The organism is Arcticibacter sp. (assembly GCF_045629565.1).
Classification (GTDB): Bacteria; Bacteroidota; Bacteroidia; order Sphingobacteriales; family Sphingobacteriaceae; genus Arcticibacter.
The window spans coordinates 1-41768 of the sequence record NZ_JAZQRL010000010.1 but is presented as its reverse complement, the minus strand read 5'-3'; the positions used below and the strand labels follow the sequence as shown (position 1 = coordinate 41768).

The following is a 41768-nucleotide window of genomic DNA, read 5'->3' as shown; positions in this document are numbered from 1 at the left end:
GTTGCAAACCGTCCGGGAGGTTATACACGTATCATCAAGTTGCAAAATCGTCTAGGTGACAACGCTGAGATGGCGTTGATCGAGCTGGTAGATTACAATGAAACATACAAATCTGAAGCTCCTGCTGCAGCTGAGAAGAAGTCTACCCGTAGACGTGGTTCTAAAGCTAAGAAAGCAGAACCTGCTGCTGAAACAGCGGTGGCGACTGAAGAAGCTCCGGAAGTAGAAGCTCCAGCAGCTGATTCGGCTGAAGAGCCTGCTAAATAATACAAAGAGAGGCTCGTTGCCTCTCGTTATCTAAAAAGCCGGTTGGAATTATTTCCAACCGGCTTTTTAGTGCCTATGTCTTTTGTTCTGTCAGATGGTGGAAAATGTCTGTAAACGAAAACAGGCTGCTCGGGGTTAAGCGAGCAGCCTGTTGTAGGGTATTTAACTGAGGTCCTGGCTTATTTCCAAAGCTTCGATGGATATGTTCCGTCTGCTACCAGCTTGGAAAGGCTTTCCTGGACGATCGGCTTGTCTTCTTTGTAAGTTACACCGAACCACTTAGAGGAAGTAGGGATAACCTTGAACACAGCAGTGCCGCTTTTTGTTAATGCTTCGGCCATCAGCGGAATAAAGAATTCTGCCTTTGGATTGCTTTCGTTTTCTTGAACAAACGCTTTAAACAAGGGTTTTGTCTGCTCAAATACCGCCGGTGTAAAGCCCCAGAAGTTCATGGAAGCTCTGGCGTCATCATGCAGGGGTGTAGTGTTTCCACTTTCATCTTCGTAAACGATAACGCCGTCTTTCGCGTATACTTTGGTCCGCTCATTTATCTCCTGCAGGTTACCTTCACTATTAACGAGGCAAATACCTCTTGATACGGCTCCGTGTTCAGAGAGTGTTTTGTCTACTTCATAACCGATGAGTGAGTACTTTTCATCGCTTACTTCGTTGGTAAGGAAATCTGCCATTTTTTTAAAGGCATCGTATCCGTAGAAGTCATCTGCATTTATAACACAGAAGGGTTCGTTAACTTTTCCTGCCGCTTCAAGGACTGCATGTCCGGTGCCCCATGGTTTTTGCCTTTCAATTTGTTTATCGATACCATATTTAGTCAGATCGAAGGTTTGGAAGATATAATCAGTCTCTACTACTCCTTTCAACTTCGGCTCGAAAATGCCCTTAAAGCTTTCTAAAAATTCTTCACGGATAATAAAACATACTTTACCGAATCCAGCACGAACAGCATCGTAAATGGAATAATCAATAATAGTTTCGTTATTGGGTCCGAATCCATCAACTTGTTTCATGCTTCCGTAGCGGCTGGCCATGCCAGCGGCTAGTATAAGTAATGTGGGTTTCATTCGTCTAAAATAATTATTATGGTTTCAAGTATCAAGCACTACCGGCTTGTTGTATTAAAATTGATGAAAATCACTATTTGCTTCAGGATGCTGAAAGTGCTCTTTTATACTCTGCCAGCACACGCTCTCTCGCCAGCCTGTGATCGACTATGGGCTGGGGATAGGCGAACGGGTTATCGAATTCGGATATCCATGTTCTTACATATTGCAGTTGGCAGTCAAACTTTTTCATCTGAAGCGCTGGATTGAATATTCGAAAATAGGGAGCGGCGTCATTTCCGCTGCCTGCTGCCCATTGCCATCCGCCTACGTTACTTGCAAGGTCGTAGTCGAGAAGCTTTTGCGCGAAGTATGCTTCACCCCACCGCCAATCTATAAGCAGGTGTTTGCATAGGAAGCTTGCGGTTATCATCCTCACCCTGTTATGCATCCAACCCGTAGCGTTCAGTTGACGCATGCCTGCATCGACGATGGGGTAGCCCGTTTTTCCGGCGCACCATGCTTTAAATTCTTGTTCGTCATTTCGCCACCTGATGTTATCATACGCTTTTTTAAAGGCGTGCTCGGCAGTTTCCGGGAAATGCCAGATGATCATGGAATAGAAATCGCGCCAGATGAGTTCGTTTAACCATGTATCTGCCTTGTTTCGAACTGCATGTGATGCGACTTCCCTGACGCTGATAGCGCCAAATCGCAGGTGGACACTGGTTCTGGCCGTGCCTTCAATGGAGGGTATGTCGCGGGTTTGGTCATATTTCTTGTGTATATTTTCATAGTTGATTCTTGGAATGTCAAGTGCGTTTGGCCTGAAGCCGATGGTTTCCAGCTGAGGCAAGGCATACTGACACTTAAAAAAATGACTCTGTGCGGGGACCGATTTTGCGGTATTTAATGATGCACCAGCCTGAAATTTCTCCAGCCATTTATTTTTGTATGGTGTGAAAACCGTGTACGGCTCGTTGTTGCTTTTTAATATTTCGTCTTTTTCAAAAATTACATGGTCTTTGTGCTCTGAAAAGTTGACTGACCGATCTTTCAACAGGTCTGCTACCGCGGTATCGCGAGACCTTGCGTAAGGCTCGTAATCTGAATTTGTAAATACGGTGTCTACCTGATAGAGGTTAAGCAAGTGTTTCCAGGCTTGCAGAGGTTCCTGGTGAAGTACAAGAAGGGACGATCCTAGCCTGTTAAGCTGCTTATTTATCGCTTGTAATGATTTGTGAATATAGCTGACTCTTGCATCTTCGCGGTCTTCAAGTTTTGCGAGGATGAGGGGATCAAAAATGAAGACAGGCAGTACCGGTAGGCCGGACTGTAAGGCCTTGGAAAGGCCGGTATTGTCTTCAAGCCTGAGGTCTCGCCGGAACCAAAACACGTTTACTGCTTGTTTACCCATAAAGATCGTGTAAAGCTTCAGGAAGGAACGCGTATTTGAAATTGAATCCGGTGTCTTGAAGTTTGGTCGAGTCTGTACGGTTGCTGCTAAGCACGATAGCTTTCATTTCTCCTAAAGCGATTCTGAGCGCCAAGTCGGGGACGTTAGGAAGCCAGATTTTTTTTCTGTGAATTGCTGCCACAGTTTCGGTAAAGACTTTATTCGTTACAGGGCGAGGACTGCTTAAGTTATATGCACCTTCCATTTGTTCATTATTGAGGGCGTGTACATATGCATGAGCGGCATCGTGCAGATGTACCCATGGCATCCATTGTTTACCTGAGCCGAGTATCGTTCCGAAGCCTGATTTCACAGGACCGGCAATCTTCGGCAGCGCTCCGCCCTCCCTGGCAAGCACCACTCCTGTACGGCGTTTGACGCCCCTGTGGCCAAGGGCTGCGAGGGCATCTGCAGCGTGTTCCCATTGCATACAGGTGTCGGCAAGAAAGCCTGTTCCCGGATGACTGGTTTCGGTCAGGATCTCATCTCCGCGGTCGCCGTAATAGCCTACGGCGGACGCGGATATCAGCGTCTTGACTTTTGCGTGTGTATGGCCTTTTATAGCCCTGAAGAGTAGTTCGAGAGACTTTGTGCGGCTAGAGACAATCGTATGCTTGCGTTTTGTGGTCCAGGGTTTCGCCCCAATATTTTCACCGGCAAGGTGTATGATTGCGTCTACTCCTTCCAGACTACGCTCGTCGATACTGCCGTTCTCGATGTCCCAGCCAAACTCTTTAACAGCGGGATTGCTATTAGCAGGAGTGCGGCTGAGGATATGGATTGAATTGCCCTGAGAAAGGAGCAACTTGATAAGAGGCTCTCCTATAAGTCCTTTTGCGCCTGTAATGAGTACTCTTAGAGACATAGTTCAAACTTAACTTAAGAATTGTACATTTGTTTTTATGCTATATTCAAAACACATTTTTATCTGTACCAATCAACGGCCTCAAGGCTCGCGGGTATGTTGTGGAGAAAGCCACGGTCTTGCGCTGGTAGCTGCTTTTAAGAAACTTATCAAAGATAGGGGACTTCAGGCAGAAATACGTGCACAGAGAACCGGGTGTTTAGAAGCATGCGAGATGGGACCCGCGCTGGTTGTGTATCCGGAAGGTGTATTCTATGCCCATGTGCAGTTAAGTGACGTTGAAGAGATTGTAACAGAGCACCTGGAGAACAACCGGATTGTAAGCAGGCTAGTTATGGACTATGATAAACTGAATGAGCTTAAGCCCTAACTGTTGATGTAGCCTTCCAGTTGCTTGATGGTATCTTTCTGAGTTTCGATAATAGCCTTAACTAAATCGCCTATGGAAATCATGGCGACGACTCTTCCATTGTCGATTACCGGAAGGTGACGAATGTGTTTGTCTGTCATAAGGTTCATGCAAAAATCCAAATCATCATTAAGGGTGATCGTCAGCGGATCTTTCGTCATCACATCTGCAATGGCCGTTTCCTTGGAAGAGCGCCCTTTCAGCGCGATTTTACGGGCGTAATCACGCTCTGTAAAAATTCCTGTTAATCGTCCGTCATCCACAACAAGTAGCGCGCTGATGTTCTTTTCCATCATCTCAGTCAACGCATCGAAAACTGAAATAGTGGAATTAACCGAAAAAACATGTGACGATTTTTGTTTAAGAATGGCGTTTACTGCTTTCATAATTTGGCTGTTTACCTAAATTTAGCTTTAATATTTAAGAAAGAGAAGGTTTTTCTTTTTTCTTTTGCTTTGTAACAGCTTGATAGGCTCCAGTCGTTCGACTATTCTGTTACTGCGGTATCTCTCAAAGGCTTTTGGTTATGTGCCTGATTTTCTCAAATTTGTTATTTTGATGTAAAGATCTTGGTATGAAGAAGCTGTCATTCAAACGGACGGTGTTTTTTTAAGTAAATTGCATGCTGTATCATACAATACGGTTATGAGTGGAAAAACCATACTAATTTGGTTTCGAAATGATCTGAGAATACACGATAATGAAATGCTCATGGAAGCGATTGCCAGGGCTGAAAATGTGCTTCCTGTTTATTGCTTCGATCCAAGATACTTCGGAAAGACCATTTATGGAACACAAAAGAGCGGCTACCTGAGGACGCAGTTTTTGCTCCAAAGCATTGCCAGCCTTAAGAGTGCGTTACAGCGCCTGGGAGGTGATCTTTTGGTTCAGGTTGGTAAACCGGAGGATGTATTGCCTGCCCTTTGCCGGCAGTACCGTGTTTCAGAAGTGTATCACCATCGTGAAGTTGCTGAGGAGGAGACTTCGATATCAGGACGGGTAGAGACCATTCTATGGAAAGATAAAATAAATTTGAAGCACTTTATTGGTCATACCTTGTTCCACAAGGAAGATCTTCCTTTCCCAATCAAAAATATTCCAAATAACTTCACGGCTTTCAAGAGGAAGATAGATCGCGAAAGCATTGTAAGGCATCCATTTCAGGCTCCTGAAAGGCTAGAAACACCTCTGGGTGTTGATTGGGGAGTTCTGCCTGTTCTGGAAGAGCTTGGCGTTCAACGGAGCGGCATAGTGGAGGAAACGCACATGCTCGGAGGTGAAAGGGAAGGAATGGAAGCATTGATGCAACTTACTTCTCTCTCGGATACTTCGAAAAGTGAAGGAGGACTGATGGAAGATCCCGTTCTTAGTCCCTGGTTGTCTTTGGGCTGTCTGTCGCCACGGATGGTATACTGGACGGTTAAAGACAGGCTTTCTGCCAAGTCTGAATTGGCTTTAAGAATCGTCAACAGGCTGCTTTGGAGGGATTATAACCGGTTTATGTTGAAGAAACACGGCTCGTCTTTAGCGGATGTGGAAAATACCCTTACATCAGCTGAACGCAGTCGTTTCAATAAGTGGAGAGATGGAAACACTGGAGAGCTGCTAGTAGATGTCTGCATAAGGGAGCTAAATGAAACGGGGCATATAAATGATCGCTGTGAGCTGTTCGTGTCGTCTTATCTGACTAATAAATTGAAGGTAAAATGGCCTGCAGAATATGCATATTTCGAAGAAAAGGCGATAGATTTCTCTCCGGCACTCACTTGGGGCCGCTATGCGATGGCGCAGGGAATCTTCTCATTTGGAAAGCCGGAAAATCAAAATTTCAGTGATATTATGCACGATCCCCAGATAAAACGTAGATTAGAGATCCTGCATGCGGGATAACTCTTCTTATATAATGTTAAAAAACAATATTAGGAGTAAATACATTCTCATATATAAGGTTAAACTTTTATTTTTGACCTATCATAAGATTTGATATTCATGGACAATCTGTCATACCTAAGTAATGCACATGCATCTTATATAGATTCTCTGTACCAGTCATATAAGGAAGATCCGGAATCAGTAGATTTTGGCTGGCAGAAATTTTTTGAAGGTTTCGATTTTGGAAGAGAGTCGGAGCCCGTTAGTGCCTCTGAAACGCCGCAAAACCTGTTGAAGGAGATTAATGTTATGAACATGATCTACGGCTACAGACAAAGAGGGCACTTGTTTACCAACACCAATCCGGTACGCGAGCGTAGGAAGTACTTCCCGGGTAAGGAGCTTGAAACTTTTGGTTTAACTGAAAGTGATCTGGATACCGTGTTCAATGCAGGAGTGGAGGTAGGTTTAGGTCCTGCCAAACTTCGTGATATACACGCTTTGCTTGAGCAGACGTATTGCCAGTCTATCGGAGCGGAATATGTATATATCAGAAATCCGGAAAAGCTTTCCTGGTTCAAAAAAAGGATGGAATCAGAGCGTAATACGCCGAACCTTCCTCTGGACACTAAGAAAAGAATTCTAAAGAAGCTTAATGAGGCAGTTGTATTTGAGAATTTCCTCGGTACAAAATTTTTAGGACAGAAGCGCTTCTCTTTGGAAGGTGCTGAAAGTCTTATTCCCGCTTTGGATTACGTTATTGAGCGAGGTGCTGATCTTGGCATTGAAGAGTTCGTTTTAGGCATGGCGCATCGCGGCCGTCTAAACGTTCTTGCTAATATCATGAACAAAACGTACAAGGACATTTTTGCCGAGTTCGAAGGGAAGGGATACGATGAAACGAAGTCATACGGCGGAGATGTGAAATATCACCTGGGATTCTCTACGGATGTAGAAACTAAGTCGGGCAGAAAGGTTCATCTTAGCTTGTGTCCGAATCCTTCGCATCTTGAAACTGTTGATCCGATTGTCGAAGGTATCAGCCGTTCGAAGATAGACTTTAAATATGCCGGAGATAATACTAAGTTAGCTCCTATATTGATTCATGGGGATGCTTCTATTGCCGGACAGGGTATCGTGTATGAGGTTCTTCAGATGGCTAAACTGGATGGTTACAAAACCGGAGGAACCATTCACCTGGTTATCAATAATCAGGTAGGTTTCACGACTAACTTCAAGGATGCCCGTTCATCAACATATTGTACAGATATCGCTAAGCTGACGCTTTCTCCGGTATTCCATGTTAATGGAGACGATGTTGAGGCTCTGATTTATGCAATTAATATTGCGGTTGAATACCGTCAGAAATATAAAAATGATGTGTTCATCGATATCTTGTGCTACCGTAGATACGGTCATAACGAGTCGGATGAGCCAAAATTCACTCAACCACTGCTTTATAAGGCCATTGAGCAGCACCCTAATCCCAGAGAGATCTATAACAAGAAGCTCATGGAAAGCGGCACTGTCGACGCAAATCTTGCGAAGGAAATGGAAAAGGACTTCCGTAACCTCCTGCAGGAGCGCCTGAACGAGTCGAAGCAAAGCAATGTTTATGAGCCGAACCCGATGTATTCGGGCTCCTGGTCGGGATTAAGATCCGCCAATCCTGAAGATTTTGAAGTGTCTGCAGAGACAGCCGTTTCGAGAGATCAGCTGCTGTCAATCGCCGAGACTATTACCACCCTTCCAACAGACAAAAAGATATTCCGTAAAATAGAAAAGCTTTTTGAGGAAAGAAGAAAGATGGTGAAGAACAACTCACTTGATTGGGCTATGGGCGAGCTACTTGCATATGGAACTTTATTGAGTGAAGGTTTCCGTGTTCGTCTTAGTGGGCAAGATGTGGAGAGGGGTACTTTTTCTCATCGTCATGCCGTGGTTAAAGTAGAAGATTCGGAGGAGGAATTTGTTCCTTTATTGCAACTGAAGAATGGAGATAAAGCTGTAAAGTTTGATGTATACAACTCGCACCTGTCTGAATATGGTGTTTTAGGGTTCGAATACGGGTATGCGTTGGCAAATCCGCAAGCTTTGGTTCTTTGGGAAGCTCAGTTCGGAGATTTTGTTAACGGAGCTCAGATTATACTCGATCAGTATCTGGTGAGTGCAGAAACGAAATGGCAAAGATCAAACGGAGTTGTTCTGTTACTACCTCACGGGTATGAAGGACAGGGGCCTGAGCATTCATCTGCAAGAATGGAGCGCTTCCTGGAGTCATGTGCGGAGTATAATATTCAGGTTGCCAACTGTACAACTCCAGCTAACTATTTCCACATGCTGCGTCGTCAGTTGAAACGCGACTTCCGTAAACCTCTGGTTGTCTTTACTCCGAAGAGCTTATTAAGAAATCCTTTGTGTGTATCGTCTATTGAAGATTTCACAGAGGGTCAATTCCAGGAAGTGATTGACGACACACTGGTTAAAGCAGAGGATGTAAAACGTGTTGTTTTCTGTACCGGCAAGGTTTACTATGACTTGCTTGAAAAGCAAAAAGCAGATTCGCGAACAGACGTTGCAATCGTTCGCCTGGAGCAAATATATCCTTTACCTATTAAAAAGCTTGAGGCTATCCAAAACAAGTATTCTAAGGCGGCAGAGTACTATTGGGTGCAGGAAGAGCCTGAGAATATGGGTGCATGGCCGTTCCTTTGCCGCAAGTTCAGGAATATTGATATCGACCTGAAGGTAATATCACGCAAGGAAAGCAGTAGCACCGCTACTGGGTATGCAAAGCAGCACGTGTCTCAGCAACTTTACGTTATCGGCAAAGCTTTTGAAGATACTGCTGGCAAACAGGTAAAGAAATCAGTTATAAAAACCACAAAAAAGGTGGTCAACGTAGATTAGTCGTATAAATAAAAATAATATTATGAGTTTAGATATCAAAGTTCCGCCGGTAGGAGAGTCGATTTCAGAAGTAACCTTGTCGCAATGGAAAAAGAAAGATGGTGATCATGTTGAAATGGACGAAGTTATCGCTGAACTTGAATCTGATAAAGCAACCTTTGAATTAACAGCATCCGCAGCCGGAATACTAAAAGTGATCGTTGCTGAAGGGGATACCCTTGAAATTGGTGCTGTTGTTTGTTCTATCGAAGAAGGTGCTGCGTCTGAGGCAAAGGCTGACGAAGCAGTTCCTGCAGAAGCCCCTGTCGCTGCTGCTGAAAACGAAGAGTCTACTGATGAGCCGGCGCAAACTGGTTCTGAAATTGAAATAAAGGTTCCTCCTGTTGGTGAGTCGATCACGGAGGTAACACTGTCCAGATGGATCGTGGCTGACGGTGAGACCGTTGAGATGGACCAGCAGATTGCTGAATTGGAGTCTGATAAAGCTACGTTCGAACTTACAGCAGAAACTGCAGGCGTTTTAAGCCATATTGCGGAAGAGGGTGCTACCCTTGCAATAGGTGAAACGGTGTGTAAGATTGCTGCTGGTGGAAGCAAGCCTGCCGTTTCTAAGGCTGCTCCTGTGGCAGAAAACGCAGGTTCGACGAAAGCTGCGGCGGAAAAGTCTCCTGGTTATGCAGCTGGAACGCCTTCTCCATCAGCTAGTAAGATACTTGCTGAGAAAGGTGTTGATGCCGCATCTGTAAAGGGATCAGGAGTGGCTGGGCGCATTACGAAAGAAGATGCAATGAACGCTCAGAAGCCGGCTCCTCAGCCTGCGGCTAAGAAGGCTGAACCGGTGTCATCTCCTGCTGCGCTTGCATCGGGATCTCGCAATGAGCGCCGAGTTAAGATGACTTCATTACGTAAAACGATAGCTAAACGACTGATTGCTGTAAAAAGCGAAACGGCTATGTTGACTACATTTAATGAAGTTGATATGAAGCCTATCATGGACTTGAGAGCTCAGTATAAAGAGAAGTTCAAAGAGAAGCATGGTGTAGGTCTTGGATTTATGTCGTTTTTTACTAAGGCTGTTTGCGAAGGCTTGAAGGAGTTTCCGGCAGTAAATGCAAGAATTGAGAACGAGGAGATCGTTTACAGCGATTTCGCTGACGTGTCAATCGCCGTATCAGCACCGAAAGGACTGGTTGTTCCCGTTATACGGAACGCAGATGCAATGAGTCTGGCTGAGATTGAAAAGGCCGTGTTAGGATTGGCATTGAAAGCAAGGGAGAATAAACTTACGATTGAGGAAATGACAGGTGGGACCTTCACGATCACTAACGGTGGTGTGTTTGGCTCTATGATGTCTACTCCGATCATTAACGCTCCCCAGTCTGCCATTCTGGGAATGCACAATATTGTTGAAAGACCGGTGGCTGTAAAAGGGCAGGTCGTAATCAGGCCGATGATGTATATCGCTTTGTCTTATGACCATCGTATCATTGATGGCCGTGAGTCGGTAAGCTTCCTTGTAAGAGTAAAGCAATTACTGGAAGATCCTGCGAGACTTCTTTTAGGCGTTTAACGCAAGCACGAAATAAAAAGGAGGCTGTTTCTAAACGATTCAGTCTCTTTTTCGTTAATGAGAGGTTATCCTTTTAGTGTTATATAAATAGGTTATTACCAAAGGTAGCATTCTCGTTATTTCTCAAACCGATGTGAAAGACCTGGCACGCGATAAAGACGGAGGGATAAGTTGCAAAAGATCAACAAGGTGGTAGAAAGTATGTAATAACGTTGATTTGGCTCAAAAAAAGAAAGCTCCGGGCCGCACCGCCCGGAACTTAGTGGAAATAAATAAGTGTGTAGCTATATTTAGACGAAAGTTACGAAATATATGTTACACTGGAATAAAGAAAATCTGTTGATAACAGTTTTTTTAAGTTATTTTCAAGACTGTGATAGTTTTATTTTGTGAATTTTAAGATCCTTTTCTAAATGGAGTTAGTAGTAGTAAAAGATCCTGCTCATGTCAAAGAGTTTTTACAATTGCCCCTGTATATATATCGAAATGACCCCAATTATATTCGTCCTTTGGATAATGATGTCGAGTCGGTCTTTCACAAAGAAACAAACAAGTTTTATGAGGAGGAAAACTGCATTAGATGGATACTCCGCGATTCCAGGGGGCAAACCATAGGACGCATAGCCGCTTTTATTAATCCTTATACCGCCTTTACATTCGAACAACCTACCGGGAATATCGGTTTTTTCGAGTGTATAAACGACCGTGAGACAGCGTTCTTACTTTTTGATGCCGCACGCAATTGGCTAAAGTCAAGAAATATGCGGGCGATGGACGGGCCGGTAAACCTGGGAAGCAGGGAAAGATGGTGGGGGCTTTTAGTAGAGGGATTCCATCCGCCTTCTTACTGTTGTAACTATAATCTACCTATATATCAGTCTTTCTTCGAAGATTACGGGTTTAAGGTTTTTTTTAAGCAGCACACTTATCTCCGCAACGTGATGGAGAAGCTGAACAAGGTGTACTATGCTGTAGCGGATCGGATCTTTAAAAATCCTGACTACGAATTTAAAACCGTAAGTATTTCACGGCTTGATAGTTTTATCGAAGATTTTCGGACAGTTTATAACACAGCCTGGGTTAATCATGAAGGTATCGGAGAGATGACCAAGGAGGAGGCAGACAGGACAATCCGGTCAATGAAGCCCGTAATTGATGAGAGTATCGCATGGTTCGCTTATCATAAAGGTCAGCCAATCGGCTTTTTTCTCAGTATTCCTGAACTGAACCAACTCTTTGTTAAATACGCAAAGGGAAAACTCACGCTGCCAGTTAAACTTCGCCTATTGTACAACAAGCTGACGGGCAAATGCAAGACAATGTACGGTCTAGTCTTTGGTGTAATTCCCCAACATCAACGAAAAGGAGTTGAGGTGGCTATGATTGTGTCTGCATCAAACTCCCTATTGAACAGCGGGGCGTACGAAGAGGTTCAGATGAACTGGATCGGCGACTTTAACCCTCGCATGATGCACATTGCAGAACAAATAGGCGCGAAAATTTATAAAACGCACCATACGTATCGCTATTTGTTCGATAGAGAGGCAGAATTTAAAAGACATCCCCTCATTTGATGCTTAATTTCACCCCAGGAACCTTAACTTTGTATTAAACAAACTCAACTATGCAATACGATGTTACAGTGATAGGTAGCGGACCTGGCGGATATGTAGCCGCTATTCGTTGCGCCCAGCTAGGACTTAAAACCGCTATCATTGAAAAATACGAAACCTTTGGTGGTACATGCCTGAATGTGGGTTGTATTCCTTCAAAAGCACTACTCGATTCTTCCGAACATTTTTATAATGCTGCTCATACTTTCCAAACGCATGGAATAAACCTCAAAGACCTTGAGGTGGATCTTAATCAGATGATTGCGAGGAAGAACCAGGTTGTTCAGGAAAACACCTCGGGTATTACTTATCTGTTGAAAAAAAATAAGATCACATCATATATTGGTGTCGGATCGTTTCAGGATAAAAACACGATAGTTGTGCAAAAGAACGATGGTTCAAAGGAGACTATTACTTCAAAAAACGTAATCATTGCCACTGGGTCAAAGCCAACAGCACTTCCATTTCTTCCGATTGACAAAAAGCGGATTATTACCTCTACAGAGGCTTTAAATCTTACCGAAATTCCTAAGCATCTTATCGTTATTGGTGGAGGAGTGATAGGTTTGGAATTAGGCTCTGTTTATGCACGCCTGGGTGCTAAAGTAACTGTTGTGGAATTCCTTGATTCCATTATTGCAACCATGGACAACACCATGGGTAAAGAGCTGCAAAAGTCACTCAAGAAAATCGGTTTTGAGTTCTTGCTGAGCCACAAGGTTACCGGTGCAAAAGTTGAAGGTGAGAAGGTAACGGTAACAGCAGAAAGTCCAAAGGGTGAAACGATCAGTCTGGAAGGCGACTACTGTATCGTAGCTGTAGGTAGAACAGCTTACACAGAAGGTCTGGGCCTTGAGAAGATAGGTCTTCAGGTAGAAGATCGCGGAAAGAAAATCACAGTAAATGAGCATTTGGAAACCTCTGTAAAGGGAGTCTATGCAATCGGCGATGTTGTCAAGGGGGCAATGCTTGCTCATAAGGCTGAGGAAGAAGGTGTTTTCGTTGCTGAAACTATCGCGGGGCAAAAGCCTCATATTAACTATAATCTGATTCCTGGTGTGGTATACACATGGCCGGAAGTGGCAAGTGTAGGGGCAACAGAGGCAGAATTAAAGCAAAAAGGAACAAAATTTAAAATAGGATCGTTTCCCTTCAAAGCAAGCGGCCGTGCGCGTGCAAGTATGGACACGGATGGTTTGGTAAAAGTTCTGGCAGATGCTTCGACTGACGAGATCCTTGGCGTTCATATTATCGGTCCCCGGGCTGCCGATATGATCGCAGAAGCAGTTGTCGCTATGGAATTCAGAGCATCAGCAGAAGATATTGGTAGGATTAGCCATGCTCACCCTACTTATACAGAAGCTTTCAAAGAAGCGGCGCTGGCAGCAACTGAAAATAGAGCTATACATATCTAATCAGCTCGCTTTTATATTAGATTATATTCAAAGGCTATCTCATCAGTGGATAGCCTTTCGCTTTACTTTCCTATGGCGTATTTGATTCCACCAAGTACGTGTTTTAAAAATAGCGGTTCCTTATAACTTTCGTCGGTATGTCCGCCTGCCGTGTAAAACGCCCTTCCGCCATCAAATTCATGATACCAGGCGATAGGATGTTTGCTGCCGTTCTGTCCTCCTGTATAACTCGTTTCGTCCAGATACGCCAGCACCTTTATCTTCTCATTGATGCTTTTAAAGTTATACCACTCGTCTGTTCGTTGCCATGTATCAGGCAAAAAATTGGTCGAAGCGTGGTTCTTATCAACTACCAGTAGGTTCGCTGGTTGCACTTTGGGATGATTGGCGAAATATGCACCAACCAATTTGTTATACCATGGCCATGAATATTCAGTATCTGTAGCTGCGTGAATACCTACAAAGCCTTTACCCGATTGAATATACCGTTCAAACTCTTTCTGTTGCGCTTCATCTAATACGTCGCCGGTAGTATTAAGAAAAATTACTGCGTCATACAGTTTGAGTTTGTTGAAAGCGAAAACAGCTGAATTGGCTGTTGTGTCCACTTGGAAGCTGTTCTTTTCGCCAAGATTTTGTATCGCTTGTATGCCAGCAGGTATTGATTTATGATAAAACCCAGCAGTTTTGTAAAAGACAAGGACGCGGGATTCCCGTTTGTATATGGCATTGGATGCCATTGATACACATAGCAATATTGCTAGTATCAAAAAAAATGATTTTTTAGGCATATATATCGGTTATTTGAAATCTAAATATAATACAAATAGTTACAAAGATTTCTGACGAGTATATAGCCAAGAGCGATATATACGTGCATATGGTTTTAACCCTTCGCTTAAAGCGATATGATTTAAACATAAAAGCTGCCCGTATAAGGCAGCTTTTACGTTAGGGAAATTATGCTAATTAAGCTATTTTCCGGGTAATGATTGAAGGTTGAATTCTACCATCCAGGGTTTTGCATAGCCTGTTTCTCAGCAGGAGTTAAGGGTTTTCCGTTCTTTCTGATAGCATCCAGGAAGCTCTGAGGTATCGGACGATAGTAGTGCTTATTTGCATCTGGCTTAGCCTCGTCGTTGAATGACGTTGCTCGTGCTACCAGTGTTTTCGTACGTGCTAAATCTTCCCAACGCATAAGTTCTCCCATCAGTTCTCTAGAGCGCTCATTCAAGATAAAGTGCATGAATTTTTGCTCATTCGAGCCGGCACCCAGGCGAGAATAGAATTCATCATTCTTATTGAAGATATCATCTACGCCGTTCAAATGCATGCTCGATAGTGTCGATGCAGTAGCTACTGGGATGTTATTCGATTCGTAATAAGTGTTCTTGTCTGAGTATGAAACAAACGTAGCAGTATTGGCTGCAGTGTTATTCTTGTAAGCGGCTCCACCATCAGCATAGCTGGAACGATCTTCACCTTCTTTGTATGCTGCACGATCACGAACCATGTTGATGTAGGGTAAGGCTTGAGCATATTGGCCAAGCCTTCCATAAGCTTCAGCAGCAATCAGGTAAGTCTCCGCTAAACGCGCTAAGATGCCATCCCGCATCCCGAATTGAGAAGCGACATTGATTCTTGATCCATCCATGAATTTAGATAAGGCAACAAAGCGACTTGGATCGTAATTGCCGTGTCCACCCAGCATATTTTCTGGTTGCCCTGCGAAGTACCTTACGAACATATGAGGAGCACGGAACTTGATGCTTTCAGAAGTATATCGGGTATCTCCAGCATCGTTCACAATATATAAAATAGATTCCTCGCCTCCAGCGAACTTAGGTTTTCCTTCTAGGTCTGGAGTTGGAGCATATTCTTTCGCCCAGGTAGGAGCGTTGGCAGGTCTGTTACTGAGATATCGGGTTTTGAAGCTCTTCCAAAATCTTGAGTCGTTTACACGATCAAAAACGTCAAGCGCATAATCAGTAGACCGAAGTCGCTGAAATTCTCTATCTCCTGGGATGTCGCGTTGCATTCCTGGAAGGTTTTGATAAACGGATGGATAGTACAAATGAACTTGGTTGCCATATCTTCCCTGAGTGGCTGTGTTTTCAGAAAACTGAGCAGCGAGGATTACTTCCTTAAGCATTTCATTTGGTCCGTCTGGTTTAGTGTATTCCCATAGCTCGCGAAAGTTAGCTGCAAGGGTGTGCTGACCGCTATTGATAACGAAATCCGCATATTTTACAGCGTTTTCGAGGTCGCTTTGTCTTGTAGCGCTGTTCCATTCGCTGTATAATTCACTTGCCCTGAACAAATAAGCCTTGGCCAAAAAGTGTGCAGCTGCCCACTTAGTGATTCTTCCAGTCTGAGCAGGGGCAGGAGGCAGTAATTCGTACGCCACAGTAAAGTCGCTTATAATTTGCTCATACACTTCCTGCGCAGTATTCCTGGAAAACTCAAATTCGACAGTAGTTGAAGGTGTAAGTTTTAAGGGAACCCCTCCGTATTGCCTGACAAGTTTAAAGTAATCAAAAGCCCTCATGAAGTGACCTTCTCCTAAACGAGTGTTTTTATCAGGACCTTCCCCATAAAACTGTGGCACGTTCTGAATCACTATGTTTGCGGAATTGATGTTTCCATACATATTGTTCCAAATGTCATTAACATGTGCCGTCAATGAATTTAAATTCGCATCATATGAATTCCACATTTGCATACCACGGTCACCACCTACACTGAATTCATCCGCTCCATAGTTAGTAGTTGTATAAGCCCATTCGTAATTGAAATGGAATTTGAGGCTCTGGTACATTCCGATAACGAGGCCATCCAGGCCTTCCTGTGTTTCAAAGTCTGCAGTATTGCGTGAGGTAATTAACTCTTCTTCCAGGAATTCCTTTTTACAAGAGGACGGCAATACTAAACAACCGGCCACCAATGCTACGCTATATAATACTTTAATTATCTTATTCATAATCTTTCCTTTATAATTAGAATCCAACATTAATGCCGAATACAAAGCCTCTATTAAAAGTAGAACCGCCTAAGTCTGGGTCTATCCAATCAATCTTGGAATATATCAATCCTGGGTTCAGAGCCTGAGCATACAATTTTACGTTCGACAAGCGAATTTTTCTATTCCAGGCCTCGGGGAGATTATACCCAAGTGATACATTTCTAAGTTTTATGAACGATCCATCCTGATAGTTCATAGAGCTTTTGTAAGGATCTCCGGCAGCACTATTGTAGTTTGGAGCCGGGTATTCATTCGTGGGGTTGCTTGGAGTCCAGTAATTCACTTTTCTTTGAGCAAAGCGTCCTTGAAGCGACTCTTCACCTGTTCGGATGGTAAAGCCCCATCTGGCGTATATGAAGAAAGATAAATCCCAATTCTTATAGTTAAACGTATTTGTCAATCCTGCAGTCCAATCAGGGTTCGCTGCTCCAACTATTCTTCTGTCATCATTCGCATTAATCTTGTAATCGCCGTTCAGGTCGGCTATTTTAATATCTCCGGGCCTGAAGGTGTTACCATTAGCCTGGAACTTTGCAATTTCAGCAAGGTCAGATTCAGTGTTCTGCCATATACCCAGCTTTTCGTAGTCGTAGTATGTAGTCAGGCGTTCGCCTATAAACCAGTTGTTTGTGATATCGTCTTGTTCGCCGTTAGCTAGCTCCACTATCCTGTCTCGGTTCGCAGAAAAGTTCAGGCTTGAGCTCCAGTTGAAATCACGTTTTTTTATGTTAACAGTATTTAACGAGATATCAATACCGCGGTTGGCAGAGACACCAATGTTCGTCAGTGTTCTGGTATAACCTGTCAGAGAAGGAATACTCATTTCCATCAGCAAATCTGTTGTTCTTGAAGTGTAAACATCAACAGCACCATTAACCCGTCCGTTAAAGAGGTCAAAATCTACTCCCAAGTTCCACTGAGTGGTGTGCTCCCAGCCCAGATCCTGGTTTGGCAACAGAATCGGATTGGCCAATGAAGCATCTGAAGAGACATACCCCGGCTGAACTAAGCTGCCCCAGGTGTAATACAGCGTTTCTACTGCTCCCTTGGTGGTATAGGGGCCTACCGCAGCGTTGCCGGTACTACCTACACCAACTCTTAGTTTTAGCATATTAATCCAACGCGTGTTTCTCAAAAAGTCCTCCTGGTCCATTCTCCATGCTAGGGCAGCAGAAGGGAAAAAGTCCCATTTATTACCTTCCGCCAACTGAGATGCACCATCCCAACGTGCAGATGCCGTCAATAGGTAGCGGCTGTTAAAGTCGTAATTCACACGAGCCATGTAAGAGGTTAAAGAGGACTCGGTTAATCCACTTCCAAATGCATCCAATTCGCTCACAGAGTTCAACTGATACCACTTCTGTGAATCCCATGGCAGGTCTGTAGCAGTCATTGACGATGTCTCTTCTCTGTAAGATGTCGCACTTTGCAACAAGGTCACACCGAAATTATGCTTCTCAATGGATTTATTATAGTATAAAAGATTATCCATTGTCCATGCTAGTCTGGATGTTTGATCTAATCGGGCGTAGTTCGAAGATCCTGGCTCCCCAGCACCTCTGTTAATCGAATTTTCGTCCATCCAGCGCCCATTTCTCCAGTTGTAGAAATCAGGGCCGAAGTTAGCGCGATACTTCAAGCCCTTAAAAAGGTCGACCTCTGCAAAAAGACTTCCTAGCGTTCGAAGAGTTTTGCGTTCGTTCACATTAAACACATCTTCTCCAACAGGGTTTAGAATGTTAATGTCTCCACCTGGTAAATTTATCCTGTTACCATTGTCATCAAAAGGGACAGCATACGGCAGCATGCCTTGTGCAGCGAAATAGAGATTTCCCGGGCCGGTCGCATTTGATGTCGCGTATCCATAGTTTTGTATACCGTATGTGGCAGTAAGATTACCTCCGAAAGTAAACCATTTCGTAGGCTTCACTTCTGCACTAAACTTTCCGCTAAACCGTTCATAGTCCTGGCCAAGCTGAGTGCCCCCCTGAGAAAGATATCCAAAAGATCCATATCCTTTCAAAGTTTCAGTTCCTCCACTCGCACTAAGAGTCTGATCAACCGTAAGACCTGTCTCCAGCATCATGTCCGTCCAGTTTGTTGTGGGAACCAGATTTCCGTTCCATACACCATTCTGCCAGCCCTGAAGAACGTTGTTAAGTGCATAATTGTCCCCTCCAAAAATTCTCCGGTCAGCTTCTTCTGTTGCCTCATTCGGGTATTTGTTAGCACTTCCATCAGGTAAACGTCGGTAGGCATCACGACGGAATTCGATATATTCTGAAGAATTCATCATATCCGTCCGATCATACATTTTTTCTATAGTCGATGTGCCGACATAGTTTAAGGAAACAGTGCCTGTCTTCCCTTTTTTTGTCGTAACCAACACTACCCCGTTAGCGCCGCGAGATCCATATATCGCAGTGGCTGAAGCGTCCTTCAAAATATCAATTGACTCGATATCATTTGGATTAATTGCTTCTATACCTCCGAAGCTTAAAGGTATTCCATCCACAACGTACAATGGGTCATTACTCGCGTTCAAGGAGCGCGCCCCACGGATCAGAATTCTGCCCATCTCCCCGGGTCTTTCATTCGATGTAATATCTACCCCAGCAGCTTTACCCTGTACAGCCTGCAGCGCATTCTGTACCGGCCTCGAGCGAATCTCTTCCGCTCCCACGCTCACTACCGCACCCGTAACGTCAGATTTTTTAACAATGTTATAACCAACAACCACCACCTCATCAAGTGCCGTCACATCCTCGCTTAACACAATGTCAAGCCTGGTTTGCCCGTTAATAGGCACTTCTCTGGTTGTAAAGCCCATATAAGACACCACAAGTGTCCCATTAACATTAGCAGTCGGCACCCGTAAAGAATAAGTGCCGTTCGCGCTTGTTGCAACCCCCAGGTTTGTTCCTTTAATCTTGATACTGACGCCGGGAAGCGATTCCCCTTTATCGTCAGTTACCTTACCAGTTAATGTAATGTCTGTAGCCGTCCGGCTTTTCAAATTCGCTGACGACAGCTCAGCCAGCTCAGCGTTCTCCCTATCTGAAGCCTTGTTCAGGACGATCTGATTGTTGACTACCTCATAGGCTATGCCTCTGTTCCGCAGCAGATCAGCCAGCACCTCTGATAACATCTCAGACTCAGCCGAATAAGAAACCTTCTGATTTGCATCAATTACGTTCTCGCTATAAACGAACTTAACACCGGCCGACTTCTCAATCCCTGATAAAACCGTTTTTAATTTTGCAGATGTGTAGTTAATCCTCACCGGATTGTTCAATACCCCCTGAGCTTTGCCGGGCGCCGAATAGGTCACGCAGCAAAAGATCATTAACGCCATCAGCTGACTCAGTGTAATCTTCATAATGTACCAAAAGTCTTTGGAAGGGTGTAAATAAAAATTCATACTTTTAATTGTTTTATTTAGCTAAAAATGAGACAATAAAAAACCCAATGCACTTTACGTGCACATGTTGTCATGGTTGGTTTTTGGTTAAGAAGTGCCCACACACTTCTTAACCCTTTTTTAATAGTTAGTTTGGTTGAAAGTTCCTACGTCATATTACAATCGGTTTATAATTTAAAAGATGATTTATTCTTCGCTGAGGATGATCGTCTCCTCGTCGAATCCAAGGTTTATATTCAAAGATTTGTTCATCAGATCCAGGATAACGGGTAAGCTAAGCCCCGTAAAGTCAGCATTTAACGTGAGTTGGTCCACTGGCGCATTATTCATCGTAACCTTTACATCAAAGTTTGTTCGCAAGACGTCAAGCACCTCACTCACCGGTGTGTTATTGAACACAAATGACTTGCGCTCCCAGATGCGGAGCGTCGCCTCCGTACCGTTGCTTTTCTCTAACTGCTTCTTGCTCTCTTTATAAACTACTTTCTGCTTCGGTAACACATAAACACCTTCAGGTTGACTTCCCTTTTTGTGTGGAGTATACACAAACACTTTTCCTGACACCACTGATAATCTTGATGCCTCCTTTCCGTTTGCCCGGATACTGAAACTGGTGCCCAGAACACGTGTATCAAATTCTTCCGTGTGGATGATGAAAGGGTGGAGGGTGTCCCGCTTTACATCAAAAAAAGTCTCTCCTTTCATCGAGACCTTTCTGTATTTGTTAACAAACGGGAGGGTATACCTTATAGTAGTCTCCGGCTCAAGCCAGAGGCTGCTGCCGTCAGGTAAGATATGGTTCTTAAGTATGTTTGAATTGTTGGTAATAACAACGTTTTCGATGATCTTGCTGCCCGAATCTTTTAAAAAGATGTGGTTAAGAGCAGAAATTGCAATAACCAGAGAAGCAGCGACCAATGCAGCGGTATAATAAAAGCGACGGCCCGAACCGCGCACCGCTACTGGATCCTCATTCCTGCCTATCTCAGACCGGACATTTTCCAGTATGCGTTTCCGTATAGAATCACGTTTCTCTTCGTTCAACAATTCAGCCGGCTCCTCCTCCTTATCAAAAGAGTCGTACCAGTCCTGCACAACCCGTTCCTCTTCGGGGGTGCACTCCCGATTCAAATACTTATTAATAAGCTCAGGTGAAATCTTCATTCGGCAGTAAAGGTTATAACTGGTATATAAGTACAGTGAGCTAATACAGCCCTAACCCCCAATCAAAAATTAAATAAATTAAAAAGAAGATAAAAGGATGGCAATCAGGAGCGTTCCTACCTGTTTTAAGTTGATGCGCAGAGTGCGCAGAGCACGGGTGAGATGATTCTCAACAGTCTTTTCAGAAATACCCAGAGAAAAAGCTATTTCTTTGTTCGAGCGGAATTCCTTCCGGCTCAACTCATAAACCTTACGGCACTTTTCAGGAAGCTTTTCTACTTCCGTGCTTACATTTCGCTTCAGTTCATTCCAGTCAATTGCCTCCATAGTGGAGTTATCAACATCTTTATTAAGATGAACAACATAGCCTTCGTAGGCCCTCCTGTTGCTTTCTTTCTGAAACGCTGCAAAAACCTTGTACTTAACACACGAATACAGATAATTTTCAAAAGAAGAATTAATTACAAGAGAAGCACGCTTAATCCACAAAGAAGTAAAGATATCCTGTACTATCTCTTCGGCGGCTTCGCGGTTTCGTAAACGTTTGTACCCTGCTGAATAAAGTTTAGACCAATATCGTTCATATAACTCCTCAAAAGCAATTATATCACCCTGCTTCAGCAGAGCCAACAAATTGGAATCTGAGAATTTACTATATTGCCTCATTTGAACAACTGGTTAGTACTAATCAGCATTTAGGTTTTGAAAGGTCGCTAAACTTAACGGTATTAAGATTGTTACGCAACCTGTACTGTCCTGCTTCGTAATGCAAAGTTTATACATTAAACTTAATAAAAAAAGCTCAGAAAAGGATCTTTTAACCTTTTCTGAGCTTTTTGTGTATATAATTGAGGAGTAGTTCCCGCTCTGCAGGTAACGAAGCCTAGTGAACTACTTCCAGCTCCTCGTTTTCTTTCTCAGTTTCTGTCATCATCGCGTCGATGTCATCTCCCTTCTTATCCCATCCCAGGCGATGCATGATATTATCAAACGCCTCGTAAATTACCGGTACAATTACCAGCGTCAGGAACAGCGAGCTCAACAGACCACCAATGATCACCCATGCCAGACCGTTTTTCCACTCAGCACCTGCACCCGATGCAATAGCAATCGGAAGCATACCAATAACCATCGCAATAGTAGTCATCAGGATAGGTCTCAAACGGGCATGGTTGGCCATGATCAACGACTCACGCGTAGATTTACCTTCCGCTTTCTGCTGGTTGGTAAAGTCGACCAGGATAATCGCATTCTTGGCAACCAAACCAATAAGCATGATCAATCCCAATATGGTGAAGATACTTAGCGAGTTGTTGGTTAGAGCCAGAGCCAGCAAGGCACCAATAATAGAAAGAGGAATAGAGAACATCACCACAAACGGGTAAATATAGTTGTCATACAAGGCCACCATAATCAGGTACACCATAATAATAGACATCATCAATGCCATTCCCAGGGTACCAAAGCCTTCCGACTGATTCTCCATATCACCACCAAACAGATAGCTAACTCCGGTTGGTCTCTTCAGATCCTTAATCTGGGTCTCGATATCGGCAAAGACAGTTCCCGTCGGACGCCCTACCACCTGAGATTGAACCGAAACCTTAGTGCTCTTATCCTGACGTTCGAGCTGACTCGGCCCCGATCCTTCCGTTACCGTAGCAAACTGCTCCAGACGAATGCGTTCATCTTTTGAATTAATAAATGTCAGTCCGCGCACATCGTCTATGCTCTGTCTGTTGTAGTCGTCGAGCCTGATATTGATGTCGTATTCATACTCACCCTGTCTAAACTTACTGTCGGTATTCCCACTAAAAGCAGTCTGCATCGTCGCACCCACAGTTTGCAGAGACAGACCTAGCGAAGACATCTTATCCCGGTCCACCTGCACCTGCACCTCCGGATTTCCACTTTCCACTGAAAGTTTGATTCCCGTGGTTCCTTCGATCTTCTCTACTTTTCCACGTACCACTTCCGCAAATTCCATTACACTTGGTAAGTCCGGTCCCATTACGATAACCTCAACCGGCGCTCTTTCCGCACTACCCAGAATGCTCACCGGAGTAGTCGTGATTTTGGCGCCCGCCAGACTTTCGGTCAGTTCCTTCCTAACCTTGGCAGCATAGACGTCAGACTGGTCAGCACGCTCTTTTCTTTCCACCAGCTGAACCGTAATTTCAGATTTATAGGCAGTCGACTGGCTCGCACCCATACCATCACTCGTTTGACCCACTGTCGTGATCATACGGATAATTTCAGGCTTTTGATTAAGCATGTTTTCTGCCCTGGATGTCATCAGGTTTGTCTGTTCTATCGACGCATCTTTAGGCATTTCGATCTGCACAATAAACTCACCCCTGTCGCTCTTAGGGAAGAACTCGGTGCCGATATATCCGGTTGCAAGCAACGCAATGGAAGCCACCAGCATCATAAAGGTTCCCGCCAGCACAGTCTTTTTATGGGCCAGAGACCAGTTCAGTATACCCGTAATCCAGGCAGTAAACTTGTCCAGACCTCTCTCAAAGCGAAGGATCACCCGTTCGAATACGTTCTTGCCTGTAAGGTGTTCGAGTTTTCCAAAGCGCGAAGACAGTAGCGGTACGATCGTAAACGAGGTCAGCAAGCTGAGCAAAGTGGCGATGATAACAACCACGCAGAACTGCCTTAAAATGTCTGACACCAGGCCGGTACTGATGGCGATAGGAAAGAACACCACCACAATTACCAGGGTAATCGAGGTTACCGTAAAGCCTATTTCCTTCGTTGCCTCAAAGGCAGCCTTCACGCGGTTCTTGCCCATTTCCATGTGCCTGTAAATATTCTCCAATACCACAATGGCATCATCCACGAGAATACCAACCACCAGCGAAAGGCCCAGAAGAGACATCAGGTTCAGCGTATAGCCAAACATGCTGATACCGATGAACGTAGCGATCAGAGAGGCCGGAATAGATACCATTACAATAGCCGCATTTCTTAAACTGTGCAGGAAGAACAACATCACGAATGCAACGAGCACAACCGCCAATATAAGGTCATGGATAACCGCATCCGCAGATTCAAGCGTGTATATGGAGCTGTCTGATGCAATTACCAAATTAAGACCTACCTTTTCGTAATCCTGATGCAGCTTTTCGATGATAGTATGGATCCCCTTACTCACATCCACCGCATTGGCGTCCGACTGCTTGATCACTTGCAAAGCAATGGAAGCTTTCTGGTCTACCCGTGCCAGCTTTTCAACGTCCTTCTGTGCATCCTGCACGTCCGCCACGTCTCCAAGTCTCACCTGAACGCCATTCTTATCCGAAATGACCAGGTTACGCAACTCCTCAACGCTTCTGTATTTACCGGCCAGTCGTACCAGAATATCCCTGTCCTGGGTTTTTACAGATCCCGTCGGGAAATCCAGGTTAGATCCCTGGATAGTCTGTTGCACAGTAAGCAGCGATAAATTATACGCCTGCAACTTATTATCATCAATACTCACCTGTATTTCGCGCTCACGACCACCGATAATATTCACCTGTGCCACCCCGGTTACCCTGGAGATGCTCGGAACAACACGGTTGTCCATCAGGTCAAAAAAGGCCGCGTCATCCATAGTCGAAGTAGCCGACATCGTGATAACAGGAAGATCGTCCAATGAGAACTTATTCAGCGAAGGTGCTTCAGTGTCCTCCGGAAGTTCCGAAAGAATAGCGTTAACCTTCCTTTGTGCATCATTCAGCGCCAGATCCACATCCGTGCCGCTGTGCAGGGTAATCACCACAGAAGAAAGGCTCTCATACGAAGTCGCGTTCAGCTTCTTGATGTTCTCCATGGAAGCCACCGCATCTTCAATCTTCTTCGTCACCGTGTTCTCTACCTCACTAGGCGATGCGCCCGGGTATATAGTAGTAACCGAAACAACAGACGGTGAGAACTTCGGTAAAAGCTCATAACTGAGCGATGTATAACTTATATACCCCAGAAGTGATAGTACCGTAAACAGTACGACCACTATAGTGGGTCTTTTAATTGATATTTCAGCAATTTTCATCAGGGAAATTTTATTTATTTAACGTTTTCCACCAAGCTTCCGTTGACCAGGTTGATCTGTCCACTTGTAATGACCAGTTCGCCTTCGCGGAGCCCTTCCAGCACTTCGACAGTCTCACCAAATATTCTACCTGCAACGATCTTGCGCTCAGCCGCCTTATTTCCTTCCATTACAAATACGGTGTTGCTGTTCACGCTGCCCACAAATGCCGATCTCGGAATCGTCATTACCGGATCTTGTTTAGGAAACTGGAACACCGCAGTCCCATACATTCCTGCTCTTAGCTGTGAAGCCCCCTCATTAACCAGTTCGATCTCAACAGGGAAGTTCAGACTGTTATCTGCCTTGGGCGCGATGAAGGTGATCTTGCCTTTAAATTCTTTGTCTGGAAAGATGTTTGACTTAATAGTCACAGCATCTCCCGTCTTCAGGTTAACCACCTGCGACTCATTTGCGGTCACTTTCAGCTTCAGCTTAGATACATCCACAATTTCAAAAAGAGCGGTTCCTGGAGATACATAGGAGCCCATTTCAATGGATCTTTTGTTGATGATTCCAGAAAAAGGCGCCTTGATATTGGCGTCACTTGACTTTCTTTTTGATGATTGTACTGCAGCTTGTGTTGTCTTCACCCGCAGGCGTGCGTTTTCCAGCGCCTGCTGGGTTACACCACCCGTTTTAAAAGAACTTTCATAACGTGCGAGGTCTCGTACCGCATTCTGATAATTCGCTTCCGCAGTTTCTGTATCCACCACCAGCAGCTCATTATCTATACGGGCCAGAACCTGGCCTTTGCTTACGCGGTCACCTTCTTCAACGGCGATACGCGTTACCCTGCCGGAGTTCTCCGCAGAAAGCGTCAGGTCCTGATTAGAGGAGAACGTGCCGTTAGAAGAAAAGTTAAGATCTATATCGCTCAGGCTAACTTTGGCCGTTTTCACAGCCACCGCACCCTTACTTCCTTCCGCAACAACAGCCGTCTTCTCGGCGTTCTTCTTTTTATTGCTTTGAAGTACCCAGCCAATCAGAACAAGGGCCGCTACTACTGCTATAATTGTAATTACTGTATTCTTTTTCATCGACTATATTTCTTTTGAGGATCACAACCTTGGCTCCGGGTGGTATACCCCCCCGGGGGTTCAGTTTTTTAGTTTAAGAGAGATTTAATATTTCCGTTAGATTTCATTAGCTGTATTTCAGCAAGCTTGTAGTTCAGCAGAGCCTGGGTGTAACTGTTCTGGGCATCTGTTAACGCTGTCTCTGCGTTCAGCAGATCAGTGAGCGATGCCAAGCCGTTATTGTAATTGTTCTGCGTGCTGCTGAAAACTTCGCGCGCAAGGCGCATATTTTCATTCTGATTTCTAATCGTGCTCACGCTCGTGCGGAGCTGCAGCCTGGCGTTGCTGTAAGCCAGATTCAGTGCTTGTCTGTTGTCTTTCAGATCTTCTGAAATCTGATCTATTTCAATTTGCGCCTGTCTTACCCTCGACCTTCTTCCAAAGCCGTCAAATATGGGTATAGATATATTCAGCCCGATTGCTGAAGCCTCTGCCCAGTTCGCAGTTCCATTACTCTTAAACAAATCAAACTTGTTGCTGAACCCGTTCTGAGAATAATTGGTGATAAATGAAAGCTTAGGGTAGTACTCCGCTACTTTAGACTTCTTCTGATAAATCAAAAGCTCTTCCTGTTTCTTCAGCAGCGCATACTCCGTCAGTCCCGAAACATTTACCGTATCAGCCAAACTATTCGCACCCTCTACAATCTGGTTAAGTTCTGCATCAGGTAATTCCACGGAAACACCTATAGGCATACCAATATAGTACTTTAGCGTGTTTTCCTGCTGTACAGCAGCCTTTGCAAGCTCATCGCGTTGCGTTTGAAGGTTCGTCAGACTTACCTTCACGCGGTCCACGTCGATCCGTGTCGCCAACCCGTTTTTATACTGGTCGCTTAATATTTTTTCAGTCCGTTGCAAAGAGGATATGTTCGCATCGATCGCTTCAATCTTTTCACGACTTACCAATACCTGGTAGTAGGCAGAAGAAACCATTTGCAATACATTTTCTTCACTCAGATCGACATTAAGCTGGTAATACTCTTCTCCCGCTCTCGCCGCTTTCAACCCGGTGAACACACTCTGATTAAAGAGTTGTTGACTCAATTGCACCTGGGCATTCGCTGTATATTTCTGTCCGAAGGTTACCAGTATCGTTTCTCCCGGTCTTCCCAGGATTTCGCCCGGTAGAGGAGTTTTCTGCAACAGCAGGTTGTCATTCAGGCTACCCGTTGCCGTAATCTGCGGCAGTGCCTGAGACCTTACTTCTGCGGTAAGCTCTTTTCCTTTCTCTGCTTCCAGGCGCGCCTTGCGAACGGATGCATTATTCTTAAGGGCAAAGTTGAGTGCTTCTTTGAGAGATAGCTGTACGGTCTGTGCCTGGACTGATCCCACACCCAATGTGCATGCCATTACTAAGGCCGCAATAAGCGTGTTTATTCTCGGTCTATTCATCTTCTTGTAATTCTCGTTGTTATAAGGTTATTTGATCAATAAGTAGTGTTCGTGTTACAATGTCTCGCCATGAGAGCCAAAAAATTTCAATCCGGACAGAAAAACTTTGCTGAGCTCGTTTTGTCTATCGAAGATCAGATCGAACTCCTCATCTCCAGGTGAAAACTTATTTTTTATCGGTATAAGTACAAATACACTTAGTCCGGTGATCGCATCAAGGTATAGTCTGCCCATCTTATCCGCATCAACAGAGGCGATCTCGCCCGCGTTCGCGGCCTTGGTGATCAGCCCGGCAACCAGAGCCGACTCTCTTACTCTCGCTTGTTCCATTACCCCGTAACAGGCATTTTGTATCTGACCAGCTTCGGGAGATGTTTCCGTAAGGTTCAGCATGAAATATCGTTTCATGAATTTCTTGCGACATACCAGTAAAGTGGTAAACTCCTCTTCAAGGCTTTGGAGTGTCAATAGTTGCGCCTCCAACTCATCAAAGTATTCCGTCATGATCTTTTCAACAACTGCAACGACCAGACTCATCTTGTCCGGAAAGTAATGATAAAGTGAAGGTTGCGTAACCGATATGTCATCAGCAATTTCATTCATCGTGGTCTTCTGAATGCCAAAGTGTGAAAAGCGCTTGATGGCACTGTCCACTATTAATTCCCTTTTCCTGTCTATTTCGCTCACTTTATTCTTTGACTTTTTTAATAATTTAGTCAAAAGTACGGCAAGAAAATGACTTATTCAAGTTTTTTTAGCAGCAAATAAATTATGATATTTCGGAGACAGTGGTAGCTTCCAGGCCTTTAAGGAAGATTTCCCCCAATTTCTTCTGACGGCTGAGAATGCTGTCAAACTGTTCCTTCTCGGGCAAGAAGCCTTTTGTATGGCGTTTCAATACGGTAAAATAGATGCCCGAAAGGGCGTCCTTCAGGAGAGCAGCGGTTTCATCGAGGTCTTCGACCTCAAACTCTCCTGCAGAAATACCTATCTCGAGGACTTTCTTCAATACCGTTAGCTCAGAATCCTTCGCTTTAACAAACATACACATCAGGTTACCGGGCAGCTCGGTACCGGTAATTTTTGTAAAGTCCAGTAAATTATAGTACTTGGTGATAAAGGCTTGTCTCTTGTCCAAACATTTTTTCAGAGCCTCGTGACTGTTGGTTGCGCTCCCCACATCCTTTCGCATTTCAGCATCCATCGTTTCGATGATATTCTTTAACACTGCCGAGTAAAGGGAAATCTTATCAGGAAAATAATAGTATAGCAGTGCTTTGGATAAAGAAAGGTCATTAGCAATTTCCGTCATTGTCGTTTTAGAAAGTCCGAAATGAGCAAACCGTTTAAGTGCAGCGTCTATTATTAAATCCTTTTTCCTGTCCTGATTTTCCACGTTTCCAAAATTAACCATTATTCTTTTACGAATGCTATAATACACAAATAATGCTAAGGTTTTAATTTTCTGAAATTTGATATTTAATCCGAAATTCGACCCAAACTAATATAAGATGCATTCTATCGCCGAGCAGGTTTCCCTTAAGAATTTGAATACGTTTAGAGTTGAGGCTCGTGCCCGCTGGTTTACCGACATTTATAAAGAGGAGGAACTTAAAGAGCTTTTCGCCGAAGGCCGATGGAGAAACATCGATCGGTTCATTATGGGTGGCGGTAGCAATGTCTTGTTCACGCGCGACTTTAACGGACTGATCATTAAGATGCGCATCCCCGGTATCACATACCATATAGAAGGTGACAGCGTTTATGTGACCGCAGGTGCCGGAGTTGTCTGGAATGATCTCGTTCATTATTGTGTGGAGCGGGGTTTTGCTGGCATCGAAAACCTAAGCTTGATCCCCGGCACGGTGGGAGCTTCGCCCGTCCAAAACATAGGTGCCTACGGAGTCGAGCTCAAAGACGTTTATCACTCATGCAGGGCTTATCATATCGAAAGGGGAGAGATCTTAACCTTTTCAGCTGCTGATTGCAAATTCGACTATCGCGATAGCATTTTCAAACGCGAGCTTAAAAACCAGGTCATCATTTCCTCCGTTACCCTTAGATTAAGCCTGGTTCCTCAAATCAATATATCGTATGGTGCGATTCGTCAGGAGCTGGAAGCCCGCGGCATCACCCAGCCGGATATTCAGGATATATCCCGGGTGGTATCCAGTATACGGGTGGAAAAATTGCCTGATCCCTCGACCATCGGCAACGCAGGAAGCTTTTTTAAGAATCCGGTTATCAGTGAACAACAATTTGTACAGCTGAAGTCTGCTTTTCCAGACATAGTACACTACTGTCTACCAAATAGTACAGTAAAGCTGGCCGCGGGGTGGATGATCGAAAAAAGTGGGTGGAAAGGAAAACAAATTAAAGAAACAGCAACCTGGAAAAATCAGGCGTTAGTTATAGTGAATGCCGGAAATGCTTCAGGTTCAGAGATATATCATTTTTCTGAGGCGATAATTAATGATGTTAAAGAAAAGTTCAACATCACTCTTGAGCGCGAGGTCAATGTCCTCTAGCCCCCCGTGTATGCGTAAAATCGCCTTTAAATATCCATTAACATCTGCACCTTTTAACGTTTTCTTCCTTCTAGCATAGTGTTTGTATAGATGATAGCGTAACTGTTAATCATCTATAAAAACTTTATAATATGACTAAGATCGAATTCAACACTATGGTAATGCACCAAGCCAGTTCTTTAAGAATGTATGCTTTACATTTCACTCATGATGCTGATGACGCTAACGACCTGGTTCAGGATACCCTGCTAAAGGCGATAACATATTATAATAAGTTCAAAGAGGGTACTAATCTAAAGGGATGGCTGTATACTATCATGAAGAACACCTTCATCAATAACTACCGTCGCTTTGTAAAGATCAGTTCGTTCGTTACCAAGTCTGATGAGATATCTTCTGCAAACCTGGTGTTTTCTTCGACCAAAAACCAGGGAGAGTCTAAGTTTATTATGGATGATATTAAAAACGCATTAGGTAAACTTCCCGAAGAATACTATGTACCTTTCAGCATGTACTTCGAGGGTCATAAATATCATGAAATTGCCGATTACCTGGCAATTCCAATCGGTACCGTCAAGACTCGCATTCACGTAGCCAGAAAGCTTCTTAAAAAGAGCCTTAAGCCTTACGATAACGGAGTTAAAAAACCTGTATACGCAGAAGCGGAATAAAAAAGCCCCTATTTCTAAACTCAACTATAGAAACCCCTGATCATTTCAGGGGTTTTTTTATGGATTTTTCTATCCGGCTGCAGGCTAATTAATCGTTTAAACACGGTAATATATAATAATTAACTATGTTTGCAATCGACCTGTCTTGCCAAAGACGGGGAATCATGTATTCAGGCGTTCATGTCAAAGTTAGACGAAATAAAAAGACCCATAGAGCAAGAGCTGGAAGCATTTGAAGAGAAGTTTAAGTCTTCTATGAAAAGCACCGTTCCTTTGCTTGATCGGATTACTCATTATATAGTTAAAAGAAAAGGTAAGCAGATAAGGCCCATGTTTGTCTTCTTCTCTGCCAGTCTCTGCGGTGGAATAAATGAATCTACTCACCGCGGTGCCGCACTTGTAGAACTGCTTCATACGGCTACCCTGGTACATGATGATGTTGTCGACAATTCGTATGAACGTCGCGGTTTTTTTTCTGTTAATGCACTCTGGAAGAATAAAATAGCTGTGCTTGTTGGCGACTACCTGCTCGCTACCGGATTATTGTTGTCTATCGATCATGACGATTTTCACCTGTTAAGAATTGTTTCCTCTGCTGTCAAGCTGATGAGCGAGGGCGAACTCCTTCAAATTGAGAAGGCAAGACGGCTCGATATCAGCGAAGATATTTACTATGAGGTAATTCGCCAGAAAACAGCGTCGCTGATCGCTTCATGCTGTGCTTGCGGCGCGGCATCTGCGGGAGCCGATATCGAGACGATTGAAAAAATGCGCTTATTTGGCGAGAAGATCGGAATGGCTTTCCAGATCAAGGATGATCTTTTCGATTTCGGAACGGATGATGTAGGTAAACCGCTCGGTATCGACATCAAAGAAAAGAAAATGACGCTTCCGCTGATTTACTCATTAAGTAAAGTAGAAAGAAAGGAAAAGCAGCGTATCATTAACCTGGTGAAAAATCATAATGAGGATAACGCTAAAGTAGAGGAGGTTATCACCTTTGTACGAAATAACGGAGGTCTTGCTTATGCCGAAATGCAGATGCACCGATACCAGGACGAAGCTTTCCAGGTGCTACACACATTCCCGGAACATAGCGCACGTACGGCTCTCGAACAGTTGGTACGCTTCACCACCGAGCGAAAGAAGTAATCCTTACCTGCTCGTAATCTGCTCCAGGATCTGCTCCACATAGGTCCGCTCGTTAGCTAGCCGGGGTACCTTATGCTGGCCGCCTAACTTACCTCGTGTTTTCAACCATTGATAGAAGGTGCCTTCAGGGGCTACATGGACCAGTGGCCGGCGCAAGGCCATATCTTTAAACCGTTTTGCATCATAATCCGAGTTTACTTCTCTTAACGTGTTATCCAGAATGTCCGTAAAGCGCTCAATGTCAGAAGGCTGACTGTCGAACTCGATAATCCACTCATGTCCGCCGTTTTCATTGTCGCTGAAATAAATCGGACAGGCCGTAAAATCCCTCACTATTGCCCCCGTCTGCGTACATGCTTCTGTCAACGCCCTTTCGGCGTTATCAACAATAACTTCCTCGCCAAAAGCATTGATAAAGTGCTTTGTCCGGCCTGTTATCTGAATTCTGTACGGCGAGATGGACGTAAACTTAATCGTATCACCGATCATATAGCGCCACAGGCCTCCGTTAGTCGAAATGATCAGCGCGTAGTTTTTTCCTAGCTCCACTTCCGACAAGCTTTTGGTTGCCGGATTTTCTTCCCCAAAGTTTTCCATCGGAAGAAACTCGTAGAAGACACCGTAGTCGAGCATAAGCAACATCTCTTCTGATCCAGGCAAATCCTGAATCCCGAAGAATCCTTCGGACGCGTTATACGTTTCCAGATAATACATGGATGACGATGGGATCAGTTTTTTGAATTGCTCCCTGTACGGTCCAAATTTAACGGCTCCATGAACATACAGTTCCAGGTTTGGCCAGATCTCCAGAAGATCTTTTTTACCGGTAATCTCCATGACGCGCTTCGCAAGTACCACCGTCCAGGTCGGCACTCCGGCCATAGACGTTACATTGACATCAATGGTCGCATGTGCCATCTTTTCAATTTTCTCCTCGTAATTGTCCATCAAACTGATCGACATATCCGGAGTACGGTGGAATTCCGCCCACATGGGTAAGTTTTTAATCAGCACAGCAGAAATATCTCCGTAGGAGATATCTTCGTTAAACTGATTTACTTTATGGCTTCCCCCCAAAACGAGCGACTTGCCCGTGAACATTTGAGTGTCAGGCTTATTATTGCAATAGATGGAAATCATATCTTTTCCACCCTTGTAATGACAATCTTCCAGTGACTCAGCACTCACCGGAATGAACTTGCTCCGGTCATTCGTGGTGCCGGATGACTTAGCAAACCACTTTACTTCAGAACCCCAAAGAATATTCTGCTCACCTTTCATCATCCTTTCAATGTAAGGTTTCAGCGTTTCGTAGTTTTGCAGCGGCACCCTCTGCTTGAATTGCTCCTGATTGAAGATCGAGTCGTAGTTATACAGTTTTCCCCATTCAGTCGACCTTGCAGAAGATATCAGCGTGCGAAATACCTCATCCTGCACATCATGCGGATGATTCATAAACAGCTCTATCTGGTCCATTCGTTTTTTCATGAACCAGGTTACAATCGTATTTACAAGTGTCATAAGGGAGCGGGATTGCTATTCTTCTTTTTACGCAGTTCAAAGTGTTGACCAAGATAAAATTTTCTGGCCATTTCATTATTGGCGATCTCCTGTGGAGTGCCGGTAAGCATTATTTTTCCTTCCGTCAGCAAGTAAGCACGGTCGGTTATCGACAGTGTCTCCTGCACGTTATGGTCGGTTATCAGAATGCCGATATTGCGGTCTTTTAGTTTAGATACAATGGATTGAATCTCTTCTACCGCAATCGGGTCAACCCCTGCGAAGGGCTCATCCAGAAGGATAAAATTCGGGTCAGCTGCGAGGGCTCTTGCGATCTCTGTACGTCTCCTTTCTCCCCCCGAAAGCAGGTCGCCTCGGTTCTTTCGGACCCTGTTCAAGCTAAACTCAGAGAGGAGTTCTTCCAGTTTGTCTTTTTGCTGCGCCTTGGTCAGTTTAGTCATTTCCAGTACAGCCATCACATTGTCTTCCACACTAAGCTTTCTGAAAACAGAAGCCTCCTGTGCAAGATAACCAATCCCTTTCTGCGCCCTCCGGTACATAGGGTCGCTGGTGATATCTTCAGACTCCAGATAGACGTGTCCCTCGTTCGGCTTGATCAAACCTACGATCATATAGAATGATGTGGTTTTTCCGGCACCGTTTGGCCCCAGCAGTCCCACAATCTCACCCTGTGCAACCTGAAAGGATACATCGTTCACAACCGTGCGCTGCTTATATTTCTTAACTAAGTTTTCTGCTCTGAGTATCATTTTAATTGTGTTGAGGTGTGCGCCTTACACCTTTCAAATTTAATTGAATAGAACGTTTGTCTTTCCAAAGATTCTCTTCAATTGTGTAACAAATATCAAAGGGTAGGCCCCCCTGCACGATATCCATATACTCGCCCAGTCCAAATCCAATACAATCAAAAGCGTGTGAGCTTCCCTGCTTAACAGTCATTTTAAGGTGATTGTTTCCAACTACCTGCGGACTGCCCAGGCATTCCACAGCATGGCTGATGAATACTGGAGTGGTGTTCAAGGGGCCGTAAGGCGCAAACTGATTCAAAATCCTGAAGAACTTTCCGTCAATCTTGTCCAGATCAAGGCTCGCATCAATAACTTGTTCCTGTATCAGCAGCTCGTCGGGTATCGTCTGGGAAACAATGTCCTCGAACCTTTCCTGAAAAGCCAGAAGGTTCTCTCGCTTTAATGTAAGTCCTGCAGCATATTTATGCCCGCCAAATTGCTCAAAAAGATCACTGCATGAATTCAATGCCTCATATAGGTCAAAGCCAATAACCGATCGGGCTGATCCTGAGATATGTCCGTTTGACTGCGTCAGTACAATCGTAGGTCTGTAATATTTCTCAGTTAGCCGGGACGCCACGATACCGATCACCCCCTTATGCCAGCCTTCATTATAAACCACTGTGGTTTTCCGGTTCCAAAGCGCCGGATCAGCAGCGATCATCGCAAGCGCCTGCTCCGTGATGGATGCATCATGCTCTTTCCTTTCGGTATTTTTAATATTAATAACATGGCTGTGACTTCTGGCGATATCCCTGTTCTCCGAAACCAAAAGATTAACCGAGTGGCGCGCATCGTCTATTCTGCCTGAGGCATTAATACGAGGGCCGAGTGTAAACACCACGTCCGATATGGTATATTGTTTTTTTCCTGCGATTTCAATTAATGCCGCCATACCATGACAGGGCGACGTATTGAGGCGTTGCAAACCGAACTTTGCCAACACCCTGTTCTCCCCGGTAATGGGTACAATATCTGAAGCAATGCTGACCACCACGAGGTCGAGATAGCATTCCAGATCCTCAAAGGCGATATTATTGCGCATCGCAAAGGCCTGTATGAGCTTGAAGCCGATACCGCAGCCTGAAAGCTCCTTGTAAGGGTAGGGGCAATCACGCTGCTTCGGGTCGAGCACCGCTATCGCATCGGGAATAAGGCTGCCGGGCGTATGGTGATCGCAGATGATGAAGTCGATTCCAAGACTGTTTGCATAATCAACTTTGTCAACCGATTTAATGCCGCAGTCGAGCGCAATAATGAGGGTGATATTATGCTCATGTGCATAATCAATGCCCTGAGTCGAAATTCCGTAACCTTCCTTGTACCGGTCGGGGATGTAATAATCAATATGGTAGTGATATTTCCGTAAGAACCCATAAACAAGCGCAACGGATGTGGTTCCATCCACATCATAGTCCCCATAGATCAGAATCTTTTCTTTGGAAAGCAGCGCTCGTTGTATCCGCTCTACTGCCACCTCCATGCCTTTCATCAGGAACGGGTCGTGCAAATGACTCAGAGAAGGCCTGAAAAAATCCCTTGCATCCTCATAAGTAGTTATATCACGGGCGACAAGCAGAGTAGCCAGAACTTCGTCGATGTTAAGTTGATCTTCAAGTTCCTTAATAGCTTTCAGGTTCTTTAACTCCTGTTCTGCCCACCTTTTTTGCATATCTTTGTTAGGTTGTGGGGTTAAATATACTATTTAATACGTTATTATTTGCCCATGTCTTGTTAAGCAATTCATTATCAACTTATAGATTTTTCGGATGAAATCGTCATGAGCGCACCTGCTCAAAGCAATAGCAAATGTGCCTGTGGTAGCTTCATCTCTACAAAAATAAAATACATCTAATGAAAGTATACTCTTTGAACGAAGGCTCTTATTCCGTAGACAGCTCAAAAAAATTTATCCCCTTTAATCCGGAGACTGATCATCCGAAGGACCGGCCGGCTTCCTTATTTATTCATGTGCAGCCATTCCTGATAGAGCTGGATGGTAAACTGATTGTTCTGGATACAGGCCTTGGTTACAAGAATGCCGCGGGCGAACTTGTCATCCATGAAAACATCCGCAAGGCCGGCTATGATCCGGAGGAAGTAAGCACGGTCCTGATGTCGCATCTTCACTACGATCATGCCGCCGGAATGATTTACGAGAAAGACGGCAATATGCAGCTGTCCTTTCCGCATGCAGAGTATGTCATCAACCGCAACGAATGGGAAGTGGCTTATAGCGGGGCATCTTCGTCTTACCATACCAATATTTTTGATGTTGTTCAGCGGAGCGGAAGTATCCACTTTATTGAAGGTGACGGAAAGCTCACGGATAAAATCAGCTACGAGGTTACCGGGGGACACTGCCAGTTCCACCAGGTATTCCTGATCGATGATGAGGGCGATAAGTGTTTCTTTGGTGCAGATATATTGCCTGAACCTGAACAGCTCCTGAGAAGGTTTAAAGCGAAGTACGACTATGACGGTGCTAAGTCGATGGAGTTGCGGGAGCATTACGGCAAGCTGGCGGCCAAGGAAAACTGGTTATGTCTGTTCTATCATGCCAAAAAAGATTCTTTAGCCAGGGTCGAAGAGGTGGATGGTTCTTTTAAGATTCTAAAGGCTTAAAACATAAAAGAGCAAAGGCCAATGAACAGGACGGGTGCGACGGTGGGTACACGATCAGCAAGAGCCGCCTCGTAGTTGATCTATGAGGCGGCTCTTTACAAACTATCTTGGCTTAATAGCTTCCTGAATATTACTTCTTCGCTACCAGATTAAAGTCTAGCGTAAAATCATCGTAAATAGCCTTGTCTCCAATGCTTTCGAAGAAGCTCTTAGAATTGTAACGGATATCGTATTTCGTTCTGTCTACTTTAACACCCTTCGCTACGGCAACAACTGCGTTATTTTGTCTTTTTACTGTCGCAGGGAAAGTAAGGGCCTTAGTGATTCCCTTAATGGTAAGATCACCAGTGATATTTACCTGATTAGCACCAGCAGGAGCAACTTTAGTAATCTTAAAAGTTGAAGTTGGATATTTCGCAGTTCCGAAGAAATCATCAGCTTTCAGGTGTCCTTCCAGTTTCTGAGCAGTTTCTCCCTGAACGTCAGTAGCCACGATGGAGTTCATATCGGCAGTGAATGAACCGCCGGCTAATTTGTTCCCGTTGAAGTTCAAGCTGCCTGAAGACAAATTGATTGTTCCGAAGTGCTTACCTGTTACTTTTTCACCTAACCATTTAATAGAAGAGTTCTTGGTATCAACAGTAAAAGATTCTGTTTTTAAAGCTGGCTTGAACGCCGAAAATAAGCCGATTGCTGCAATGGCTAATACTGATGTTAATTTCATTTTCATATACATTATGATACAAAAATAAACATCTTTATTATAAATAGATGTTGCAACATCTATTTCCTCTGAAAATGACAGTTCGTTCACATTTCTTTCTTGTATCCTGCCCCTTACCGTTCATATCCGCCGTTTCAGTTTGAGCATGACAAACCGTCGGTCTCCCTTACTGTTAATTACGTATAGGATAAAGGTCCTGCCGGCTCTGGAACTGAACATGCTATTAATCTCTTCCATATTGATTTCACGGACCGGTCGGAAATTGATGCTGAGGATTTCATCTGATACCTGCAGTCCCGCACTGTCTGCTGCAGAATTTATTTCCACCCGGTTAACCAGTATGCGCTTGAAGTCCGGCGCCCTCGTGACCAGCTCCAATCCACTCATATCATGTTCAAATGGCTCCTTATAGTTGGGGGCAGGGCGGAGGTACACCTTTCTTCTGCTATAGTCGAACATGACGCGGAACCTCTTGAGGATCGGGTTTCCGAGATTGCCGTGCCGGTCGGGGAATCCCGACCTCTTCAGGACTTCCTGGAACTCCGGAAAGGATGACACGACGTTTTGAAACAGATGACTGCCAATGCTAATGCTTTGTATTCGGCCGATATGTCCGTGAATAGGTCCGAGTAATCCAACTCCAAGATTAGCCTCAATACTTTTGTCGGGAGCGATAAACGACTTCTCGTCATAGCTTTCCAGAGAAACGGCGTGCCCCGCTCCAGTATCAACGATCATCTTCAGCGCTTTATATATCTTGCCGTCAAGTTCAACGGTACTTTCTATATAAGGTTTTTTATCTTCAATACTGATAGGCACTGCCGTGCTTTTTTCAGGAATGTACCGGCTTAAAAATGGACGTAGGGTAATTCGTTGGGCGGAGTATCTGATCTCGACCATGAAACTGTTAAAAAAATCGTATCCAATCAATCCATGAACCGGCATTCCAAGTGTTTCAGAAAGCTCCAGAAGGTCCTCGTTAAGAATGATCACATTCATGGAATGGGCTACCGTTTTGCCGAGCCTGAGTGTTACACCGGATGCCACCGAAGCGCTCAGCTCATTACCTTGCCCGAAACCAGTAATCTTCATCTGCCGGAGACCGCTCAGGTGCAGTGAATCAATGAGCGACGGGTTCGTGATCAGGCACACACCAATCCCGGTATCCAAAAGGAAATTGAAAGGCCCTTTCCCGTTGATGGTGATCGGAACAACGATCAGGTTTTTAACCAAACGGAATCCGATGGTGTGCCGCTTTCGGTTATCCTCAAACTGAAAGCTCTGGGAGAAGCCCCCCGAAATTATCGTGCTTACCGCAGCCAATGAAATCAGCACCTTTCTGATATAGCGGAATAATATAGGCATACGGACTGGCTATATATAAATTTACGTTATTTTATCGGTCCTTTAGGAAAAGGAAATCCGCTATATGTGAAACCACTCTAATGATGCTTTGTTAGCACAACTAAATCCTTCTGAGTTATGATTTTTAAGTCCGTACCCCTGTTCATTGTCCTGTTGATCCTGAGTCTTACTGCCTGCAAGCAAAAAGTTACAACCAAACACCAGTCGCCCAGAGATCTCTTTCCCGGTTTGTTTGAGGCCGTGCAGGCCAGCCATGTGTTTGAAGACAGTAAAACCTTCACTGATTGTATTCCAAAGCGGGATCCAAAACGCATTCTCGAAGACTACCAGGAAGAGAAAGGCAAGACTGGCTTCAGCTTGAAGACTTTTATTAACAAAAATTTTGATTTGCCCGAAGTGGTAGCCAAGGACTACCAAACGAATATTCGAGCTGGTGTCGAACCCCATATCCGCTCGCTTTGGGATGTGCTGACTCGCCGGCCCGACAAGTATTACCAGTATAGCTCTCTTCTAGCACTGCCCCATCCTTATGTAGTTCCCGGCGGTCGTTTTCGCGAAGTGTATTACTGGGATTCGTATTTTACTATGTTAGGGCTGGAGGAGAGCGGGCGCACCGACCTGATCGAAAGCATGGTGAATAACTTTGCCTACCTCATCCGTACTTACGGCTTTATACCCAACGGTAACCGTACCTATTATCTAACCCGTTCTCAGCCTCCTTATTTTTCGCTTATGGTAAAGTTATTGATGGAAAATAAAAAGCTAAAAGGTGATTCGGTGCTGAAGGCTAATCGCGATGCCCTTGAGCGGGAATACAGTTTTTGGATGAACAATAAAGGGGCAAAGAAAGGCGCCAATCTGCATGTCGTGTTTATGCCCGATGGCGAGAAGCTGAACCGCTATTTCGATTCAGGCGACTGGCCCCGGGAGGAAGCTTACTCGGAAGATGTGGCAATCGCGGCGAACAGCTCCGCTTCTAAAACCGATGTATATCGCCATCTGCGCTCTGGAGCGGAGTCGGGCTGGGACTACAGCAGTCGGTGGTTCAGCGATGGCAAGACATTGAACACCATCCAGACAACAGATATCATTCCCGTCGATCTCAACTCCCTCTTATACCATCTGGAGGTGATGCTGGCCAAAGCCTATCAAATCGGCGGAGACGACAAAGCCAAAGATTTTATGATCAGCTCCGCGGAAAAACGCAAAATTGCCGTTATGAAGTATTGCTGGGATAAGCAGGCTGGCTGGTTCCGGGACTATAATTGGAAGACGGAGAAGATGACGCCCTCTATGAGTCTGGCAGGTGTTTATCCTATGTATTTTAATATGATAGCTGTTGGTCGTGCCGATACCCTGGCGAATACCCTGCAGCAGCAGTTTCTTAAGCCGGGAGGCCTGGTTTCGACTCTTGCCACTACAGGTCAGCAGTGGGACGCACCTAACGGCTGGGCTCCGTTACAATGGATGGCAATTGCCGGCTTGTCTGCTTATAAGAAAGAGGGGTTATCCAGGGAAGTGTCGCGAAGATGGAGCAGTTTAAATGTCAGCGTTTTCAACAAGACGGGCAAGCTGATGGAGAAGTACAATGTGGTTGATACTGCTGTCTTCGCCGGAGGCGGGGAATATCCTAATCAGGATGGATTTGGGTGGACGAACGGCGTTTTGCTGAAAATCCTTGCCAGACAAAAGAACCAAAGTATTCAGTAAGCTTCCCGGTTTTGGGGGGCTAACTCGTGGCTGACCACTGTCTTACTGCGTCTATATCCTGGCGTATAAAAAGCGCCTTGCAGCCGGGGTGAGTCCGACTTTCGAGCTCAAAACTCGGACTTATCCCGGCATAATTCCCGGTCCTGCTGGGCTTCATATCGATCAACCTGTGCAGAAAACCCCTGAAATGTTTATTCAAGGTGTGGTTTTTTTGTAATTTATTTTCCTTCTAAATTTCAGATTTCCAGTTTTTTATCTGCCTCTTTCTCTACATTGCTCTCCTAAACCTTATCACTCATGGCAACAATTGACAACAAAGGAAGGATACGCGGGATGGCAGGTCCGGTAGTGTACCGGATGTACCGTGAAAAGAACATTGTTCAGGCAAAACCAGGAAAGATCAAACAAACCAAGGGCAGCATCCGGGCATCTTCCGAATTCGGTTTAAGCAGCTCGGCTGCCGCGGTGATCCGCCGGGCTTTCGAGCCGGCTTATGTCCACCAGGATGGAAAAGCGGTGAGCCGCAGTACCCAGCAGGTTTACCGAAGTCTGCGTAACAGTCTTACCGGCAGCATCGGTCAGCGTGACCTGCACGATGCCAATCTGCAGGACCTGGTGGGGATGGACTTTAACGGCGCTAGTCCGGTTTCGGAAGTATTGCAGGTCAGCCACAGCGTGCGCAGGGATGCAGAGGGCAATCTGGAAGTAAACCTGGGCAGGTTCAATCCGAGGGAAGATGTAAAAAAAGCGGCTGGATATCCAAAAAGCGCATCCCGCTACCGGATACGGCTGATGGCAGTAGCTTTCGACTTCCGGCAGGAGTATCTGGAATACCTCGATATCAAAGATCTGGATGTTCAGCGGACAGCGGTCATGGAGGCGCAAACTATTACCTTAAACGCTCAGGCAGACCCCAGCTGCATTGTCATGCTGAGCATATCGCTGCTGATGTATGACCAGGTAGGGCATACCGGCGAATACATCCTGCTGAACAGCAAAGGCTTCAGTCCCTGCGCCATTATCGCGGCTTATCAGTCCGCACAACCGGCTTCCATTGCGGCAGATCCTATCCGCCTCAGCATAGA

General features: G+C 44.7%; 32 protein-coding genes. 13 read left to right on the top strand and 19 right to left on the bottom strand.

What is annotated here, in order from left to right:
* On the top strand, positions 1-267 hold a 267-nt coding region (locus ACKI5J_RS01495), incomplete at its 5' end, for a L17 family ribosomal protein (protein ID WP_407425788.1).
* Positions 268-446: 179 nt separating this feature from the next.
* Here the strand turns inward: ACKI5J_RS01495 and ACKI5J_RS01490 are convergent.
* The 3 genes from ACKI5J_RS01490 to ACKI5J_RS01480 form a co-directional block, all read right to left on the bottom strand.
* Positions 447-1349: an NDP-sugar synthase gene (locus ACKI5J_RS01490; RefSeq protein ID WP_407425786.1), complete on the bottom strand. Its 903-nt coding sequence runs from the start codon at positions 1347-1349 to the stop codon at positions 447-449.
* Positions 1350-1431: 82 nt separating this feature from the next.
* Positions 1432-2745, bottom strand: coding sequence for a cryptochrome/photolyase family protein (locus ACKI5J_RS01485; RefSeq protein WP_407425784.1), 1314 nt, complete (start codon positions 2743-2745; stop codon positions 1432-1434).
* Positions 2738-3649, bottom strand: a complete 912-nt coding sequence (locus tag ACKI5J_RS01480; protein ID WP_407425782.1) for a TIGR01777 family oxidoreductase — start codon at positions 3647-3649, stop codon at positions 2738-2740. The genes ACKI5J_RS01485 and ACKI5J_RS01480 overlap by 8 nt, the downstream gene beginning before the upstream one ends.
* Positions 3650-3686: 37 nt before the next feature.
* On the opposite strand from ACKI5J_RS01480, the gene ACKI5J_RS01475 reads away from it, so the two are divergent.
* A complete protein-coding gene (locus tag ACKI5J_RS01475; protein ID WP_407425780.1) occupies positions 3687-4019 on the top strand; it encodes a (2Fe-2S) ferredoxin domain-containing protein in 333 nt (110 codons plus the stop codon).
* On the opposite strand, the gene ACKI5J_RS01470 is transcribed toward ACKI5J_RS01475, so the two are convergent.
* Complete coding sequence (locus ACKI5J_RS01470; RefSeq protein ID WP_407425778.1) at positions 4016-4444, bottom strand: CBS domain-containing protein; 429 nt, start codon at positions 4442-4444, stop codon at positions 4016-4018. The genes ACKI5J_RS01475 and ACKI5J_RS01470 overlap by 4 nt on opposite strands.
* Before the next feature lie 259 nt (positions 4445-4703).
* Here ACKI5J_RS01470 and ACKI5J_RS01465 point away from each other — a divergent pair, with 259 nt between their 5' ends.
* The 5 genes from ACKI5J_RS01465 to lpdA all read left to right on the top strand — a co-directional run bounded on the left by ACKI5J_RS01465 (position 4704) and on the right by lpdA (position 13438).
* Positions 4704-5948 (top strand): deoxyribodipyrimidine photo-lyase, encoded by a 1245-nt coding sequence (locus ACKI5J_RS01465; protein ID WP_407425776.1) that lies wholly within the window; start codon positions 4704-4706, stop codon positions 5946-5948.
* Positions 5949-6047: 99 nt separating this feature from the next.
* Positions 6048-8840 carry a 2-oxoglutarate dehydrogenase E1 component gene (locus ACKI5J_RS01460; protein ID WP_407425774.1) on the top strand — a complete coding sequence of 931 codons (2793 nt, stop codon included), beginning with the start codon at positions 6048-6050 and terminating at the stop codon, positions 8838-8840.
* A gap of 22 nt (positions 8841-8862) precedes the next feature.
* The gene (gene odhB / locus ACKI5J_RS01455; RefSeq protein WP_407425772.1) at positions 8863-10410 is read left to right on the top strand and encodes a 2-oxoglutarate dehydrogenase complex dihydrolipoyllysine-residue succinyltransferase; all 1548 of its coding nucleotides are present in this window, start codon (positions 8863-8865) and stop codon (positions 10408-10410) included.
* 413 nt (positions 10411-10823) lie between these two features.
* A complete protein-coding gene (locus tag ACKI5J_RS01450) occupies positions 10824-11984 on the top strand; it encodes a hypothetical protein (protein ID WP_407425770.1) in 1161 nt (386 codons plus the stop codon).
* A gap of 50 nt (positions 11985-12034) precedes the next feature.
* A complete protein-coding gene (lpdA, locus tag ACKI5J_RS01445; protein WP_407425768.1) occupies positions 12035-13438 on the top strand; it encodes a dihydrolipoyl dehydrogenase in 1404 nt (467 codons plus the stop codon).
* A 62-nt stretch (positions 13439-13500) separates the two neighbouring features.
* On the opposite strand, the gene ACKI5J_RS01440 is transcribed toward lpdA, so the two are convergent.
* From ACKI5J_RS01440 to ACKI5J_RS01395, 10 genes are all read right to left on the bottom strand, one after another.
* Positions 13501-14208 carry a ThuA domain-containing protein gene (locus ACKI5J_RS01440; protein WP_407425766.1) on the bottom strand — a complete coding sequence of 236 codons (708 nt, stop codon included), beginning with the start codon at positions 14206-14208 and terminating at the stop codon, positions 13501-13503.
* A gap of 236 nt (positions 14209-14444) precedes the next feature.
* Positions 14445-16418, bottom strand: coding sequence for a RagB/SusD family nutrient uptake outer membrane protein (locus ACKI5J_RS01435; protein ID WP_407425764.1), 1974 nt, complete (start codon positions 16416-16418; stop codon positions 14445-14447).
* A gap of 16 nt (positions 16419-16434) precedes the next feature.
* Entirely contained in the window at positions 16435-19881 is a 3447-nt protein-coding gene (locus ACKI5J_RS01430) for a TonB-dependent receptor (protein WP_407425762.1), read from the bottom strand.
* Between the two features lie 186 nt (positions 19882-20067).
* On the bottom strand, positions 20068-21045 hold the full coding sequence (locus tag ACKI5J_RS01425; RefSeq protein ID WP_407425760.1) for a FecR family protein: 978 nt from the start codon (positions 21043-21045) through the stop codon (positions 20068-20070).
* 78 nt (positions 21046-21123) lie between these two features.
* A complete protein-coding gene (locus tag ACKI5J_RS01420; protein WP_407425758.1) occupies positions 21124-21711 on the bottom strand; it encodes an RNA polymerase sigma-70 factor in 588 nt (195 codons plus the stop codon).
* Positions 21712-21928: 217 nt separating this feature from the next.
* Positions 21929-25087, bottom strand: a complete 3159-nt coding sequence (locus ACKI5J_RS01415; RefSeq protein ID WP_407425756.1) for an efflux RND transporter permease subunit — start codon at positions 25085-25087, stop codon at positions 21929-21931.
* A gap of 14 nt (positions 25088-25101) precedes the next feature.
* A complete protein-coding gene (locus ACKI5J_RS01410) occupies positions 25102-26166 on the bottom strand; it encodes an efflux RND transporter periplasmic adaptor subunit (protein WP_407425754.1) in 1065 nt (354 codons plus the stop codon).
* 68 nt (positions 26167-26234) lie between these two features.
* Complete coding sequence (locus tag ACKI5J_RS01405; RefSeq protein ID WP_407425752.1) at positions 26235-27599, bottom strand: TolC family protein; 1365 nt, start codon at positions 27597-27599, stop codon at positions 26235-26237.
* A 54-nt stretch (positions 27600-27653) separates the two neighbouring features.
* Positions 27654-28319, bottom strand: a complete 666-nt coding sequence (locus ACKI5J_RS01400) for a TetR/AcrR family transcriptional regulator (RefSeq protein ID WP_407425750.1) — start codon at positions 28317-28319, stop codon at positions 27654-27656.
* A gap of 49 nt (positions 28320-28368) precedes the next feature.
* Complete coding sequence (locus ACKI5J_RS01395; protein WP_407425748.1) at positions 28369-29013, bottom strand: TetR/AcrR family transcriptional regulator; 645 nt, start codon at positions 29011-29013, stop codon at positions 28369-28371.
* 97 nt (positions 29014-29110) lie between these two features.
* On the opposite strand from ACKI5J_RS01395, the gene murB reads away from it, so the two are divergent.
* From murB to ACKI5J_RS01380, 3 genes are all read left to right on the top strand, one after another.
* Complete coding sequence (gene murB, locus ACKI5J_RS01390) at positions 29111-30127, top strand: UDP-N-acetylmuramate dehydrogenase (protein WP_407425746.1); 1017 nt, start codon at positions 29111-29113, stop codon at positions 30125-30127.
* A gap of 131 nt (positions 30128-30258) precedes the next feature.
* Positions 30259-30798, top strand: a complete 540-nt coding sequence (locus tag ACKI5J_RS01385; protein WP_407425744.1) for a sigma-70 family RNA polymerase sigma factor — start codon at positions 30259-30261, stop codon at positions 30796-30798.
* Positions 30799-30978: 180 nt separating this feature from the next.
* Positions 30979-31950 carry a polyprenyl synthetase family protein gene (locus ACKI5J_RS01380; RefSeq protein ID WP_407425742.1) on the top strand — a complete coding sequence of 324 codons (972 nt, stop codon included), beginning with the start codon at positions 30979-30981 and terminating at the stop codon, positions 31948-31950.
* A 3-nt stretch (positions 31951-31953) separates the two neighbouring features.
* Here ACKI5J_RS01380 and ACKI5J_RS01375 read toward each other — a convergent pair whose 3' ends face one another.
* Genes ACKI5J_RS01375 through recJ form a run of 3 tightly spaced genes read right to left on the bottom strand, consistent with a single transcriptional unit; the run spans position 31954 to position 35931 of the window.
* Entirely contained in the window at positions 31954-33471 is a 1518-nt protein-coding gene (locus ACKI5J_RS01375; protein ID WP_407425740.1) for a GH3 auxin-responsive promoter family protein, read from the bottom strand.
* On the bottom strand, positions 33468-34220 hold the full coding sequence (lptB, locus tag ACKI5J_RS01370) for an LPS export ABC transporter ATP-binding protein (RefSeq protein WP_407425738.1): 753 nt from the start codon (positions 34218-34220) through the stop codon (positions 33468-33470). Before lptB ends, ACKI5J_RS01375 begins: the two co-directional genes overlap by 4 nt.
* Position 34221: 1 nt before the next feature.
* A complete protein-coding gene (recJ, locus tag ACKI5J_RS01365) occupies positions 34222-35931 on the bottom strand; it encodes a single-stranded-DNA-specific exonuclease RecJ (protein ID WP_407425736.1) in 1710 nt (569 codons plus the stop codon).
* Between the two features lie 182 nt (positions 35932-36113).
* Here recJ and ACKI5J_RS01360 point away from each other — a divergent pair, with 182 nt between their 5' ends.
* Positions 36114-36884, top strand: coding sequence for an MBL fold metallo-hydrolase (locus tag ACKI5J_RS01360; RefSeq protein ID WP_407425734.1), 771 nt, complete (start codon positions 36114-36116; stop codon positions 36882-36884).
* Between the two features lie 130 nt (positions 36885-37014).
* Here the strand turns inward: ACKI5J_RS01360 and ACKI5J_RS01355 are convergent, their stop codons facing one another.
* Together ACKI5J_RS01355 and ACKI5J_RS01350 are read right to left on the bottom strand one after the other, a co-directional pair.
* Positions 37015-37608: a YceI family protein gene (locus ACKI5J_RS01355; RefSeq protein ID WP_407425732.1), complete on the bottom strand. Its 594-nt coding sequence runs from the start codon at positions 37606-37608 to the stop codon at positions 37015-37017.
* Between the two features lie 120 nt (positions 37609-37728).
* The gene (locus tag ACKI5J_RS01350; RefSeq protein WP_407425730.1) at positions 37729-38973 is read right to left on the bottom strand and encodes an aspartyl protease family protein; all 1245 of its coding nucleotides are present in this window, start codon (positions 38971-38973) and stop codon (positions 37729-37731) included.
* Between the two features lie 117 nt (positions 38974-39090).
* On the opposite strand from ACKI5J_RS01350, the gene treF reads away from it, so the two are divergent.
* A complete protein-coding gene (gene treF / locus ACKI5J_RS01345) occupies positions 39091-40683 on the top strand; it encodes an alpha,alpha-trehalase TreF (RefSeq protein WP_407425728.1) in 1593 nt (530 codons plus the stop codon).
* Positions 40684-40980: 297 nt separating this feature from the next.
* The coding region (locus ACKI5J_RS01340; RefSeq protein ID WP_407425726.1) for a hypothetical protein at positions 40981-41768 on the top strand (788 nt) is incomplete at its 3' end.

Excerpts from the sequence above, each read along its gene's own strand:
- ACKI5J_RS01405 (WP_407425752.1), bottom strand. The coding sequence starts at position 27,599 with ATGAATAGACCGAGAATAAACACGCTTATTGCGGCCTTAGTAATGGCA.
- ACKI5J_RS01375 (WP_407425740.1), bottom strand. The coding sequence starts at position 33,471 with ATGACACTTGTAAATACGATTGTAACCTGGTTCATGAAAAAACGAATG.
- odhB (WP_407425772.1), top strand. The coding sequence starts at position 8,863 with ATGAGTTTAGATATCAAAGTTCCGCCGGTAGGAGAGTCGATTTCAGAA.
- ACKI5J_RS01380 (WP_407425742.1), top strand. The coding sequence starts at position 30,979 with ATGTCAAAGTTAGACGAAATAAAAAGACCCATAGAGCAAGAGCTGGAA.
- ACKI5J_RS01430 (WP_407425762.1), bottom strand. The coding sequence starts at position 19,881 with ATGAATTTTTATTTACACCCTTCCAAAGACTTTTGGTACATTATGAAG.
- lpdA (WP_407425768.1), top strand. The coding sequence starts at position 12,035 with ATGCAATACGATGTTACAGTGATAGGTAGCGGACCTGGCGGATATGTA.
- ACKI5J_RS01475 (WP_407425780.1), top strand. The coding sequence starts at position 3,687 with ATGCTATATTCAAAACACATTTTTATCTGTACCAATCAACGGCCTCAA.
- ACKI5J_RS01425 (WP_407425760.1), bottom strand. The coding sequence starts at position 21,045 with ATGAAGATTTCACCTGAGCTTATTAATAAGTATTTGAATCGGGAGTGC.
- ACKI5J_RS01395 (WP_407425748.1), bottom strand. The coding sequence starts at position 29,013 with ATGGTTAATTTTGGAAACGTGGAAAATCAGGACAGGAAAAAGGATTTA.
- treF (WP_407425728.1), top strand. The coding sequence starts at position 39,091 with ATGATTTTTAAGTCCGTACCCCTGTTCATTGTCCTGTTGATCCTGAGT.
- murB (WP_407425746.1), top strand. The coding sequence starts at position 29,111 with ATGCATTCTATCGCCGAGCAGGTTTCCCTTAAGAATTTGAATACGTTT.
- ACKI5J_RS01410 (WP_407425754.1), bottom strand. The coding sequence starts at position 26,166 with ATGAAAAAGAATACAGTAATTACAATTATAGCAGTAGTAGCGGCCCTT.
- ACKI5J_RS01360 (WP_407425734.1), top strand. The coding sequence starts at position 36,114 with ATGAAAGTATACTCTTTGAACGAAGGCTCTTATTCCGTAGACAGCTCA.
- ACKI5J_RS01355 (WP_407425732.1), bottom strand. The coding sequence starts at position 37,608 with ATGAAATTAACATCAGTATTAGCCATTGCAGCAATCGGCTTATTTTCG.
- recJ (WP_407425736.1), bottom strand. The coding sequence starts at position 35,931 with ATGCAAAAAAGGTGGGCAGAACAGGAGTTAAAGAACCTGAAAGCTATT.
- ACKI5J_RS01385 (WP_407425744.1), top strand. The coding sequence starts at position 30,259 with ATGACTAAGATCGAATTCAACACTATGGTAATGCACCAAGCCAGTTCT.
- ACKI5J_RS01450 (WP_407425770.1), top strand. The coding sequence starts at position 10,824 with ATGGAGTTAGTAGTAGTAAAAGATCCTGCTCATGTCAAAGAGTTTTTA.
- ACKI5J_RS01485 (WP_407425784.1), bottom strand. The coding sequence starts at position 2,745 with ATGGGTAAACAAGCAGTAAACGTGTTTTGGTTCCGGCGAGACCTCAGG.
- lptB (WP_407425738.1), bottom strand. The coding sequence starts at position 34,220 with ATGATACTCAGAGCAGAAAACTTAGTTAAGAAATATAAGCAGCGCACG.
- ACKI5J_RS01465 (WP_407425776.1), top strand. The coding sequence starts at position 4,704 with ATGAGTGGAAAAACCATACTAATTTGGTTTCGAAATGATCTGAGAATA.
- ACKI5J_RS01350 (WP_407425730.1), bottom strand. The coding sequence starts at position 38,973 with ATGCCTATATTATTCCGCTATATCAGAAAGGTGCTGATTTCATTGGCT.
- ACKI5J_RS01480 (WP_407425782.1), bottom strand. The coding sequence starts at position 3,649 with ATGTCTCTAAGAGTACTCATTACAGGCGCAAAAGGACTTATAGGAGAG.
- ACKI5J_RS01420 (WP_407425758.1), bottom strand. The coding sequence starts at position 21,711 with ATGAGGCAATATAGTAAATTCTCAGATTCCAATTTGTTGGCTCTGCTG.
- ACKI5J_RS01435 (WP_407425764.1), bottom strand. The coding sequence starts at position 16,418 with ATGAATAAGATAATTAAAGTATTATATAGCGTAGCATTGGTGGCCGGT.
- ACKI5J_RS01490 (WP_407425786.1), bottom strand. The coding sequence starts at position 1,349 with ATGAAACCCACATTACTTATACTAGCCGCTGGCATGGCCAGCCGCTAC.
- ACKI5J_RS01415 (WP_407425756.1), bottom strand. The coding sequence starts at position 25,087 with ATGAAAATTGCTGAAATATCAATTAAAAGACCCACTATAGTGGTCGTA.
- ACKI5J_RS01470 (WP_407425778.1), bottom strand. The coding sequence starts at position 4,444 with ATGAAAGCAGTAAACGCCATTCTTAAACAAAAATCGTCACATGTTTTT.
- ACKI5J_RS01460 (WP_407425774.1), top strand. The coding sequence starts at position 6,048 with ATGGACAATCTGTCATACCTAAGTAATGCACATGCATCTTATATAGAT.